The organism is Halococcus salifodinae DSM 8989 (assembly GCF_000336935.1).
In the GTDB taxonomy this organism is placed as follows: Archaea; Halobacteriota; Halobacteria; order Halobacteriales; family Halococcaceae; genus Halococcus; species Halococcus salifodinae.
Genome location: NZ_AOME01000015.1, coordinates 112614 through 167359, shown reverse-complemented (window position 1 = coordinate 167359; position 54746 = coordinate 112614). Strand labels below are relative to the sequence as shown.

Here is a 54746-nt window from a genome sequence, read left to right as displayed (position 1 = left end):
TGCTGTTCGCGGTCGCGGTCGCGCAGGCCCAGGCCGTGGTCATCGCCACCTTCGCCGCGCTCGGCTATCTCGTCCAGGGCGCGGTGTCGTTCGGACTCGTCGCGCTCATCGGCGTCCCGCTGCTCGCCGGCGTCGCCGTCGGGTGGCGCGTCGCACACCGGGTCGATCCCGCCCGGCTGAAGGTGGCGCTCGGCGGCGTACTCCTCGTCGTCGCGCCGTATCTCGCGCTGTGACCGAGCCGCTCGGTGAGCCCCTCGGAACGAGCTTCGACCTCAAACTCCGAGTTCGTCGGCGAGATCGTGGAACGTCTCGATCGTGCAGTCCGGGTCGCCGTCGAAGGAGTCCCATGGCGATCCCTTCCGATCGACCCAGACACCCTGCATCCCGGCGTGCATCGCGCCCTGAACGTCGAACCAGCCGGCCGAGACGTGGGCGATCTCGTCGATCGGCGTCCCGGTTCTCCCGGCGGCGTGGCGGTAGATTTCGGAATCGGGTTTGAACGTCCGGATCTCGTCGGCGCTGATGGTGTCTTCAAGGAGGTCGCCGATCTCGGCCCCCTCGACCATCGAGTCGAGCATTGCGGGGTTGCCGTTCGAAACCACGTAGCAGTCGTAGCCACCCTCTCTGAGGCGTTCGATCCCGTCGCGCACGTCATCGAACACATCGAGGTCGTGGTAGGTTTCGAGGATCGCCTCGCGTTCCTCCTCAGTGAGATCGACGCCGTGGGCGGCGAGGGAATGTTCGAGGGCGTCGCGGTTCATGGCGTAAAACGGCTGGTAGGCGTCGGTCTGGTTGGCGACGAACGTGTATTCGAGCGAGCGCGCGCGCCAGAGTCGCGAGACAGGTTCGGGATCGTCGACGTGGGCGGCGAGGGCGGCCTCCACCGCGTCGACGTCGACGATGGTGCTGTACGAGTCGAAGGTGATGGTCGAGACTCGGTCTGGATCGAAGGCCATACTCGGGGATGCGGCCGATCGGTCTTCAACCCTCCCCGAGCGTGCACCGAGTGTGGGGTTCCGGTGGTCGAGATGGCGATCGAGCCGGATTCGACTGGGGATCGTCCGCGGAACAGCAGGCTTATGAACGGTTCGGGGCTAATGGACCGTATTACTACATGACACGGAACGACCGACACCCGGAGGTGAACATCGGCCTGGTGGGCCACGTCGACCACGGCAAGACGACGCTGGTCGAGGCGCTGAGTGGCTCGTGGACCGACCAGCACTCCGAGGAGATGAAGCGCGGGATCTCGATTCGGCTCGGCTACGCCGACGCCACCTTCCGGCGGTGTCCGGACGTGGACGCCCCCGAGTGTTACACCGTCGACGAGACCTGTCCCGACGGCTCCGAAAGCGAACCTCTTCGTACTGTTTCGTTCGTCGACGCGCCAGGCCACGAGACGCTGATGGCGACCATGCTCTCGGGCGCGTCGCTGATGGACGGTGCGGTGCTCGTGGTGAGCGCGACCGAGACCGTGCCCCAAGCACAGACCGAGGAGCACCTGATGGCGCTCGACTCGATCGGGATCGAGAACGTCGTGATCGCCCAGAACAAGATCGATCTCGTCGATAGTGACCGCGCGCGCCAGAACTACGAGGAGATCGCATCGTTCGTCGAGGGAACGGTCGCGGAGGACGCGCCGGTCGTTCCGATCAGCGCGGGCCAGGAAGCCAACCTCGATCTCCTGATCGAGGCGATCGAAGAGGAAATTCCCACACCGGAACGCGATCCTGGGGCCGACCCCCGGCTGCACGTCGCCCGGAGCTTCGACATCAACAAGCCAGGCACGCGCGCCAACGAGCTGCTCGGGGGCGTGCTCGGCGGCAGCCTCGTTGCGGGCGAACTCGACGTGGACGACGAGATCGAGCTCCGGCCGGGCCGCGAGGTCGAACACGGCGGCGAGGCCGAGTGGCAGCCGATCACCACCGACGTCCGCTCGCTCCAGGCCGGCGGCGAGTCCGCCGACACCGTGACGCCTGGCGGGCTGCTCGGCGTCGGGACGGGGCTCGATCCGAGCCTCACCAAGAGCGACGGGCTCGCGGGCCAGATCGCCGGGCCGCCGGGGTCGCTCCCGCCGACTCGCGAGAGGTTCACGATGGACGTCGAACTCCTCGACCGGATCGTCGGCGAGGGCGACGCAATCGAGCCGATCTCGACGGGCGAACCGTTGATGCTCACGGTGGGGACGGCGACGACTGTGGGGTCGGTGACGAGCGCGCGCGACGACGAGTGTGAGGTCCAGCTGAAGCGGCCGGTGTGTGCGGCCAACGGGACTCAGATCGCGATCAACCGCCGGGTCGGCACGCGGTGGCGGCTGATCGGCATCGGCACGCTTAGGGGATGAACCCGAAGGTACTCATGGACGCGAACGGGCTGATGATGCCGGTCGAATCCAACGTGCGAGTGTTCGAGGAGCTCGATCGCGTGCTCGGCCCCCACGACCGGCTCGTGCCGCGCGCGGTCCTCGACGAACTCGACGGGCTCGCGGGCGGGCGCGGTGCGGCGGGGGTCGCGGCGAGCGTCGGGGCCGATCTCGCGCGCGATCGCTGCCGGACGATCGATCACGAGGCCGCGGATGCGGACGATGCGTGTGTGGAACTCGCGGAAGGACGAGCCTGCGATCTGGTGTTGACGAACGACCGCCCGCTGCGCGACCGAATACTCGACATCGGCGTGCCGGTCGTCGGGCTGCGGGGGACGGATACGCTTGCGATCACGGAGCCTTGACATCCTCCCACGCCTGAAGGCATGGGAATCCCGACCGCCGTTGGGATATTAAGATTCGCAGCGCGCCCGCTCTTGTGGAAGGAACTGACCATCCGTCGCATCGAACGAACATACTGCTGGCTGTGCCAAACAGCCGTTATCCCTATCTAGACGGTCAAATGCGTCCGGATTCGGGAGTAGCGTTTGTCTGATGTTCTCCGCACCGTTCGCGTCAGCGTTCGCTGTCCGACCACACTGCTGGCAGTGGTACAGCCCGCGTTCGACACGCTGGTTGCCGTTCTTGTAACTGCATACCGAGCAGGTTTTCGATGTGTCTCGTTCGGAGTCCACGACCACATCGATACCGGCGGCTTCGCCCTTGTATGCGAGCATCGTCGTGAGCAGGTCGAAGCCCCACCCGTGGAGGCGCTTGTTCCCGTGACGGCCCCAGTCCCGGCCGGAGCCGTCGTCTTCGGAACGGATACCGCCGAGGTCGCCGATCATGAGTCGACCGACGTTACGCTCAACGCATTCGGCGACGATGCGTTTTGAGAGGACGTGATGGAAGTGACGGCGTCGGTCCTTGAGCGTGCGCTTCGCGTTTCGAGCACGGTGTGAAAGACCGTTCTCGCCTTCGCATCCGTACTCGACGCGCTTGTAGTAGTGCTTGGACTCTTTGAGCCATCCGCCGGGGAACAGCAACGTTTCATCACCGAACGACACGGCAGCGATGTTGCTGATTCCGAGGTCCACGCCTGCCGTGCGGTCGCCCGGCGCGTCGGGATCAATCGTCGTTCGGCAGACGAACTGAAGCCGCCACTCGCCGCGCTTGTGGACGACCCGAACCTGCTGGATGTCCCACTCGGTTAGATCCACGTCCGGGCGCGTTTCGTACTCGCAAAGCACGAAGTCCGAGCGGTGTTCTTTGAGGTTGCGGCCTTTCGAGAGGCGAACGCGCTGGTACTGTGCGTCGTGTTTGAAGCCAGCCGCTTTGAACGACACCGTGGAGCGTGGGTGCGAATCGCCGCGTTTGCGGTAGCCGGGCGGTCGGGCATGACTATCGCCGTTCCGACGCTTTGTGAACCAGCCGTTGAACGCTTCAGCGAGTTCTTCGAGAACGCGCTGACTGGACTGAGAATGAAGATCCGTGTAGCGTTCGTGGCTCTTGAGTTCGCGTTTGAGTTCCCCGTCATCGGGAATCTCGCCCGTTTCGTCCCACACACCCTGTGCGTAGTAGCGACCGACGTTCCAGAGCTTCGACGCGGCGTGCCCGAGTTTGTCGAGGTCGTCACGAACCTGTTGGTGGTTCGGAACGGACGCCTCGAATGTTCGGACGGTTCGCATCGAAATATGTCTCCAAACCTGGTTAGAAGGTCTATTAGTATAAATATATCGTACTGTCGCTAACGAATAATACCCGATCAGCCTCTCACGGAGCCGCTATGGTTCCCGGAATGGGAGCAGCGGGGGAGTCCAGCCGGGCTTGAAACGATAGCCATTTCAGAGGTCGGGACCATACTCCGGTATCCTAATGCAGCAAAGTCCGATAGTTGATGTGAAATCTGCCCGAGAAGCAGGAAGAGTCTATTAGTAGAAACCGAACTCCATGTACAAACGAGTCGAACTCACGGACACGATCGAGGTACCGCCACCCCTGCTCGGCGACGTTTCGCCGGCGCTGGTGAAACAACTGCTTCAGGACAAGCTCGAAGGCCGGCTCGACGAGGACGTGGGCAGCGTCGTCAGCGTGATCGACGTCCAGGACATCGGCGACGGCCGCGTGCTGCCGGGCCGGCGCGGCCACGAGGGCTCGGTCTACTACGAGGCGACGTTCGACGCGGTCACGTTCGACCCCCAGATGCAGGAGGTCGTCGACGGCGAGGTCGTCGAGATCGTGAACTTCGGGGCGTTCGTCGGGATCGGCCCCATCGACGGCCTGCTCCACGTCTCCCAGATCAGCGACGAGTACCTCGCCTTCGACGAGGAGAACCAGCAGCTCGCTTCCCGAGAGTCGGACCAAACCTTGGGGGTGGGCGACGCGGTCCGCGCCCGGATCGTGACCAAGAGCATCGACGAGCGCAACCCGCGCGACTCGAAGATCGGGCTGACCGCGAAGCAGGTCGGACTGGGCAAACACGGCTGGCTCCGCGAGAAGCGCGCACCCGCGGCGGGTGAGTGAGTATGTCCGACAGACGCGTATGCCGCGAGTGCCACCGGGTGCTCGACTCGCCCGACCAGCAGACCTGTCCCGCGTGTGGCTCGTCGAGTCTCACCGAGGACTGGGCGGGCTACGTGGTGATCACCCACCCCGAGACCAGCCAGATCGCAGAAGAGATGCAGGTCACCGAACCGGGCCGCTACGCACTGAAGGTCCGGTAACGTGCCGGCGGACGGCGACGACGGAACCGACGACCCACTGGATTCGAGCGACAAGCGTGACGACCCGGAGCCCGCAGCGGACGACATCGTTCTCACGCTGCCCGACGAGCTACGCGCGGCGTTCAAGGACCCGATGGGCCCCGTCTACACCGATTCGGACCGGCTGCGCGGAGAGCTCGGCACGCCGGTCGTGGCGGTCGGCGACGTCGTCACCCGCCACCTCACCGACGCGGGCGCACGCCCCGATCTCGCGGTCGTCGACTGGGTGACCGAGCGCGAAACGCTCCCGGCGGCCGAGCGGCCCGAGATCGAGGGCTACGACATCCGGGTCGACGTGACGAACCCTGCAGCGGTGCTCACCGGCGACCTCCTGACTGCGCTCCGAGAAGGCGTCGAACGTGACGGAACCACCGTGATCGTGGTCGACGGCGAGGAGGATCTGGTCACGCTTCCGGCGCTCGTGGCGGCTCCGACGGGCGCGAGCGTGGTCTACGGCCAGCCTGGTGAAGGGATGGTCCACGTCCCGGTCGACGACGCGTCGAGCGAGCGGGCACGTGACCTGCTCGCACAGATGGACGGCGATCACGACCAGGTGTGGAACGCGCTCGGCGTCGAGTCGGGCGACTGAGCGGCGAGCGGTCGTTCGGTAGTGGATCGTGATCTGTCGTCGGTAGAACAATTATACCATCCGTTCGAGTGTGTTTAGCTATGGCCAACACTCGTGTGGGGCCGTTCGCCCGCGACGCCGTGATCGGGACCGCGGTCATCGTCGGTCTGTACGGGTTGGCCTTCGGTGTTCAGTTCCCGCCGGTTCAGATTCCGGGCTATCTCATCATCGTGGGGTTCGACATGCTCGAAGGGGTTCTCGGACCCGTACAGTCGAACTTCGATCTGGTGTTCGGGCTGTATCTCGTCGGGCTCGGGCTGGTGGGAGCAGCCGTCGTCACCGGTGTTCGGGAGACGACGGGCGACCGCGGGCGTCCCGCGTGGCAGTCGGGCGTGGCCGGTGCGCTCGCCGTGGTCGGCGTCCTGTCGCTCGTGTTCGCGCTGTTCGTCCTCTTCGGCTCCACCCAGTTGGACCCCGTTCTCATCACCGGCGCAGTGGGGCTGGTCTTCCTCGCGCTCGCGGCCTGGCTCGTCGGAGTGTTCGGCGAGATTACGGCCTCAGCCCCGAAGTGAGGACGGCACACTGGGTTTCGTGGTGACGGAAACGACCGACACATCTACACCCGCCACGGCCGGATCGGGGATCGATGGACGAACGAGAGCTCGGTTCGATGGGGTACGGCGTTTCCGAAGTGGGGCTCGGCACGTGGAACGTCGGCGGCGACTGGGGCGACGTCTCCGAGGACGAGGGCCGCGCCGCGATCGACGCGGCGATCGACGAGGGCGTGACGTTCGTCGACACCGCCGACGTCTACGGCGACGGCCGGAGCGAGCGCCTCATTCGTGAAGTGCTCGATGACCGACCCGAGGACCCGATCGTGGCGACGAAGGCGGGCCGCCGGCTCGATCCCCACGAGGCCGCGAGCTACACCGAGGACAACCTTCGAGAATTCGTGGATCGCAGCCGTGAGAACCTCGGGGTCGACACGCTCGATCTCCTCCAGCTCCACTGCCCGCCGACCGACGCGTACTATCGGCCGGCGACGTTCGAGGCGCTCGACACGCTCGCCGACGAGGACCGGATCGCGGGCTACGGCGTCAGCGTCGAACGAGTCGAGGAGGGGCTGAAGGCGATCGAGTACCCCGGCGTCGAGACGATCCAGGTCATCTGCAACCCGTTCCGCCAGCGCCCGGTCGAGCGGCTGTTCGACGCGGCCGACCGGGCGGACGTGGGGATCATCGTGCGCGTGCCGCTGGCCTCGGGACTCTTGACCGGAACCATCGACGCCGACGACGAGTTCCCCGCAAACGACCACCGGAACTTCAACCGTGACGGCGAGGCGTTCGACGTCGGCGAGACGTTCGCGGGCGTCCCGCTCGAACCGGGCGTCGCGGCCGTCGAGGAACTCCGGCGGATAGTACCAGAAGAGCGGACGCTGGCGCAGTTCGCGCTCCGGTGGATCCTCGATTTCGATGCAGTCTCGACGGTGATCCCCGGCTCGACCGCACCGGACCACATCGCGGAGAACGTCGCGGCCGCCGCGGCCGACCCGCTGAGCCACGAATGCCACGGCGCAGTCCGGGATGTCTACGAGGAACGAATCGCGCCACACGTCCACCAGCGGTGGTGAAGGGGCGATTGAGGGGACTTCTGAAAGCGCGAACGGCTGCGAGCGGCTTCGAAATCCTTTTTGCTGCTTCCGGGTGAGGTAGCCGTAATGGACATCGAAATCGCCGCCGAGGAGGAGAACCCCATGCTCCACCGGACGGACGTCCGCTTCGAGGTCAGCCACGACGAAGCCACGCCGTCGCGGCTCTCGGTCCGGGACAGTCTCGCCGCGATGCTCAACAAGGACGCCGGCGAGGTCGTGATCCACGAACTCGACACCAAGTTCGGGCTCCGGAAGACGCTCGGCTACGCGAAGGTGTACGAGTCGACCGAGGCTGCCCACGACGTCGAGCAGGAGTACATGCTCGAACGCAACAAGATCTCGGGCGAGGACGGCGACGACGAGGCCGACGTGGAAGCGGGTGAGGCCTGAATGACGCGCTACGAGATCTACAACGACGACGGCACGACCGAGCGCGAGCAGTGTCCCCGGTGTGGCGACGCGTTCCTCGGCTCGCACGGCGACCGGCTCCACTGCGGTCGGTGTGACTACACCGAGTGGGACTGACGCCGGCTGAGTGAACGAGGGACACGATGCGCGTGCTCGGCATCGAGGGCACCGCGTGGGCCGCGAGCGCGGCGTGCTACGACACCGCGACCGACGAGGTGTCGATCGAGACTGACGCCTACCTCCCGGAGAGCGGCGGTATTCACCCGCGCGAGGCCGCCGAGCACATGCGCGAGGCGATTCCCGACGTGGTCGAGACGGCGCTCGACGAACAGGGAAAACCGATCGACGCGGTCGCGTTCTCGCGGGGGCCCGGGCTCGGTCCGTGTCTCCGGATCGCCGGGACGGCCGCTCGCGCGCTCGCCGGCTCGCTCGACGTACCGCTCGTTGGCGTGAACCACATGCTCGCTCACGCCGAGATCGGGCGACACCGATCGGGGTTCGATTCTCCCGTGTGTCTGAACGCGAGCGGCGCGAACGCCCACGTCCTCGGCTACACCAACGGGCGCTACCGGATCCTCGGCGAGACCACCGATACGGGGGTTGGCAACGCGCTCGATAAATTCACCCGCCACGTCGGCTGGTCCCATCCCGGCGGACCGAAGATCGAGCGCGCGGCGGCCGAGGGCGAGTACGTCGATCTCCCCTACGTCGTCACCGGGATGGATTTCTCCTTCTCGGGGATCATGAGCGCAGCCAAGGCGGCCGTCGATGAGGGAACCCCCGTCGAAGACGTCTGTTTCTCGCTCCAAGAGACCGTGTTCGGGATGCTGACCGAGGTCGCCGAACGCGCGCTCTCGCTGACGCGCTCGTCCGAACTCGTCCTCGGTGGAGGGGTCGGCCAGAACGCGCGACTCCGAGAGATGCTGACGGCGATGTGCGAGGCGCGCGGTGCGGAGTTCTTCGCGCCCGAAGCACGCTTTCTCCAGGACAACGCCGGGATGATCGCGGTGCTCGGCGCGAAGATGGCTGCCGCGGGCGACACCATCGCGATCGCCGACTCGCGAGTGGATTCGGGATTCAGACCCGACGAGGTTCCCGTGACGTGGCGCGAGGATCGCGGCGGACGCGGGGCCATCGAGGAGCGCCGGAACGACGCGGCGCGCGAGATAGGGAGCGCGGACGCGTACCAGGGTGCCGAGGCCACAGTCGAGATCGCGGGCGACCGCGTGGTGAAACGTCGCCATCCGAAAGCCTACCGTCATCCGGAGCTCGACGAACGGCTGCGTCGCGACCGGATCGTTCAGGAAGCGCGTCTCACGAGCGCAGCGCGGCGCGAAGGCGTGCCGACGCCGGTCGTTCACGATGTCGACACTCACGAAGCGGCGTTGACGCTGGAACACGTTGGCGAGTGTGATCTGCGTGAGATCGTCGAAGCCAGCGAGGACGACTCCGATGCAACTGCCGCAACCGCCGCGACCGCACGCGGCGAGCGGGCAGTACGGACGGTGGCCGGCCATCTCGCAACGCTTCACGCCGCCGGGTTCGTCCACGGCGATCCCACGACGCGGAACGTCCGGGTGAGCGATCCGTTGGCGTCTGGCGGCGGGGACGAAGGGGACCGCAATACGGATGAGGGGCTGACCTACCTGATCGACTTCGGACTCGGCTATCACACCGACAGCGTGGAGGACTACGCGATGGACTGTCACGTGTTCGAGCGGAGCCTCGACGGGACGGCGGCCGCGCCCGATCCGCTCCGGGCGGCCTTCGAGGAGGGCTACGGGGAGGTGGGGAGCCCCGACGTGCTCGATCGGCTCCGCGAGATCGAGGGTCGGGGCAGATACCAGTAAATCACTTAACGGGGGCGCGCGTATGCCGGAGTATGGCCGACAGACCATCGTCGGGCGAGATCTTCGGAATCCCGTACAACTTCGAGCGACCCAGCCTCGGGCGGATGCTTTCGGCGTACTGGCAGCCCGGCGAGGAGATGCTGGTCGAGAAGCCGTTCGGGGTCGGTTACACCCTGAACCTCGCCAACTGGCGGTCGTGGATCGCGCTCGCCGTCGTCGCCGCGCTGCTCGCCCAGGAGAGCCGGAGCGAGGACGAAGCGGACGAAGCAGACGAGGCCGACGAGGAGCCGGTCGAGGTCGTGGTCGACTGAACCGACGGCTACTTCTCCCCGAGCGCCCCCCATCGCACGTGCTCCGCTACGTCACCACCAACGAGGGGAAGGTCGCCGAGGCCCGCGAGTATCTCGACGACGTGTCGGCGCTCGAATTCGACTACACCGAGATCCAGAGCGACAGCCTCGCCGACATCGCTGCGCGGGGCGCGCGCGAGGCCCACGCCCACGCCGGCGAACCGGTGATCGTCGACGACGCCGGCCTGTTCGTGGATGCGCTCGGTGGGTTTCCGGGCCCGTACTCCTCGTACGTCGAGGACACGGTCGGGATCGAGGCCGTCGGGCGACTCGCCGAACGCGAGCGTGACGAAGGAGAGGACGATCGGGCGGCCTTCCGGTGTGTGATCGCGTACTGCGATGGCGAAGAGTTCACCGCCAGCCCCGACCCCGTCGATCGGGGCGACCGCGTGACTGCGGCCGCGACGGGCCCCGACGAGGGCGCAGACGACGGCAGCAGTTCGAGCGGCCCGCCGGTCAAACTGTTCGAGGGCGTGGTCCGCGGGCGGATCGTCGAACCGCGTGGCGACGGCGGGTTCGGCTACGATCCGATCTTCGAGCACGACGGCACGACGATGGCGGAGATGAGTACCGTGGAGAAAAACGCGATCTCGCATCGTGGGCGTGCGCTGGCGAAGTTCGGGGAGTGGTATCATGAACGAAGTGAATGATACCTCGTCGGACGAGTGAAGCGAGTCCGACGGTGTTTGCTGAGCGGTAGCGAAGCAAACCAGACGGGTCGCAGCGCGAGCGAAGCGAGCGACCGTCTTGGCGGTGGTTCGCCGAACGTCAGTGAGGCGAATCAGACACGTCGCAACGTTCGCCATATGCCATGCCAGAGAGATAACCGGATATTCGCGGATACCACACGAGACTCGACGACAGCAGTCAACATATCTGTGACGAATCACGACACAACTGAGAGACCGCAGCCACACGCCTCCCCAACCGATTCCTTCGTTCGCTCACTCCGTTCGCATCACTCAGTCATTCCTCGCGCGAGTCGCGCACTCCGTGCGCTCCCGCGTGCCACCGCCGCCACAAATAGACGGATCTCCGACGGAGAGGTACTCGACAGCTATCGCTGCACGATCGCGTGATACGAGTACGCTCAACCGGAAACCACGGTATGTACGTCCGTCCCGCGACCAGCGAGGACCGCGTCGCGCTACCCGCCCTCCACACCGCCGCCGTCGAGGCGTTCGGTCCCGATAGCTACGACGCCGACGAGGTCCGGGCGTGGGCGAAGGCCGACGATCGCTCGCCCGACGATTACAATGTCGCTGCCCCGAACGAACACTTCACCGTCGCGGTTCGTGACGGCGAGGTCGCGGGGTTCGGCCACCTCGTCCTCGATTTGGGCGAGATTCACGCGGTCTACGTTCATCCCGACCACGCGGGCCACGGCGTCGGGAGCGCACTACTTGCCGAGTTAGAGGGGTACGCCCGCGGACGGGGCTGTTCGACGCTCGTCCTCCAGTCGTCGCTGAACGCGGTCGGGTTCTACGAGCAGGCGGGCTACGAGCGAGTTTGCGAAGGCGAGAGTCCAGGCGGGTTGGCGGTCGTGGAGATGCGCAAGGAGCTGTGAGGAACGAAGTCGACTCCGCTGCGTCCATCTCGACGGTCGTGTTAGCGAGAATTTTATTGAACATCCGTGTCGTATGTAGGTATGGATCGCGCAACTGGGGTTGCCGCGACAACGGCCATCGTGTACGTGCTCGTCATGCTCGTCGTCGGGTTCTGGATCTTCTGGGGCGATCTCCTCCTTCTCGGTGCGATCGTCTTCATTACCGCCGTCCTCGCGCCACCGTGTTTTTTCGTCACCCGCCACACCGTGCGCACACAACAACCCGATCCGAGCTGACGCTATGCCCGCGGATCGCGGTCCGGGCCTGGATACTCGCCGTCGCCGACCACCGGCCACAGCCGCTCGGGATCGAACAGGCGGGCGAAGGCGGCGGGCGCTTTGACGCTGGTGGCGACGTGCGAGCGGATCTCGACGCCGACCGTGGCCCCCTGGAGGCGATCGTCGAACGAGAGGACGTGAGCGGCGTCGCCTGCGGCCGCCGACGCAATCGCAGGATGATCGTCCTCGGGATGGGTGACGCGCAGCCGGAGGGCGGCGAGCTTGTCGCGGTGGGCGGCGGCGAGGTCGGCGTCGGCGAGTGTCGCAACGATCGCCTCACAGTCGTCGAGCAGCGGGTCGCTGGCGACGAGATCGACCCACGAGTGGCTCCGGACGAGATCGAGCGCGTCGCGTGCGGGGCCACCGACGAGGAGGTCTGCCGCGAGCACGTCGGCGTCGGCGACCACCCGTGCCGGATTCGGCTCATCCATCCCGGCGCTCCGCGAGCGCGTCTTGGAGGGTGTCGAGCGTCACGTCGTGGTCGTTCGCACGATCGAACAACCCTTCCCACGAGTCGGTCATATGATGGCTCGCGGCGCGATCGGCAAAACGGCTCGGGCCCGTGGCTCGGACCGGCGACTCACCCGGTCGCGGTAGGTGAAGAGTCGCCAGCGCTCGCGGCCCGTGGCCGGCGGACGAGCCGCGAGCGGGGGAACGAGTACCGGCGCTCGCTACCGGGATAGACGGCTTCGACCACCGGCTCTGCGGGGTCGTACGCACGATTCGTCGGGTGGGCCGCGACGGTCGAGTCGGTGGCCGTGATCTCCACTTCGTCGGCCCGGTGATCGGTGGTTTCGACCACGGTGAGCAGATCGCCGGTCTCGCGGTCGCGGACCCGATCGCCGGACTCGAACCCGCAGGTGGGACAGAGCGGGAGTCGGACCGCGTCGGGAACGAACGTCTCATGGCCACAGGCGAGACAGTCAGCGGCGCGGAATCCGGGTGGTGGGACCCGTCCCTCGGTCACCTCGATCGCGACCCGACGGCGGTGTTTGCACCGCTCGCCACGGATCGAATGGTCGGGACACGAGCACCGGCTCTCGGGGAGCGAGACGATGTAGGTCGCACCGCTCTCGCTCTCGACGACGTACCGACCGCCGCCGAGCGATCCGACCGCCATGCGTTCGCGCCACGCGCGGGCTGCCCGATCGGCCATCGCGTCGAGATCGGGGGCGAGTGACTGCTTTCGTGACACGGGTGTGTTTCGAGTGTGTGTCATGGTTCTGTCGACGGCTCGTTCGCCGTTATCCGTTGTTCCGCCTACAAAGGAAATAGGGGTTGAAGCATCCTAAATCCGTCGCCCGTCGACTTCGACGCGCTTTTCTCGCGTCCGCCGAAAGTGGAGGTATGGAACGGGAGACGTTCGTCGAGGCTGCCGTCTCTACCACTGCGGTCGCGCTGTTTCTCGTGGCCATCGTGGCCGTCGGTCTGGTGTATCCGAACCTCGAGGGCGCGGGCGGGTTCGCGCTGGTCGGGAGTCTCGTCTTCTTCGTGGTGGTGATGGTGACGACTGGGTACTGGCTCTCGAGGCAGTAGAGTCGGTTCGATCGGCGTGGTCGACAGCAGCCACGGATCGCCGCTCAGGCGTCGGCTTCGGTCTCGCGCCAGTCGGCGATCTCCTCGTCGTCGGCGTCGTCGAGCGCGCCCTCGTAGTACGCCATCGGATGCGAGATCGTCTCGCAGCGGTCGTCCATGTTGACACAGTCGCCGTAGGACTGCATCGTGGCACACGACGGCGGCGAATATTCTGTTGGACTCGTCTCGCCACGGATGTGGTCGGTCTGGTATCTGGTGATGTCCTCGCCGAAGCCCGGGTTCACCGAGTAAAAGTCCACGATCTCGTCGGTCGTCATCCCGATCGAGGTCAGGAAGGCCGTGATCGCGAACCGCGAGTGGTGTTCTAAATGTTCGCCCTTCCGGACCGAATCGAGCAGCGCGCGCATACACCTGTCTCTTATACACATCNTATGGTCTGCCGGCCATACTCCGGCATACGCGCGCCCCCGTTAAGTGATTTACTGGTATCTGCCCCGACCCTCGATCTCGCGGGTGAGTTCGAGTTCGGAGAGCGTTTCGCGGATGCCGGCCTCGGCGTCGTCGAGGAGGTCGCCGACCGACTCGGGCACCGCGAGCGGGAGTCCATCGGTGATCCGGCGTTCGATCGCCTTTTCGAGGAGATCACCGAGTTCGGCGTGGGTGATCGGGACTCGGCCCTCGGCAAGCGGGCGGTTGACCAGCCGCCACTCGTCGCCCCACATGTCGGCAGCGAGACCGAGATACGCACCGACGTCGACCCGGTATGCGTCCTCGCTTCCGGTGCTTGTGTCACGACTGCCAGCCCTGGGTCCACCGTCCGCACCGCCAGCCTCGGCGTCGACGGCATGGACGTGGCGGGCGAGGTCGAATTCGGCGAGGAGTTCGGTCGTGGTTACGCGATCGTCGCGGGTGCTCTTGAGTTCAGTGCCGTCGGCAGCCGTCTCGAAGCGGTCGTGGGCGGCGCTGGCTTCGGCGCGGGCGTACTTTCTCGTCAGGACGTGCTCGTCGACCAGCGAGACGAGTACGCGTGCGAGCGGGTACGAGAGGAGTTCGACGCGCGTGCTCCGACGGGGATCACCGATCGATCCGTCGGTGAGGGCGCGCTCGACGCGTTCGGTGGCGCGTTCGACCACCCGCTCCTCGTCGCGGGCGATGGCGAGCAGGTCGACATCGGCGCGTTCGACCGCCTCGCGGGCCGCGTCGAGAAACGGGTAGCGGGCGTGGCGGCGTTCCATCCGTCGTCCATTGCGTGGCGCGTTCAATAAGTGCGGTGGTCGATGGGGTGGGGCCGTTGATGCGGTAGCGTTGCGGATGCGGGGGGATGGTCGATGCGGTAGCGTTGCGGATGCGGTGGGATGGTCGATGCGGTGGGATGGTTCGGCGGGGGCCCGCTCGGACCGGAAGACATTCCTTTCCCATGGAAATAACGAGTATCGATGCGGATCGCGTCCCACGCGTGGCGGTACGCCGCGCCGGCGTTCGTCCTCGCGCCAGTCGCGGGCCTGCTCTCGCCCATTGCGGGCGTGGCGGCGCTCGCGCTCGCCGGCCTCGTGCTCGTCTTCCATCGTGATCCCGAGCGGCAGGTGCCGTCGTCGGGGATCGTCGCGCCCGCCGACGGTCGAGTGTCGGTCGTGCGCCGGGAGGGCGAGCAGTTGCGCGTCGGGATCTACATGGGCGTGAGCGATGTCCACGTGAACCGCGCGCCGCTTGCGGGCACGGTCGAGGCGGTGACACACTCTCCAGGCGCAAACCGACCGGCGTTTTCGAAGGACTCCGACCGCAACGAGAACGTCGTGATCGACTGCGGCGCGTTCTCGATCGTCCAGATCGCCGGCGCGTTCGCGCGGCGAATCCATCCCGCGGTCGAACCGGGCGACGAGATCGCGCGCGGCGAGCGGATCGGTCACATCAGCTTCGGGAGCCGGGTCGACGTCGTGTTTCCCGAGGGGATCGAACGCGCGGACCTCGACGTACGGAAGGGCGAGCGCGTCGTCGCCGGCGAAACGGTGCTCGCCGAATACGAGGAAGCGATCGCCGAGCGGGGAGTGCAACGGCGCGCGTCCCGGGAGTAGGCGGGAGCGGTGCGGGCCTGGCGTCCTGCGTTCGCGGAGCGAACGCAGGGTTCAGGAGAGCTTGCTCTCCTGGCGGATGAAGGGCGAGGGCGTGAGCGAAGCGAACGCCCGAGGGCTTCTGCGGTGCGGACCTCGGTGGATCGAGGGCGAGCGACCAGCGGGAGCGAGGGCTCGGGCGGTACTGTGCGGTGGCGGCAAGCGCCAGCAGACCTACCGTGAACGAGCGCCGCAGGCGCGAGTGAACGGGTGTTTTTAGTCCACCGGAAGACTNCTGTGCGGTGGCGGCAAGCGCCAGCAGACCTACCGTGAACGAGCGCCGCAGGCGCGAGTGAACGGGTGTTTTTAGTCCACCGGAAGACTCGCTTTGCTCACGGCTCGTTCCTCGCCGTTCGCATTGAGGCGCTCCCGTCGGTCGCGCCTCTCACCGCTCGTCTTCCGAGCTCTCCTTCGCTTCGCTCAGGAGAACAGGTTTTTGGACGGGGTTCGAGGCGAGCGAAGCGAGCCGAGGACCCCGTGTAAAAAAGTGGATTTCAGTCCGACTGGATCCGCGGCGCGAGCATGAACGTGACCGAGCCCTCGGCCTCGGCGATGTCGAAGTGGAACTTCACGGGGAACTCCTCGCCGAGATCGAGCGTGACCTCGGCGTTGCTCGGGATCGCCTTGTTCATGTCCTTCAGGTAGTCGAGGCTGTACAGCGAGTGCGCCGGGCCGGCGGTGAGATCGATGAGGTCGTCGCGGTCGAGCTCGAAGTGGACGTCGTCGGTGTCGCCCTCGGCGTCGACGTAGAACTGTTCGTCGTCCTCGTTCACGCCGAGCGCGATGTGATCGCTCACCATGTCCGCGGCCGTCACCGCGCGGTCGATGTCCCGCCCTTCGAGCACGATCGTCGCGGGAAGATCGAGATCGGGGATGTCGGGCTCCTGGCGAATGGAGTCGGGATCGATCAGCGCGAGCGTGTATTCGAGGCCGTCGATCGAGATGTGGAGCTTGCGGGTCTCCTCGTCGAGTTCGAGATGCACGAGGTCGTCGGAGCTGGCCATCCCGGCGATGTCCTGGAGTCGCGAGAGATTGACGCCGATCACGCCACCGTCGGCCTCGTAGGACTCGAAGGCCGCTTCAGAGAGCGTGAGGTCGACCATCCCGACGTTCGCGGGATCCACCGCTCGGATGGCGATCCCGTCGTCGTTGAGATGGATCTTACACTCCTCGACCAGGACGCTCACCGAATCGAGAGCCGTTCCGAGCGTCCCGGCGCTCACGATGGCGTTGAACATGGACGCGGTACGACCAGCCGGGTTATAAAAGGTGCGCGTTGCGGGCGGCCGGAACCGGCCCGATCCGCCGTCGGAGATCGAACGGGCAAGGATCGGTCCGATTGAGTGGACGAAATCGGACAGCCGCGAGGGCGTCTGCCGAGTCGGAGAAAGATTAAGACAGTTGCCAAGATATTCGGTGAATGGTTTCCGAATCCGGCGGTGACCGCGGGTGTCCGAAATGTGGCCACACCGAGACCGATGTCGGCGAGATCTCGACGACCGGCGGCGGCCTCTCAAAGATGTTCGACATCCAGACGAACAGTTTCAAGGTCGTTTCCTGTGTGAACTGTGGGTACTCGGAGCTCTACCGTGACACGACCTCGGGCTCCAGCGACATCGTCGACGTCTTCCTCGGATGATGGCTGCGTCGGGGGTGTTCGTCGTCTTCGCGCTGCTCGCGGTGGCAGCGCCCTTCGCGCTGTACTACTTCGTACGGGCCGAACACGACGAGCGCGAGGAGATGGATCGACGGGACGCCGAGCGAGCAGCACGACGCGACACGCGCGATCGGCAGTGAGAGCGGGAGAGAACGACGTTCAGCCGAACTTCCCCGTAATATAGTCCTCGACGCGCTGACTCTCGGGGTTTTCGAAGATCTGGTTGGTGTCGCCGTACTCGACGAGCTCGCCGCCAGTGAGAAAGACAGCGGTCTGGTCGGAGATGCGGGCGGCTTGCTGCATGTTGTGGGTGACGATCACCACGGTGTACTCCTCGGCGAGATCCTCGATGAGGTCCTCGATCTTCGAGGTCGCGATGGGGTCAAGCGCGCTCGCGGGCTCGTCCATCAGGATGACTTCGGGATCGACTGCGAGACACCGTGCGATACAGAGACGCTGCTGTTGGCCGCCCGACAGTCCGAGCGCGTTGTCGTCAAGTCGATCTTCGACTTCGTCCCAAATCGCCGCCTGCCGGAGCGACCGTTCGACGATCTCGTCTTCCTTCTCGTTCGTGTCCCGACCGAACAGCCGCGAGAGAAGTCCTGTTTTGATATCGCCGTGTTTTCGCGGGCCGTAGACGACGTTGTCCCGGATCGACTTCGGGAACGGGTTCGGCTGTTGGAACACCATCCCGACGCGCTTTCGCAGCTCGACGAGGTTCGCTCCGTCGCGGTAGATCTCCTCGCCGTCGACCGTGACCGAGCCGTCGATCGCCGCGGCACGGATGCGATCGTTCATCCGATTCAGACACCGGAGGAACGTCGATTTCCCGCAGCCCGACGGCCCGATCAGCGCGGTCACGCTCTGCTCGGGGATCTCGATCGAGATGTCCTCGATCGCGCGATCGTCGCCGTAGTGGACGTTGAGATCCGTGGTAGTGACCTTCGCCGCACCGGCGTAGTCGTACTCGACCCACTCGTCGTGGACCGTCTCTTCGGTCTCGCCGGCCGTCGTTTGCCGTCCCGATGGCCGCGTATCGGTTGCTGTGCTGTCCGTTCGGTCGGTTCGGTCAGCCTGGTCGGTTCGGTCGGTCCCGTTCGTCGCAGTGTCGGGTCGTGGTTGGTTCTCTGTTTCACTCATAGCGTAGTTTCCTCCGAAAGTACGCCCGCGTCGCGATCCCGATGGCATAGAAAGAGAGCACGACGAGCAGCAAGACCAGCGCCGTTCCCCACCCGAACGCCTCGACGTCGGTCGCGCCGACGCCCGCGGTGATCGTCGCGTAGAGCTGGTAGGGGAGTGCGCTGGCCGAGGTCAGCAGTGCGTCGTTGGTGATAAAGGGTGGCGTCGTGGTGAACGCGAACGAACCCAACACGTTCGGTGTCGAGTTCGGGAACGGCGACCCCGCCATCACGACGAGGATCGGCGCTGTCTCGCCCGCGATCCGGCCGACGCCGAGGATGACGCCCGTGACGATACCCGGCACCGACGCCGGCAGCACGACGCTGCGGATGGTCTGCCACTGGCTCACTCCGAGCGCGGCGCTCGCGTCGCGGTACTCGTCGGGAACACTGATGATCGCCTCACGGCTCGTGATGAGCACCAGCGGGAGTAGCATGAACCCGAGCACGAGCATTCCGGCGAACAGCGACGTGGTGTTGCCGAAGCGCGGAACGAGAAAGGCGTATCCAAACAGCCCGAAGACGATACTCGGCGTGCTCCAGAGCCCGTTGGTCGCGATCTCGACGATCCGGGTGAACCCACCTTCGTCGGCGTATTCGGTGAGAAAGAGCGCCGCACCGACGCCGAGCGGCACCGCAAAGAGCACTGCACCGACGACGAGCCACGCGGTCCCCAAGATTGCAGGCAGCACGCCCGGGATATCGACGTAGATGCCCTGCGAGACGTTCGTGATGAACGGCCACGCGAACCCATCGAGACCGATCTCGAAGCCGTCGGTGAGCTTCGGCAGCCCCTGCATGGCGACGAACGCGATCAGCAGGACGAGGATCGCGAGAATCGAGAACGTGTTGATTCCGATCAACAGGTACGCACCGGTCTGCCGGCCCCGGCTGCCAAAGCCCGCGCTCGCCTTCGCGGCCGGCCACGCCGCGAGCAGGCTACAGAGGATCGTCAGCAACGGGACGACCACCGGCGCATGAAAGGACGCCGCAAAGCCCGTCGGGGACCACACCCAGTCCGGACCGATGATACCCGTGAGAAAGAGGAGACCGACGCCGACGGCGAGGATTCCCGCCGGGATCGTCGCAGCGATGTCCTCGCGCGCGCCCACCACGCCGACCGCCGTCACCGCCCCCGCGGCCAGCGCGGCCGGCAGCCACGCGATCACACCTAGCCCGAGCGTCTGTGAGACGAGCAGGCCAGCAGCGACGAGTGCCGAGAGGCCGAACGCGGTCGCGGCGGCGATTCCTCCTGTGTCGCTCGGTGTCGTCGTGACAACATCGGTTCGCGAGGCGACGCCGAGCCCGAGAACGATCGCCCCGACGACGACCAGGCCGACCCCAAAGAGGTCGTAGAGAGTGAAACCGAGGAGTTCGGACGTGGGCGGCGTGATCCGGAACAGCGCCGTCCACGAAAACAGGAAGGCGAGGAACGAAAGCCCGACCGCGAGCGCACTCGCACGCTCGAACGCTGATGAGCGCCCCTCAACGAGCGTCGCATCAGTTCCGTACGCGTCACTCATTGGTTCCCACCGAGGTTGCGTTCCATTCGCTCCTCGATCAGCTGGGAGCCGATCGAGAGGAAGAGCACGGTGACGAACAGCACGACGCCTGCGCCGAACAGCGCGCTCAGGTGGAGTCCCTGGGCGACGCCGTACTGGTTGGCGATCACGCTGGTGAGCGTGATGGTGTTGTCGAAGGCGTCGAACAGCGGCCCAGGGAACTCGGTGACGTTGGCGAGGATCACCGTCGCGGCCATGGTCTCGCCGACTGCACGACCGACGCCCAACAGGACGGCGGCCGAAACGCCCGAGAACGCCGCCGGGATCGTGATCCCCATCGTGGTCTGCCACTCGGTCGAGCCGAGCGCGAGCGAACCGCTCTTCATCGACTCCGGAATGGACGTCAGTGCGTCCTCGGCGACCGAGACCACGGTGGGCAGCGCCATCAGCCCGATCACCATCCCCGCGACCACGAGGCTCCCGTTCGAGGCGAGATCGAACGTGTCCGACCGGCTGAAGTAGCCGTTGATGACGATGAATCCGAGCCAGCCGTAGACGATCGACGGGATCCCCGCGAGGATCTCGACGCCCGGCTTCACGATGTCCCGAAGCCACCCGGGCGCGATCTCCGCGAGGAACACGGCGCTCGCGATCCCGAGCGGACCGGCGATAGCCATTGCGAGGATCGTCGTCACGACCGTGCCCCAGATCATCGGGGTGAGCGAGTACACCGAGCTTGCGGTGTCCCACAGTCCAGCCTCGCCGGGATTGATTCGTGTGATGAGATCGAGTCCCATCAGCTCGAACACCGGCCACGCCTCCCGGAAGAGGAAGACGATGATGAGCCCCATCACGGCGACGGTGAACGCCGTCGCGAGGAAGGTCAGCGCCTTCGCCGTTTCGGCCTGGTGGGCGTACCAGCCGAAGCCCACCACGACGAGGAACCCCAGCAAAAACACCGCCGTCAAGCTCGACTGGACGAGAAACCCGACCGCGACACCCGCGAGGGTGAGCGCGCCGATCGCACCCGCAACGAGGGCACTCCGGTCGGTGTCGGTGGTCCTGTCGCCGAGGCTGCCCGGCAGCCACTGTTCAGGGATGGTCGGCATGCGAATATGGATGTTTCATTTGATGTCTCAGTTGTGTGAGGGTCGGCCGACCGGCCGACGACCTCAGCTGCTCGCGTTCCCCGAGGACGCGTTGCCGGAGGACGCATTGCCGCCGCTGTACTCGATCTGCTTTTCGGGATCGGCGAGTTTGCTGCGCTCCTCCTCGCGGCGGTTGGGTGGCAGTTTGAAGTAATCGTTCGCCGCGACGAACTGCTGCTGGCCGAACTCGGTGAGCAGCATGTTGATGAACGCGGACTCCTTCGGCGAGGTGTCCTTCCACGTGTAGCAGTGGAGGTCGCGCGAGAGCGGGTAGTCCTTCGAGCCGAGGTTCTTGCCGAGCTCGTAGGTGGTCCCGTCGAGTTCGAGCGCGATCGCGGGTGCGCCGTTGCCGGTGAACGCCAGCGCGATGTACGCGATCGCGTTGTCGGCGTTGAGCACCGTCGAGCGGACCTGCTGGTTCTGGCCGATCCGTTGGGAGCAGGCGATCTCGGCGTTCGGATCACCGAGGAAGTTCGCTCGAAAGGCGGTATCGGTGCCCGACCCCTCCGCACGACAGATGTTCTGGATCTCCTTGTCGTCGCCGGAGTACGAATCGATCTCGGACCAGTTGGTGATCTCACCCGTGTAGATGCCGCGGAGCTGCTCGCCGGTGAGTTTCGTCACGCCGGCATCCGCGATCGCCTGGCTGACGATGACCGGCTGGCCGTCGACGCCGACGACGTGATCGACGAAGTCGTCGTAGCTCTCGCGCTCGGGGAGTTCGTCCTGGACGGGCGCGCTGGAGTCACCGATGTCGACCTGGTCGTTCATCAGCTTCTCGATCCCCGTCCCCGAGTGGCTGAGACCGACGTTGACCTGGTAGGGATCGAGCCCGTAGATGCTCGCGAAGAACTCGGTCATCGGCATGTCGGGGCTGCCGAGCGCCTCGTAGCCGGGGGCGGTCCCCTCGTCGTTCGATCCCCAGTACTCGCCGTCATCGGCCGGCGGGTTGGAGTTCCAGACCGACGATCCGTCGCTCGTGATCGGATAGACCGTCGAGGAGCCGTCGGCGGTCAGCGCGCCGCTCGACTGCTGTGCGCTGCCCCCGCTGATCCCCTGGCCACCGCTCGTGGAACCGCTCCCGCCGCTCTCGTTGCCGCCGCCACTACCGTTGCCACCGCTGCCGTTGTCACCACCGCCGTCGTTGCCGGAACCACCGGTACAGCCAGCAACCCCGATCGCGGTTCCGGTGCCGATCCCCATCAGTACGCGGCGTCGCGTCGCTTTGCGCGTCATCGCGTGAAAACGAGGGGGGTTACTACATAGTTGCTTCTAATATATATAAATTGGTGGGCGGAGCAGGACAGGCTGCTATATATCGATACAGCGTGGTTCGGACAGTCGGTGGAAAGTCGTCGTTCTCCCGTGGTTGTCGATAGCACCGCCTGCCGACCGAAACGGGATGACGGCTGAACGAGTGACAGTTGAGCGAATGACGGCTGAGCGAGTGATGGGTGAACGAATGACGGCTGAGCGAGTGACGGCTGAACGAAGGGCGTTTACGCACACACGGTCTACGCCAACCAACGAATGTCGGGTCGGGACGAATACTACAACAAGGCCAAACAGCAGGGTTACCGCTCGCGGTCGGCGTACAAGCTCCAGCAGATAGACGACACCGCCGACCTCATCGCTCCGAGCGACACCGTGATCGATCTCGGGGCCGCGCCCGGCGGCTGGCTCCAGGTCGCCGCCGAACGTGCGGACGGCGGTCGCGTGGTGGGCGTCGACCGCCAGCGCATCGAGTCGATCGACGGTGTCGAGACGGTCCGCGGGGACCTCACCGAGGAGAGTACCCAAGCGGAGATCGCAGAGCGGGTGGGAAAAGCTGATCTCGTGCTCTCGGATATGGCTCCGAACATGACCGGCGAGTACGAGCTCGATCACGCCCGCTCGATCCATCTCGCGCGTCAGGCGCTCGACGTGGCGCGAACGATCCTCACACCGGGCGGCGATCTCGTCGTGAAAGCCTTCGACGGCCGCGATCTCGACGACCTCGAAGCCGATATTGAGGACGAGTTCGAGTACGTTCGGACTGTGCGCCCCGACGCCTCCCGGGACGAATCGTCCGAGCTCTTCCTCGTAGGGAAAGGTCGGATGACCGCGCCGGTAGCGGTGGATGACGAACTGACCGTCGAGATCACCGACACGGGCGACGAGGACGACGGGATCGCGAAAGTCGACGATTATACGCTGTTCGTTTCGGATGCAGAGGAAGGCGAGACGGTTGAGGTTCGGATCGAGGGCGTGAAACCGCGCTTCGGGTTCGCCGAACGGATCGATTGAGTCGGGTTGTGGCTCGGACTCACGAATCCGGTGGAATGATTCGTACTCACGAGTCCGCGACGAGACCGCGAATCCCGACACAACTGAGAGACCGCAGGCCACACGCCTCCCCAACCGACTCCTTCGCTGCGTTCGCTTCGCTCACTCCGCTCAGTCATCCCTCGCGCAATGTCCGCGCTCGGTGTTCGCTGTCGCTCACACACGAGCGCGAGCGCGCGCCAACCGTAAAATCAGTCGGCGCTAGCCGTCGGTCGGGCGTCGCTCCGCGAGCGCTCGTAGCCGACGATGGCGTAGACCACGGGCGTATCGAAGACCGCGATCAGGAGTTTGAGGAGGTACTGGCCGACACCGAGCGCGAGCAGGACGGAGGCTGTCTCTTATACACATCTCNTAGCCGAGGAAGTAGTTGAACATCACCGGGAGAACGAGGAAGAAGGCGAAGCCGCCCCCGATTATCGCGAACACGAGGCTCGTGGGGACGGCTGCGAGGTAGTACCGGCGCTCACGAAGATCACGGTGTCGAGCGCCTGGCTCGTCGCGGTCGAGCCGACGTTCCGGAGCCAGAGCGCGCGCCCCTCGGTGTAGTCGCGAAGTTGGTGGAAGACGAACACGTCCCAGTTCTGGCTCACGACGTACGCGAGCAGGCTCCCGAGCACGACGTTGGTGCTCGCGCCGAGCACCGTCGCGAACGCCGCGGGATCGACGCTCGACGTGGCGGCGGGCGCGGCGATCGTCCCCCAGACTAGTCCTAAGAGAACGAGATTCATCGCGAAACCGATGTTCACGAGGACGTGGGCCGCACGCCGGCCGTAGAGTTCGGCGTAGCAGTCCGATGCGAGGAACGTCAGCGCGTACGCGAGCGACGCACCGGGGAGGATCAGCGTGTCGCCCGTGACCGGGAGCGAGAACGGGATCGAAAACCCGAGGATTTTGGTGGCGGTGAGCTGGGCGGTCACGAGCGCGGTGACGAACAGCGCGATCAGCGCCACCTGCATGCCGGATGCACGTCCACTGTGGGACGTACTCATCGGTCGGTCCTCCTGCGTGTGGCTGCGTGTCGCCGGATCATACCCGGGAGTTCCCGGGCGAGCAGTTAGGCCGTTCGATCAGTCGGCGCTCTCGCCCGGCTCCTCGCCCCACGAGGCGCGCCGGCCGCCGAGGGTGTAGAGCCAGAGCAAGCCGAGCCCCAGCCCGTAACACAGCATGATCGGGATCCCGAGGATGAACATCATGAACACGCCGCGTGGCGAGACGTAGGCGGTGATCGCGAACACGCCGACCGTGACCTCGCGCCACCGATTGCGCATTCCCCGATAGGGGATCAGGCCACCGCGATGGAACAGCACCATCGTCACCGGAACGAGCGCGAGCAGCCCGATCCCGGCAGTGGTGAAGAAGACCAGCCAGCCGGCGGCCGAGATGCGGTAGGATACCACCATCCCCGCACCGATGGCGTCGCCAGCGAGCCACGAGATCACCGCGGGCGCGATCGTGGTGTAGCCGACGGCGATCCCCCCGATGAGACTGACGAACAGCGCGCCGGCCCAGACGATGAGCACGCGCCGGTCGCCGGCCGTGATCCCGCGCTCGCGCAACGCCGGCCACGCGTAGTAGAGCAGGAGCGGCAGGACCGCGAGCGCCGCGAACAGCGTACTCAGCTTGATCGCGAAGACGAGCCCCTCGGTCGGATGGAGTTCGACGATCCCCACCTGCTCGGGACGAACGGTTGCGGGCAGCCGGCCGAGGAAGTCCCCACGGATCTGGTCGATCCCGGGAGCCGACTGCCCGGGGAGGTTCCCGAGGAACCAGAGGAAGGTCCCGGCGAGCACCGACATGAAGATCGCGAGCAACAAGAACGCCCGCGATCGGAGGCTGTCGAGCACGAACGCGATGTCGTAGTAGTACCCGCCGACGTCCTCCTCGGTCGTCTCTTCGGTGGTGAACGCGTCCACGACGCCCGTCGTGCGGCTCAACACCGGGTTCGCGTCGTTCCCCGCATCGGGTGCCGAACCAGGTTCGCCCGGATGTTCGGCTTCGTCGAGGGCCGTGTCGGACTCATCCTCCGTCTCCGCGGCTGCTTCCGCCTCGTCGAACCGATCGAGGATCGCCCGGGCCTTCTCGGGTTCGCCGTCGCTCGTCGCCATACTGGCCTGAGCGACCGCCTCCTGTTCGCTCAGACCGCGAAACGCCTCGGTCGGGGCGGCCCGAACGCCAGCCGCGTCGAGGGGTTCGAAATCGATCGCGGTCGGATCACCGGCTCGGCCGGTCTCCGTCGCGGCGCTGCCGGCGGCGCGGTAGAGCGCGTACGCGAACGAGAGCACGAGAACGGCGACGAACGCCGCTCCCGCGACGACGGCGATCGCGAGATCGCGCGGCAGCCCGAGCAGCGGGCCGATGTACGTGAACACCGGCTCGCTCGGCGAGATGTAGGGGATCGCCGGCACCACGGTTTGGTTGACGAACCCGCCGAAACCGGCGACGATCAGGGCGGCGATCGCGCCCGCCACGATCGTCGGAACCGCGAGGATCGCGCGCCAGCGCTCCCTGAGCACCCGCCCCGCGTCGACCGCGCTGCCGCCGCGCTGGAGCGTCACCACGACCTTGGTGAGACCGAGACTGAGCGCGTAGAGCGCGATGATCGGTACCGCCCAGAGCACCTGCGTGAAGGGATCCGGTGGCGAGAACAGCGCACCGAAGCCGAACGCGCCGATGATGGCGTACTTCCACTTCTCACGCCACGTCTCGTAGGGGACGATACCGGTGAGCGAGAGGCCGGTCATCGCGAGCGGGAGCTGGGCGGCGAGCCCGAAGGAGAGCATGAGCAGGAAGACGAACTGCGCCCAGAGCGTGATCGAGTAGGTGGGCTGGAAGCCGGCCCGGACCGAAAGCTCCGCGAGGAACGAGAACATCAACGGGAAGAACACGAAGTAGCCGTAGGCGACGCCACCGAGAAAGAGCAGCGCAGCGATCAGCCCGATGGCAGCCACTTTCCAGCGCGAGCCGACCGTGACCCAGTAGCCGCGCTCGCGGAGCGCCTCGCGCGAGTAGTAGAGCAGAACGGGCAGCGCCACGATCCCGCCGACCGCGAGTGCGATCTTCGCCTGCAACAGCGGCACTTCGAACGGGGTGGTGCCGATGACCGAGGTCTCCTCGGCGACATCGGCCGGAAGTTGCGCGAAGAGATCCGTCTGCAGGCGATCCCAGACGTAGAGCCAGAGCGCGTAAAACGAGCCGAGAAACCCGATCAGGAAGGCGATCGCGACCTTCTGGAGATGAGTCTGGGCGGCCGACAGCATCGCCCCGAGCGTCTCCCGGCCGCGTGCGACCGATCGGCGGACATCGTCGTCGACGGCTCCCGACATTCGTTGCTTCGGTGGGCGTAGCCGACACCTCGTTATCAATCTTGTCTACCAGTGCTCGCGTTCTCCCGGCTGCCGAGAAGAAAGTTTACAACGCTCACCGGCAAACCCACCGTCAGATGGCCGAGTCGACGGAGACGGGCGGGACCACCGCAAACGAGCCCGCCGACACCGCACCGCTCAACGACAGCGAGATGCCGCTCGCCGATCACATCGAGGAGATGGTCAAACGCCTCGGAATCGTGATCGTGGCGATGGGCGTCGTGAGCGGCGTCGTCTTTCCGTTTGCCGACGACCTCATCAACTTCATCTGGTACGCCTTCCTCCCCGGTTCACCCACAGCCTGCCCGGTCACGGCTGACCAGGCGAGCGCAGCCTGTCCGTACGTTTACGACCCGCTAGCACTCGTTCTCGCCCGGCTGAAGGCGGCGTCGCTCGCGGGGTTCGTCGTCGCGCTGCCGCTGTTCGTCTATCAGACCTATCGGTTCATGCGCCCTGGACTCTACCACAAAGAGCGCCGGTACTACCTCGCAGCCGTCCCCACGAGCCTCGTGTTCGCGATAATCGGGGTCGGCTTCGCCTTCTTCCTCGTTCTCCCGGTGATGTTCAACTACTTCCTCGGCTACTCGAAGCCCGTCGCGGAGATCGCGTTCGGGCTCGGTGATACGTTCGGTCTGATGACGCTGCTGATGGGCTTTTTCGCGCTGGTCTTCCAGATCCCGCTGTTCGTGATGCTCGCGATCATGATGGGACTCACGACGCGGGCGTGGCTCACGAGCCGGCGGCTCTACTTCTGGGGTGGGTTCGCCGGGGTCGCGTTCCTGTTCAGCCCCGACCCGACCGGGATGGCCCCCATCATCGTCGCCGCGACGATGATCGGACTGTTCGAGGGCACACTCCTGTTGCTCAGATGGACCGGGCGCGGCTGATCGGGCGCTGAGGACGCAGCCGAGCGAAAACGGATCGAGACGGTCTCAGAGCCGGTCGAGGATCACGTCGGCGTCGTGGGCGAGCGAGAGTTCGCGCGAGCGTCCACGACCCTCGACGCTGGTGTAACTGGCGTCGACGAGCCCCAACTGATCGAGCTTGTTGATAAGTTCGGAGTAGCGGGTGTAGCCGAGGTCGGTTTCGTCGTGAAACGCCTCGTACACCGTGCCGGCGCGCTCGCCATCGTGATCGGCGATCACCCGCAGGAGGTCGCGTTCGGGATCGGTGAGTTCGCCCAGCCGCCGCGAGAGGTGGACGTGTTTGGCCTTCTCGTAGGCCGACTCGACGTCCTCGATCGTGACGGTGCGGCTCCCGCGCGACTCGGCGTGGAGTCCCGCACGCCGGAGGAGATCGATCCCCACCCGGAGGTCGCCGGTCTCGGCGGTCAGCTCGGCCACCAGATCGAGCGGGCGTGGGCCAAGCACGTCGTTACGGAAGCCGCGCTCGACGCGCTCACGAAGGATATCGACGATCTCGCTTTCGTCGTACGCCGAGAAGTACACCTCCTCGGGCCGGAACACCGACTGGACGCGTTCGTCCAGATCGGCGATCACGTCGAGATCGAGATCGGAGGAGACCAGAATGACGCCGACCTTCGCGCCCGCGTGGGTCTCGTGGGCGCGCAGGAGCGAGTAGAGGGTTTCGGAGGCCTCGCCCTCGTAGAAGAGGTAGTTCACGTCGTCGAGGCACACCACCAGGACCTCGCCCTCGTCGGTGAGATGGTCGGTGATCTGCTCGAACAGGCTCTTGAAGGAGATCCCGCTCGCGGGCGGTTCGTACTCGAAGATCGCCTCGAAGAGCCGCGAGAACACCGCATACCGGGTCGAATCGACCTGGCAGTTCACTCGCACCGCTCGGACCCCACGCCGTGCGTCGAGTTCGCCGAACAGCTTCTGAACGGCGGTGGTTTTGCCGGTGCCGGGCGGCCCGCGAACCATCGCGTTCAGCGGACGCGAGCCCCGGACGGCGGGCCGGAGCGCGTACTGGAGGCCGTCGAGCTGGTCGTCGCGGTGGTGGAACGTCTCCGGGAGGTAATCCACCTCGAAGACGCCCTCGTCCCGGAAGACCGACTCGTCCCACGAGAGCATGTCGCCGTCGTCGGCCATCACTTTCACCTCGCTCCCCGCCGGCTTCAAGGCTTCGGCGGCCCTGTGCTTGCAGGGTCTGTCGTCCCAACGGCTCGTGGATAATGCCGAAACGATCACTCGAATTTTTCCAGTAGGCGCTCGTAGAACGGCTCCGCACCGTCGGCGGTCGTACCACCGTCCTGGGTGGCGAGCTTCTCGACGATGAGTTCGGGCGTCGAGCGCGCGAGGACGTCTTTCTTCGGCGAGCGCTCCACGACGAGCTCGCCCCCTTCCAGTCCGACCGCCTCGATGCCGTCGACGGGGACCTCGAACCCGGCAGCCTCGCGAATTTCGCCGGCGAGGTGGGAGACGAATACGGCAGTGGTCTCGTCGCCCGCGAGCTCTTCGAGGATGCCCGCGATGATCCGGGCCGACGCACCCGGTTCGGTGATGCTTTCGAGTTCGTCGACCAGCACGAGCCGGCGACCCACCCCCGAGACGAGGCCGGCGAACTCCCGGAGAGTGGACTCGAACGCGCCCGCGTCGAGAGTGCCCTGGCTCTTCTCCTGGTAGTGCAGCGAGTCGTAGCGCTCGACTACCGCCCGCTCGGTGGGGACGGGCAGCCCCATGTGCGCGAGGATCGTGACGAGCGCGAGGAGATCGAGGGTCGAGGTTTTCCCGCCGCTGTTGACCCCCGAGAGCAGCGTCGGGCCCGCGACTTCGTAGTCAATCGGCTCGACCGCGTCGAAGTCGACGTCGAGGAGGGGCAAGCGGCCGGCTTCGATCGCGACTCCTCTTCCGCCAAACTCGGGCAGCGTACACTCGAACTCGCGGGCGAAGCGCGCGACGGCGAGTTCGACGTCGCGTTCGAGCGCCGCGCCGACGAGCGCCTCGCAGTCCTCGCGCAGATCGGCGAGGTCCGCCGCGAGGTCGCGCTTTATTCTACTCGCTCGCCGGTCGCGCGCGGCGGTGAGCTCCTCGCGGAGTCGGCTCACGACATCCTCGTCGTGTTCCACAGGAAAGGTGGGCTCCTCGGGGAACGCCCGCGCGGCGATCTCGCTTTCCCCAGGATCGAGATCGAGCGCGTCGACGAGATGTTCGCGTGCGGCCTCGATCGCTTCGGCGTGCTCGTCGGCGAGTTCCCGCGAGAGCAGCGAGTCGACGCCAGCGCCCTGCTCGACCAACGAGAGCAGGTCCGAACCCTCGATGGTGACATCGCGCTCCTCGATCGCGGCGCGGAGCCGATCGTTCGCCACGCTTTCACCTGTGGAGATCGCCGCGTCGAGGTCGTCGACTGCCTGACGCAGCCGCGCAAGCTCGTCGTCGGGAACCACGCTTCTCTCGTCGTCAAGCCGGCCGAGTGCGTCGTCAAGCGCCGCGAGATCGCAGGGCGTGTCGAGATCGGCGGCCCGTGCAACCGCGGCAGCCGCCTGAAGCCGATCGCGGTTCTCGGCGAAGAAGGCGAGCAGCCGTTCGGGCACCACCATTGCGGGGCGTTCGAGCGCGTCGGGTTCGACCCGGACGTCGCCCGCGATATCGATCCCGGCGAAGGATTCGTCGAGGACGATCACCGTCGAGTACCCCGTCGCGAGGTCAGCGAGGTCGCGGGCGTCCTCAACGATCTCGACCGAAATCTCGGGGTAGGCGGTCTCGGCCGCGGCGTGGCGCTCGGCATCGGCGGTGGCGAGACACCGCTCGCGGACTCTGAGTCCCGAGGGCGATTCGAGCGGTTCGACGCCAGAGAGTGCGTCGAGCACCTCGGGACCGGGTTCGCGCGCCATCGCCTCCGTGGTCCACTCACGCACTTCTTCGATCCGTGACTCGCTGCTGGCGGGGTAGAGCGTTTCGAGCCGCCGTGCGGCGTAGTCGGTGACCGCGCGTTCCTGAAGCAGGGAGAGCGCGTCACGGTAGATCTCGCGGGCGCGGTCGGTCGCGAGGAACTCCCCGGTGTCGTCGTGCTCGGCCTGGATCGCCGCCCGCGCGATGGTCGCGGCTCGCCCCGGCGAGACGCCGGGAGCCTCGGCGAGCGCCGCCACGTCGCCCGCCGCGAGCGCGCGCTCGGGCTCGTCGAGCGCCGCGAGGCGGTCGGCGGTTTTCGGACCGACGCCGGGGACCGATTCGAGGTCCATCGCTCGCGTCAAGCCCCGCCGGGGGCAAAAACCATCCGGGGAGCGATCGATTTGTCGGTGGGCAGTGCTACTTACCGACCACCGTGGATTTGAGGCGTTGGCGCGCGGGAGCACGTCGAAGACGCGCGACTCGTGCGAGGGATGACTGAGCGAGGGAGCGGAGCGACCGATGCGAAGGAATCGGTTGGGGAGGGTGTGGCCTGCGGTTCTCATTTGGGCCGGATATCGACGGTGCGTGGATTTCAGCACCAGTACACAGTCACGATCGGCGGTTCAGGAAGCAGTCTGTGGGTCTCGCTGCAAAGAGAAGATGTGGACTGGTCCTCCCGCAAACGCAACGCGCTTTTGGCCCGCGGCCCCGAATCTGAGCCATGAACGTCGAGGCGAAGGCAGCCGCCGTCCGTGCCGATCTCGCCGAACGCGACGGGGTCTTGATCGCGTTCTCGGGTGGCGTGGATTCGAGCGTCGTCGCGGCGCTCGCCCACGACGCGCTCGGCGAGGATGCCGTGGCCTGCACCGCGAAAAGCGAGACGCTGCCGGCCGCCGAACTCGACGACGCGAACCGAGTCGCCGACGAGATCGGCGTTCGCCACGAGATCGCGGAGTTCTCGGAGCTCAGTAGTGATGAGTTCGTGGCGAACGACGGCGATCGGTGCTATCACTGCCGCACGATGCGGCTCTCGGCGATGTTCGACGCCGCACGGGAGCTGGGGATCACGACGGTCTGTGACGGGACGAACGCCTCCGATCCCGGCGAGGGCCACCGACCGGGTCTCCGGGCGGTCGAGGAGCTGAACGCCTACTCTCCACTATTGGAACACGACATCACGAAGGAGGAGGTTCGGGGGATCGCCCGCGAGTACGGGCTCTCGGTCGCGGACAAACCCGCAATGGCGTGTCTCTCCTCGCGGATTCCCACTGGGTTGGCTGTCACCGAGGAGCGCCTCTCGCGGGTCGAGAAGGCCGAAACCCTGCTCCGAACGTGGGGGTTCGAGCAGTTCCGGGTGCGCGATCACGACGGCCTCGCGCGCATCGAGGTCGCGCCCGAGGAGTTGGAGCGCGCACTCGATTCGGACTTCGTTCGAGCGGCCCGCGAGCATCTCGCCGACATCGGCTTCGAGCACGTCACCCTCGATCTCCACGGCTACCGCACCGGAAGCGTCAGCCCAGGGGATGATGGGGGAGCCGAGACGGCGGCCGAAGCAGAAGGCGACGCGTCGGACACCGTTTCCGGCGACCTCGATCTCGGTGCAGAGTACCCGACCGCCGAGGACTGAGATCGACGGCAGCCCGGGACGATCTCACTCCCGGTAGCTCGTGTCGTTCTCGCGGACGATCTCGAACCCCCCGTTCTGGCCGCCCCGGAGTTCGTTCACCGCGCAGTTTCCCTGTGACTCGCCGGCGATCGATTCCACGTAGTCGATTCCCTTCAGGTGACCGAGCAGCGCGTAGAGCGGGCCGCCGTGGGTGACGATCAACACCGTTTCGTCCCCCGCATCGGCGACGAGACGATCGAACGCGCGGAGCACGCGCTCGCGGCAGTCGAGCAGACTCTCGCCACGCTCGGGGACGGCTTCGAGCGCCGCGATGCCGGACTCAGTGACGGCGAACTCGGGGTAGGTCTCGAACAGCGCCTCGTAGGAGAGCCCCTGATACACCCCGAAATCGCGCTCGCGCCACGCCCGGTCGAAGGTCGGTTCGACATCGACGCCGGCCCCTCGGATCAACGCCGCCGTCTCGCGGGTCCGCCGGAGGTCGGAGGCGACGAGCCGATCGACGTCGTACGTTGCGGCGAGATGATCGCCGAGGCGCGTGGCCTGCTCGCGCCCCTGTTCGGAGAGCGGAACGGGTGCCCAGCCCTGGATTCGTCGGGCCGCGTTCCACGGGGTCTCGCCGTGGCGGACGAGGAGAACGGTCATGACTGTGTTTGGGTGGCTGCTCGAATGAGCGTTGGTATCCCGACCCCCCCGAGCGGAGAGTGGAAACTGGCCGTTCGGTGTTATATGGGTCGTGTTGACACTCGAAAGCGTGAGAGACCGTATCGTGGAGTATATATCCGGTGACGTGGAATCGAAAGCGTATGCCTGAATGCCAGAACTGTGGTGCGTTCGTGACGGCGGCGTACGCCAGGGTTTTCACACCGAGTGAGATCGAGGAGCCCCGGGTGTGCCCGCAGTGTGAGGACAAGATCCGCGACGGCGCGGAAGTCAGGCAAGCGCGGTCGACGCGGCGCGGCTAGTTCTCGGCGTCAACGACGATTTCTCGAACGGTCTCGAAGACCTCCCCAGCACGCGCTTCGTCGCGCGCCTCGGCGGTGATCCGCACGAGCGGCTGGGTTCCGCTCGCGCGCACCAGAAACCACGCGTCCCCGCAGTCGGCGCGGACGCCGTCGAGCGTCCGGACGTCGTCGTACTCCGCGAGCACTCGTTCCTCGACACGTTCCATCACCGCTGCTTTCTCGGTTGTCTCGACGTTCGCGCGTCGGATCGGGTAAGTCTCGATCTCGCCGGCGCGCTCGTCGAGCGAGCGCTCGGCGGCGAGCGCCGCGAGGCGACAGGCCGCGAGCGGACCATCGGGACAGAGGGTCTCGTCGGGCCAGATCCACGCGCCGCTCGGCTCGCCGCCGAACACCACGTCCGACTCGGTCGCACGCTCGGCCACGAACACGTCGCCGACTTTCGTGTGGGTGACCGTCGCCCCGAGCGGGGCGAGTGCGTCGTCGACCGCCAGACTGGTGTCGACGGGAACGGCGACGCGGGGTTCGTCGACATCGCTCCGCGCGACCGCCTCGCGTGCAAACAGTGCGAGCAACTCGTCGCCCGAGAGGAACTCGCCCGCACCGGTGACGGCCCGCAGCCGGTCGGCGTCGCCGTCGTGGGCGATCCCGAGATCGGCGTCGGTCGTCTCCACAAGGGTTCGAAGCGAGCCACAGTTTTCTGCCGTGGGCTCGGAGGGCCGGCCCGGGAACCCGCCATCAGGTTGGGCGTTGAGCGTCTCGACCTTACAGTTCAGGGCCTGGAGCGCGTCGACGGTGACGCCGCCGGCCCCGTTGCCGAGATCGACGATGACCGAGAGTGGGTCGTCGATCGAAACTGCTTCTACGAGCGATTCGACGTGGCGCTCGGCGGCGTCGGTCCGGGTGCGATCGCCGAGCGAGTCCCATGCTTGGAGATCGGTCTCGTCCTCGCGGACGCGCCGAGTGATCGTCTCACGGGCGGCCTCGTCGAACGCCTGGCCGCTCGGCTGCCAGAGCTTGATCCCGTTGTCCGGTGCGGGGTTGTGCGACGCCGTGACCGAGATTCCGGCGTCGGCGTCGTGCCAGCCGACCGCGCGTGCCACCGTCGGGGTGGCTGCGAGCCCCAGATCGAACACATCAGTGCCGGACTCACGGAGGCCGGCGGTCAGCGCGTCGGTGAGGAGCCGACCGCTCTCGCGCGGGTCGCGACCGACCACGGCGCTGTCGGCGTCGATCCCGACCGCCCGGCCGACCGCGAGCGCGAGATCGGCCGTCACCGTCTCACCGACCGGCCCGCGGATGCCGCTGGTGCCGAACATGAGCGTGGTCTGGGAGCGTGCGGGTCAAGACAGTACTGGTGTTCGGCGAGAGTGCGTGCGCGTCGTCACTCCGCGAGCGCGGTCAGTTCCTCGACATCCGGGATTTGCTCGCTCGCCGTGGTGATCTGCCGCATCCGCTGTTCGTGTTTGGTCGTCGCGTACTCGACCAGCTCGGTCGGCGTGACGCCGGGGCCGTCGGGCTCGTGGCTCGGGATCGACGCCTGCACCAGCGGGAGGAGGTCGCCGACGGTTTCCTCGACGACGGCGGGGTCGACGCGCTCGGTCCGGATGAGTGCCTTGAGCTTCGCCATCCCGAACCCGACGTGGCGGCCTTCGTCGCTCCGGATGGACGTGAGCCCGGCGACCAGCCCCGGCAAGTGTGGGAGGTCGGGATACGTGTCCGCATCGAACTGGCGCGTGAGCCCGTAGTACCCCGTCTGAGCGAGGATTCCTTCGACAGTCATGTGGTAGTGTGAGTACGCTTTCGCTCGGTTCTCGGGAGTGTCGTCGTCGAGCAGACGGGCCATCGCGCGTTCGTTGCGCTCGAACAGTTCGTCGTACTCGGCGGGGAACCACCGTTCGTCGGTCGGCGAGGACCGCTCCTGTCCGCGGTCGTCCTCGGCAGGGTGGATCACCTCGCGCCAGTACCGATCGAAGAAGTCGGCGTGTTTGGCCTCCTCGTAGAGCTGGGTCGTGACGAATAACTGGTCCTCGAACTCGTCGAGTGCGACCGCGAGCGGGGCGAGATCGGTCGTCACGGAGTCCTCGCCAGCGCCGAACAGCGCGAGCGTGCGCTTGAGTCCCTCGAAGCCGCCGTCGTCGACCCGGCGATGGCCTCGCGATCCGTCGCGAGATCGATCTCGTGGGGATCCCAGTGTTTCTCGACGGCGTGGCGGTAGTAGTTGAACGCCCGTGCGTCGGTGTCGATGCCCATCGGTGCCTCCATGTCCGACATGACGATACCCAGTACGCACTCCAGCTATACAGCTTCGTGCCTCGCTGGCGTGATGAGGGTGCTGTCGCTCGGCGGGCGAAAAACGTGAAAAGGGGAAACCGAATTACAGGTCGCGCGGCTGGACCGTCTTGCGGTCGTTCTCGTCGGCTCGTCGCGCGGCGTCGTCGAGGAGCTCCGTGACCTCCTCGTCGAGCGCGTCGTAGAAGTCCGACGCAACGTTCATGTCATTGAGCTCTTCTTTCACGGCGGCTTTGACGATCAGGTCTGCCATACGCAGCTTTGTTCCGAAGGGACCTTTATAAACGTTCCCATAATCGTTCGATTCTGGGGTTCTCGACCCGTTTCGCGGTCAAACGAGGAGTCGATGGGGAGTAGTAGTTCGGGCACCGACCGGTGGTATGCGCGAGACGCTCGAAGCGCTCGCAGCGGGCGAGATCTCGGTGACGGCAGCGGAATCGCGGCTTGCAGGCTACGCGACCGGCGAGGCGGGACGGTTCGACGCCGCCCGCGAGCAGCGCCGCGGCGTCCCCGAGGCGGTGCTCGGTGATGGGAAGACATCTGCCGAAGTCGCCGAACTCGTCTCCCTCGCCGTCGAGACGACCGGCCGCGGGCTCGCAACGCGAGTCGATCCGACGACCGCCGACACGGTCGTCAACCACCTCGCCGACGAACACCCCGACGCGACCACGACGTTCGACGAGCGGACGGGCGTCCTCCGGGCGCACGCGGCCGAGTACGAAGCAGCCGACCTCGATGCGATCGTCGGCGTCGTGACGGCGGGGACTGCTGACACCAGACCAGCGGGCGAAGCCGCCGCCGTGGCGCGGGAGATGGGGGCGACGATCGAGCGGGTCGACGACGTCGGCGTGGCCGGGCTCCACCGGGCGCTCGATCGGCTCGACGATATCAGACGCGCCGACGCCCTCGTGGTCGCTGCCGGCCGCGAGGGTGCGTTGCCGACGGTGTTGGCGGGGCTAGTCGACGCGCCGGTGATCGGGCTGCCGGTGGCCTCTGGCTACGGCCACGGCGGCGACGGCGAAGCCGCACTCGCCGGCCTCCTCCAGTCGTGTACAGTCCTGACTGTGGTGAACGTCGATGCAGGGTTCGTCGCGGGCGCACAGGCGGGCCTGATCGCACGGGCGATCGACGCGGCGCGCGATCGAGAGCCCCAGTAGGACGGCGAGTGGTCCGGAGCGACGGCCGATCGGAATCACCGAAAATGCACGCCCAGCGGCCGCTCGGGGAGGATATTTACCGTTCGAGAGCGTATAGTGGATCGTTGACAGCCGCCGCTGTCGACGAGTCCCCCATGCCAGAGTGTGACTACTGCGGCGCGCACGTCTCGGATCGGTTCGAGCGCGTCTTCGCCGACGAACACGGCCGGATCTTCGCGTGCCCCGGCTGTGCGGCGAACGCGGGCATCGCCGAGGCGGCCAAGGAACGAGCGAAAAACGCCTGAGGATAGCCCCCCAAGCGGATCGCGTGTCCCATCACGTCTACGTGATCGAGTGTAGCGACGGGAGTCTCTACACCGGCTATACCACCGACGTCGACCGACGGGTACGCGAACACAACGCGGGCGAGGGCGCGAAGTACACCCGCGGACGGACGCCGGTCGAACTCCGCTACGTCGAGACGTTCGCGGACAAGGGAGCGGCGCTCTCCCGGGAGCACGCGATCAAGCGCCTCTCGCGGGCGGCGAAGGAATCGCTGCTCGGCGAGTGAGCGGCGCTCGCTCGGAAGCCAGTTGTGGATTGGGTCGAAGAGCCGACGCATCGGGGTCGAACGCTCGGCGATCCCGCATGATGATCTCGACCGCCACCGACGTTCCGGTTCGATCCTCGATCGTGTTCGCGAGCGCTCGTGGGAGATCCGGGTACGACCGGTCGGCGGGTTTGCTCACGGTGACGACGACCGAGCGCTGGCCGCCGAGCACGTCCGCACCGACCACCTCGACCGAGAGGTCTTCGAGTTCGACCGCTCCGTACCGCTCCTCGGTGAGCGTGTCGTCGGCGGCGTCGTTGACCGCGCGATCGAACTGGACCTGTGCGACGAGGCCGAGCCCCGAGACGGCGAGCACGGCGATCAGAACCGCGAGCGCGATCGCCACCGGGGCGAACCGTCGGCGACCCCCGTCGTCGCCCCAGGTCCCCGGCCGGTAGCCGAGGTAGCCGAGCGCGAGAAAACCCGAGAGGTTGACCGTGACGGTGTTGACCACGAGCAGCGCAAGTGCGCCGAGCGCGACCGCAGGCAGCCCCCACGCGACCCCGATCCCGACCGCCGCGGCGGCCGGGATGAGCGCGGCCGCGATCATCACGCCGACGAGCGCCTCCGAGAGCCCGGTCGAGAGCCCGAACGCGCCAGCAGTCCCCGCACAGATCGCCACCGCGAACGCCAGGAGACCGGGCGAGGTGCGCTGGGCGACCTGGGCGACGTTCGCGACGTCGAGACCCGTCGGAACGACCCCCGTGGTTTCGAGCGCGAACCCGAGGACGATCGCGGCGACGATCGCCGCCGCCAGCCCGCCGGTCTGCGAGCGGAGTCCGAGCCCGATCAGTTTCCGGTCGTTGAGCGCCATCCCGACGCTGGTCATCATCGCCGAGCCGACCTGTGGCGCGATCACCATCGCGCCGACCACGATCGCCGCGGAGTTGAGGAGGAGGCCGGCGGCCGCGACGACCGCGCTGAACACCGTCATCGCGTAGTAGGTCACGGGGTTGCGGTGCATGTCGAGCGCCTTCGCCCGGATCTCCTCGTGAGCGACGCTGTCGTCCTCTTCGACGCCCGCAACGAAGCGATCCTCGAGTTCGGTGTAAGTGGCCGTCTTCGCGGTCTCCGCGTCGGCGATCACGGTGTAACGCCCGTCGTCGAACCCCGCGTCACGGAGTTCGCGGAGGACGTACTCGACAGCCTGCGTGGGCAAGGGAAACTCCACCAGCGTCGACGAGTCGCGCTCGCTCGCCTCCCGGGTGACGACGCGATCGATGTTCTCCTCGCGGAGCACGTCGAGGACCGTCTCGCGCTCGTCGTCGGGGACGATGAGCTTGATGAGCCGCATCGATAGGGAGAGTGTGATCCGCCGCCGAATAGTCGTTGGCAATGGCGACTGCGACCATCCCGAGCGCTCACCGCCAGCAGCCGCGTCTGACGAGGGACTTTTGTTCGCGGGGCTGACAGCCAGCATATGGATGCGATCTCGTTCGGCACCGACGGCTGGCGCGCGACTCTCGATACCTTCACCGCGCCGCGGGTACGGATGGTCGGCCAGGCGGTCGCCACCCATCTCGACGAGGCGGGCCACGACGCGCCGGTGGCAGTGAGCTACGATGCCCGCGAAAGTTCGCGAGGATTCGCCGAGGAGCTCGCGCGGGCCCTCGCAGCCAACGGTTTCGACGTCCTCCTTCCCGAGCGCGATCGTCCAACCCCGCTGCTCGCGTGGGCGATCGTCGATCGCGATCTCGCGGGCGGACTGATGGTCACCGCCTCCCACAACCCCCCCGAGTACAACGGCGTGAAGTTCATTCCCGACGACGGCGCGCCCGCGCTTCCCGACGTGACCGAGCGAATCGAGGCCAACCTCGCCGAGCCCGACCCGCTCCCCGAGGACGAGTGGGGCACAGTACAGGAAGTCGATTTCGTCGACTCACACGCAGACCACGCGCTCGACCTCGTGGCCGACCGGACGGGCGGCGACCGCGACAGCCTCCTCGACGGCGTGACGGTGGCCTACGACGCGATGTACGGCAGCGGGCGGGGCGTGACCGACGCGCTGCTCGAACGTGCGGGCGCGGACATCGATCGACTCCACTGCGAGCAGCGCGACGACTTCGGCGGGACGCCACCGGAGCCGAGCGCCGAGCACCTCGACGAGCTCGCCGAGCGCGTCCGGACGGGCGACGCCGCCCTCGGGATCGCGAACGACGGCGACGCCGACCGGCTCGCCGTGGTGACGCCAGAGCGAGGCTACCTCGACGAGAACCTGTTTTTCGCCGCGATCTACGACTACCTCCTCGAATCGGACACTGGCCCGGCCGTCCGCACGGTCTCGACCACGTTCCTGATCGACCGGATCGCCGAGGCCGGTGGCGAAGACGTGATCGAGACGCCGGTCGGGTTCAAGTGGGTCGCGGAGGCGATGGGCGAGGCCGAGGCCCTGATGGGCGGCGAGGAGTCGGGTGGGTTCTCGATCCGCGGCCACGTCCGCGAGAAGGACGGCGTGTTGCTCGCGCTGCTCGCGGCGGCCGCCGCACAGGAAACACCGCTCGACGATCGAGTAGACCGACTGTTCGACGAGCACGGCGCGATCCACCAGGCGAAGATCAGCGTCGACTGCCCCGACGACGAGAAGGCGCGCGTCCTCGACGATCTGGAGGGCGAGCTGCCAGAGCGGGTCGCGGGCGAGTCGGTCGCCGAGGTCGTCACGAAAGACGGGTTCAAGATCCTCCTGGAGAGCGGCGCGTGGCTCCTTGCCCGGCCGAGCGGAACTGAACCCGTCCTTCGGGTGTACGCTGAAGCCGATAGTGAAGAACGGGTCGACGAACTGCTCGATGCCGGCCACGACCTCGTCGCACCGCTCGTATCTGCGGTCCGTTGATCTTCACGCAGGACACAGCCAGATGCGGGTTTTAGGGCACTATCTCGTGTAAAAGGAGCAGTCACCGATGTCCGTCGAGCACGACGAACGTCCCGTTGCTCGGAGACGATCGGTTCGATTTCTTCTGGACGACAGGGTGGCTGTGAGCGCTCTTTCATTCGCTGAGACCACTTCGAGGTCGCTCATCGTGGCAAGCGGCTGTCCGTCTCGGGCGTCAAGCGGCAGCGGATTCTTCTCGTCAGCGTCACTTCGCGCGTTCGGCCTGCATGTAGTTACAGTACGAGTCATTCGTAGTACTGGTTCCGAACTTCGATTTCGTTTTTCACGTACTCCAGAGAGCTGAGGAGTTCGGTAAGGTACGACGACTGAAACCGATTTCGCGGTCCTGTCAGTCCCACCGAGGCGATGACATCGTCCTCAGTGTTGAAGACCGGTACTGCAACCCCTCGCACACCTCGCAGATGTTCTTCGTCATCGACTGCGTATCCCTGCTGACGGATCCGTTCGAGTTCATCGCCGAGCGCGTCCCGGGTCGTAAACGTCCGCTCAGTACCACGAGGGAGGTCATGGCGGTCGACGATCTCGGAACGTCTTGCGGCTGGGAGATGAGCAAGGAGTGCTTTGCCAAGCGATGTCCAGTGCAGATAGCTGTGTTCGCCGATAGGGATCTTATCGCCAGCAGCCATCTCACCGGCACTACGGAAGAGCATGACCCTTTGACCCCGCTCTTCAGTTGCGGCTCCCGCGATTTCACCCGTCATCGAAGCGAGTTCGTCGACTTTCTCGTCCAATAGCTGTGCAGCCTCACAGCGCTGTCTGATAGCACCAGCATCCGCTAAGAACCGAAGCGAACGCCGATATGTCGTGTCGTTCTTCACTAGATATCCCTGCTGAAGGAGTGTGTTCAGGTGTGCGAAAACGGTACTCGTAGACATATCAAGCTCCTCGGTAATCTCCGAGACGCCCGCAGGCTCTATATCGCTGAGAACGCCTAAAATGTCGAACGAGGTTTCGACTGCGCCGATCGTCTTTTGTTTGGGATCATCTGACATGGATTCGTCTGCGTTCTATTCTGCAAAAAGAGTTCTCTTTCCTGTCGATTCTTCTTTCGATCATATCGAAAGATTCCTGCCCGCCACCAGCCACCGGCTATATAATTTCCAGTTGTCAGTTCTGTGCGAAACGAGGGAGTCGTTCTCGAAGTACGCTCTCTACGGGTTTATTGGAGGGATGGAGATGGCCCCCAAAGACGATTTACCGACAGTGAACAGCCTTGTGTTGACCAACTGTATCCACAACTGAGCCATCATTTCTCCATGTCGAATGGGGAAACGGCCTCGATGGAATGAATTTTCCATCATATCCGGCACCGTCTTTCGATTGTCGAATATCTCGTTCGGATCTGCTTTTTCCCATTATCAAAACGAAAATCCCCATGATTAGACGAAATAAACCCAATATGGAAGAATAACTTTATAATTGTCCAGTATAATTGTGAGGGCATGGCATATCCCCCTGGTCCACTGATAGCGTTCGCAGTTGGCTTAGCAACGACGGTGTTACTTCTCGTCCGGCTCAAAGTACCCGCGTTCCTTGGGCTCATCATCTCGACGTTCATCGTTGGGTTGGTAGCGCCCGAGGTTCCGCTCGGAGATGTAGCATCGGAAACCGCAACTGCGTTCGGAGATACGCTCGCGAGCGTCGGGATCCCCATTCTGATGGCTGCGGTCATTGGAAAGACGATGCTGGAAAGCGGTGCTGCAGAACGCATTATCCGTGCGTTCACGTCCCTCACGGGTGAAGAGAACGGTGAGTACGCCTTGTTCGGCAGCGGATTCGTGTTGGCAGTCCCCGTCTTCTTCGGTAACGTGTTCTACTTGCTTGCCCCGCTTGCCCGCTCGATGCGTGCTCGAGTCGGACATAGCTACTCACTGTTCATCGTCGTCATCTGTGCCGCAGCCGCGACGACACACGTCTTCGTGCCACCGACACCGGGCCCACTCGCAGTCGCGGGTGAGATCAACGCGAACCTTGGGACGACGATCCTCATCGGGTTGATGATTGGCATCCCGACAGCAATCCTCTCGGGGCTCGTCTATGGCAAATTCATCTCGAAACGCCTCGATATTCCCCTCCGTGACACGATGGGGACAACGACCGAAGAGTTGAAAGACATCTCGGAGCAGTCGACTTCCAAACTGCCTGGTGTGCTAGAGGCCTCCCTCCCCATCGTGCTTGCTATCGTGCTAGTCGGTGCTCAGACCGTCACAAGCACGTTTCTCTCGTCCAATGCGTGGTTCGTTTCTGCTTTTTCCTTCATTGGAGACCCGAACTTCGCGCTGACTGTCGCAGCGATGGCCTCGGCCGTCACGTTCTATCGAATGAAGTCCCTCGACAGAGAAACGTGGGCCGACCAGCTGACAGAGGCGCTGAAAGAAGGGGGTAACATCGCTGCGATCGTTGCTGCTGGCGGAGCATTTGGTGGGATGCTCGCCGCGGCTGGTGTTGGCAGTTATATCTCCGGCGTACTGCAGGAAGTCGGACTGGGACTCCTCGTCACTGCGTGGATCATCGCCGCTGCGGTCCGCATCGCACAGGGCTCCGCAACTGTCGCTATGCTGACTACTGCTGGGATCGTCGCTCCGCTGGTGGGACAGCTAACGGTCAATCCAGCGTACCTCGTCATGGCTATCGGTGCCGGTGGAAACATCTTCTCGTGGTACAACGATGGAGGATTTTGGATCATCACCGAGATCGGCGGACTCAAGCAGTCAGAGGCGTTAAAGACGTGGACTGTCGTTACAACGCTGATCGCTGTATTCGGGCTGATCTTCACTCTCGGCCTCTCGACGGTGATGCCTCTCGCATGATGGACAGCTACTCGGGTTCAGGGAGAGTCCACCCCCACTGCTGTCAGCGTTCGTCACCTCTGTCCCGAACACCAAACCAAACGTCAACCGACCCAGACAAACCCAAACGATCATGAAAATCACAGACATCGAAGCGTTCGCAGTCAATGTTCCGCTCGTTCCGTTCGAAGACGGTGGCATCGGTCCGTATGTAACCAATCACAACTCGCTAACGGACATGGACCGAATCCTCGTCAGAGTCGATACTGACGAGGGTATCTCCGGCTGGGGAGAAGTTCGCGTGTTCCTCACGCCAGAAGCAACCGTCTCTATCATCGAAGAGGGGATTCGTCCGCTCGTCGTCGGTCAGTCACCGTTCGAGCTGGAAAAGCTTCGACGACAGGTGTTCATCGAATACGCCAACGCGGACATGTTCTTCGCACCAGTCGAAGTCGCATGCTGGGATATCGTCGGCAAATCGCTCGAAAAGCCGATCTACGAACTACTCGGGGGCTGGACGGCACCCAGTCAGACCGATATGAAACATCGTGGTCACCAGGACGATTACGCAGACGCCCACGAGATCGAGGTTGCGTACTGTCTGGGGATCCTCTCGCCCGAACAGTCCCGACAGCGGGCCGCCGAGGTACTCGATCAAGGATTCTCCGTGTTGAAGACGAAAGCCGGTCGTGATTGGAAGGAAGACGTTGCCCGGATCAAGGCGATGCACGACGAAGTCGATGGTGAGCTAGAGTTCCGTCTCGATCCGAATCAGGGCTGGACCATCGACCAAGCGATCCGTGTCGGTTCGAAACTGGCCGACGCTGGCATCTATCTCCAGTACATGGAACAGCCGATTCGAGTCGATGCCCACACGTCCTTGGCTAGCTTGAAGAACCAGACGGGGCAGCCACTGGGACCGAACGAGGACACGTACATCCCGCACAATCTGCGCCGACTTATCGACGCAGGAGCCATCGATGTCGCTGTGTTGGACCTGACGCCCGCTGGTGGACTCGCGGGACTGCGCCAGCAGGCAGCCATCGCAGAAGATGCAGGTATCCCGATAGCACACCATTGCGCGTTCGACCTTGGTGTGAGAACGGCAGCCATCCTGCATGCCGTCCACGGGATTCCAGGCTTTTCGCTCCCCCCAGATTCGGTTTACTACGGCTGGGAGGACGACATCACGGTTGATCCCTTCGACAGTACCAACGGAACGCTTCGAGTGCCACAGAGTCCGGGCCTCGGTGTCGAAGTCGACCGGAGCACCATCGAGGAGTATCGTATCGCATGATCCATTCGACCCCCATGCTGGACCGAGAGGTTTCGTTCGGCGCGCAGACTGCGAGTGCTATCTCGGCTATCGGAGCTACGGACGGGTCAGTGCTCGTCGTTCCGGTCGGAAGCACCGAACAACATGGGAAGCATCTCCCAGTCATGACCGACACGCTGCTCGCAAACAGCGTGGCGATAGAAGGGACGAAACGTGTCGTCGACGAAATCCCGGTCTTGGTCGCGCCACCGGTCTGGACCGGTTACTCGCCCCACCATCTGTCGCTCGGTGGAACCCTCACTGCGGACTTCGAGACCCTTCTCGACGTGCTTCGTGATGTGGCCGACGCAGGACTTGCAAACGGCTTCGACGCACTGGTTCTGGTGAACGGTCACGGTGGTAATACGCCGCTTATCGATGCTGCAGTCTCAGAAATCGGGCACGAGCACCCCGAAGCCGAAGTTCTCGGTCTCACGTACTTCGAGCTCGTGACAGAGCTTGTCGACGAGGTGCGTGAAAGCGACAGCGGTGGAATGGCTCACGGCGGTGAGTTCGAAACGTCGGTGATGTTGCATCGCTATCCGGAGCTGGTCGATACCGACGAGATGCCCGCAGCGTACTTGGAGGAGTGCTACGATCTCGGCGACGATGATCTCGTTGCTGGTGGCCCCCTCTCTGTGTATCGGCCGTTTGAGCAGTATTCCGACAGCGGTGCGATTGGCGATCCGAGCGTGGCAGAAGAGGACACTGGAAAACGACTCTTCGACGCTACTACCGAAGCGCTTGCAGAGTTTCTCGTGGAGGTACACGAAAAGAACAGTGACTGAGTCGACAGGACGGCAGAGACACGGTGGTTCGGTAGTCGAATGATTCCTGCGTTCGAAGTGAATCGTTCATGCACGACGATAGCAAAAACGACCTCGGCAGCCCGGATTCTATCGTTGTCCATACATGACGGATGTATCTGGCTGATCGTTGTTCGTAGAGGATCGAAGGGATATAGCCGAGAGGGCGATTCTGAACGGGCATGGACCAGACGATCGTCGACCTCCTGAAACGAAACGCCGATCACGCCGAAGAGTTCAGGGACCGATTCGACGACATGCAGGATTCCCAGCGGCCGGCAGTCGTCACGGTCTGCTGTTCCGACTCTCGGGTGCTTCAGGACCACATGTGGGAAAACGACGAGCCGGGACACGTCTTCACCTGTGCCAACATCGGGAATCGAGTGTCCCAGCGGACCGACGCCGGGGCGGTCGTCTCGGGCGATGTCCTGTACCCGATCGTCCACACCGACACCGAGACCGCCATCGTGGTCGGCCACACCGGCTGTGGAGCTGTCACGGCGGCGTACGACGCCATCACCGGCGACGGGGCCAGCGAGCCAGCGGGGATCGAGCACTGCATCGGACTGCTGACACCCCATCTCGAAGCGGGCGTCGAGGCGCTCCCTACGGACGTGAGTCGCACCGAGGCCATCAACCGACTCGTCGAGTACAACGTCGACCGCCAGGTCGCGGCGCTGGTCGAGATCGAGGAGGTTCCCGACAGCGTCGACGTCGTCGGCGTCGTCTACGACTTCCAGGACGTCTACTCCGAGCGTCGGGGTGAGGTTCACGTCGTCAACGTCGACGGTGAGACCGAGGTCGATGTGCTGCGTGACACTCACTCCGAGATCGCCGCGCGGATCGAGCGGCGGTGGACGTACTGAGAGGGACTGTCGTGAATCGGCACATGAGTCCGGCGGTCGGATCGGCGAAAGCGTTTTGCGGGTGAACGAAAGATCGTGAGTGATAGGTTCGGGCCATGATCGATCTCACCCTCGATATCGAGCAGTACGACTGTCCGTACATCGCCACGACCGACGATCACGACCTGGCGTTCTCGACGCTCAACTGGGAGTTCGACCGGACGGCGGCGAAGCTCGAAACCAGGATGGTGGTCGACGGCGGCGACCGCGCGACCCTCGACCGAGGACTGGGGACGCTCCGCGAGCACGATCAGATCCACGAGTACGACCTGGTGGCCAAGCGCGACGGCGTCGCACGGATCCGCTCGACGATTCCGACGACGAACGCGATGGGGGTGATCCGCGACCACGACGGTTACGTCACGGGCCCGTTCCACATCGAGTCGGGGAGCGAGCGCTGGCAGGTGGGGTTCGACGGCGAGGGGGCCGCCGGAGCCGCGCTGTCGGCACTGGAGGCCGACAACGAGTTCACCGTCGAGACGCGCGAGGAGGTCGGCCTTCCCGAGATGGGCGGCTACGTCCAGTCGGTCGGTGCAGCGATGGCGCTCGTCGATGGCTATCGCGATCTCTCCGAAACCGAGCGTGAGACCCTCGAAGCCGCCGTCGACAGTGGCTACTTCGACCGGCCACGGAGTGCCGATCTCGGGGCGCTCGCCGACGAGTTCGACGTCTCGAAGCCCGCAGTCTCGAACACGCTCCGGCGCGGTCAGGAACGCGTGCTCTCGCGGGTGGTCGACGCGCTTGACGACCTCGATAACGAGCGACCGGAATCGCCGAACTGACTCACCAAGTGTTCGAGACGACCGCTTCGCGGCGGGCCTGTGGATCAGGCTCGGGCTTGCCCCAGTATCTCCTCGCGAGCCCCCGAGCACACTTGCGATTTCCCCGACCGAAGTGGAGCGTGTTCTCGTTGACCGGATCGCTGAGCAGTCCGAAAAACCTCGACTGTTCGGCGTTGCTGGTGTCGGCAGGATCCGGTGGAAGGGTCTCCGTGGTCCTGTTCGATCGGTCTGTGGCTGGTAGGTGCGTGTCGATACGTGCATCCGGATCGGATGAGTCGGTCTCCGACGCTGAATTTCTACCCATGACATCTGAATCACCGTCATCACAAGCTACCCGACAGACGGACGCTGGGCGATGTCTCGCCCGTTAGGTGCGTCCAACTGTGGTGTGGTGATACTGTGTCATCAGAGGCCGGCTAGCTGGATTCGTTATGCACACCGATCTGCGAAATTTAGACTGTCGGTGTATATTTCGAGCATAGTCGCGCAGGAGTAATCTACCTGCCTGATTTCAGGTGCATTGAGAAGCTACCTAGCCGACATCAGGTTCACGGCGTCGTAGAGCGCACGACGGCGCTCGCCGTGCGGACGCAACGGCGTCGGGAGGACCACACGCTGCGCCCGATCTTCCAGCTCACGCCGTCGAGGACCCGATTCGATATCGCGACATGGAGTTGATCGGACGGTGGGCCCACGAGGTCGCGGGAAGGGGGATCGGCTGGATTCCCGAGGAACGCGGGTGTTCACCGATCTCACCGTCGCGGAGAAGGCCGGATCGCCGCGCTGGCCGACGAGATGGAGAGTGCTCAGACCACCACCTTCGAGACGTTCCCGGATCTCGAACGGTTCGCGGACCGGAAGGCGGACGTTCTCAATCGAGCTGGCCTCGGAACCGTCCGGGTTCGTCGGCCGGTTCGATCGCGAACCCGAGCGATGTGTAGAACGGACGAACGGGCGCGTCGAACCACGCAATGAGTGGGGCATCGTTCGCCGTGTGGTGCTCTGCGGCCGTCTCGACGAGGCGCGTCCCGATCCCCTGATCGCGCCGCGCGCGACGGACCGCGATCGTCGTGATCTCCTGATCGTCGAGAACGCACGCACCGAGCACCCGATCGTCGACGACCGCGACCAGCACTGCCTCGCGATCGATCGCCCCGCGGACCGCGTCCGCCTCGACCGCGAGCGCCGCCCCATCCAGCACGCCCATCACTGCCGGGAGTTCGTCGGAGTGGGCCGGACGAACCCTCGTCACGCCGCGAGCAGATCGTCGAGTTCGCCGAGCATCGCGTCGATCGAGGGACGATCGGACGGCGTATCGCCTTCGTGAATCGAGTGGGTGTCGAGCGCGTCGTTGCGGGTGTCGAGGATCACGGTCTGGGGCATCCGACCGACGAGGTCGTGGAGCTCACCGAGCGCGCCGAATCGGGTCGGCTGGTCGGACTGCTCGCCGACATCGGCGTCGGGGTCCGCGAGCAGCGGGAAGGGAAGCTCGAATGAATCCTGCCACTCGCGGGCACGGGCCTTCGGCTCGGGAAGGATCGAGACGACGGCGACGTTGCGCTCGGTGAACTCGTCGTAGCGCTCGGCAACGTCCTGGAGTTGGTCCTTGCAGTTGCCACAGTGATAATCGCGCTGGAAGAGGAGCACGCTTGCCTCGTAATCGGCGGCGAACGCGTCGAGGGAGAGCGGGTCTGGCCCCGCACCGACGTTCGGGAGCTCGAAATCGAGTCGCGCGATGGACATGGGAGGGGTTGGAGGGCAAGCAGCAAAGCCGTTTGGTCACCCGCCCTTGATGAGCCGGAGCACTCGAACGCGGTCGGCGTCGATTGCACGGTCCTCGGGAACGGGCCGACCGTCGACCAGTACTGTTGCCTCGTGGGGCCCCAGCCCGACGGCGTCGAGCAGGTCGGCGTACGTTCCTTCGACGTCGAGTTCGTGCGTTTCGTCGCCAGCGACGTCGACCGTGATCATACCCGAGCCAGCCCGCGAGCGGTCTTGAGCGTGTCGCCGTCGCGGTCGATCGGTACCGCTTCGCTGTCCGTTCCCGCGTCGATGTCTCGGGTGGCTTAAGAGCGGGCCGGCCATCCGGTCGGTATGAGCGAGAGCGCGACCGGGGCGGCCGGCCGGGACGAGATCTGGATCGAGAAGTACCGCCCCGAGACGCTCGCGAACGTCGTCGGCCACGAGAACATCGTTGGTCGGCTCGAAAGCTACGTCGCCCAGAACGATCTGCCCCATCTCCTGTTTTCGGGGCCGGCCGGCGTCGGCAAGACCACGAGCGCGATGGCGATCGCACGGGAGGTGTACGGCGACGACTGGCGCGAGAACTTCCTCGAACTCAACGCGAGCGACGAGCGCGGGATCGACGTCGTGCGGGATCGGATCAAGGACTTCGCCCGCACCAGTTTCGGGGGGTACGACTACCGGATCATCTTCCTCGACGAGGCCGACGCACTCACGAGCGACGCCCAGTCGGCGCTCCGGCGGACGATGGAGCAGTTCGCGAACAACACCCGCTTCATCCTCTCGTGTAACTACTCCAGTCAGATCATCGATCCGATCCAGTCGCGGTGTGCGGTGTTCCGGTTCGGCCCGCTCGCCGAGGAGGCGGTGGGCGAGTACGTCAGACAGGTCGCGGAGCGAGAGGGGATCGAGGTGACCGACGACGGCGTCGACGCGCTGGTGTACGCCGCCGACGGTGACATGCGGAAGGCGTTGAACGGACTCCAGGCTGCGGCCACGACGGAGGGCGCGGTCGACGACGAGGCGGTGTACGGGATCACCGCAACCGCACGGCCCGAAGAGATCGAAGCGATGGTCGAGCGCGCGCTCGACGGCGATTTCACCGCCGCGCGGGCGAAGCTCGACGACCTCCTGACCGACGCCGGATTGGGTGGCGGCGACGTCATCGACCAGCTCCACCGCTCGGCGTGGTCGTTCGACCTCGACGACGCGGCCACGGTTCGACTGCTGGAGCGCGTCGGCGAGACCGACTACCGGATCACCCAGGGCGCGAACGAGCGCCTCCAGTTGGAAGCGCTGCTCGCGTCGCTCGCACTCGAAGCGGAGTAAGCCACTGACCCGAGTTCAGTTTGGTTCGAGGGGGCGTGGCTTACCACAGTAGTGGTATATTTCTCGGTTACACTATTTTCAGGGCCGGACGGCCCCGAGATACTGATCGAATGGGTGTAGTTTCCGGGCTGAACGTCACCAGAAACAGAGAATGGTATTTCGACGGTCACCTGTGGCTGCGTCGAGAACCACCGCCAGTTGGGGGGCAAGGATTCTTCTACGATATTGGGCCGAGAGGAGAAGTTCGCTGTTCTCTTGATCTCGATTCCACTGTCGGGCTAATCCCACGAAACCCAAGTGATGAAGACGATGCCGCCGAGCTGAAGAACCTGTGCCGACGACATCACGAATAGGGGGAGCGGATGCACGAGTTCTGAGTTCGCCACCCAACCCGATACCGCTGGGTGGAACGTATAGAAATACGTCGTGATGGTGGTCTGGAGCAGGAGGATGCCGGCGAAGACGAGGAGCCCGACCGCGTGCTTCGAGCGGAAGATGAGGTAGTTCCGCCCCCAAACGTAGATGAGACCCACCAAGAGCACTACGCTGAGTGCGGCCGAAAGGCGCAGAAGCGTCACTAATACGTCCATCTACTCACCCGAGTCCAGTTTTCTGTCGGTTTATGGGTTGTCCTAATTTCTACCATACTCACTCCACCTGCTCGATGATTTCCTCGACCATTTCCCAGTTGGTTCGTGCCCGGTCCGTCGGGAGATAGATCGCACCATGCTCGTCGCCGCTGTTTCTGAGAACGTCGTTTTCCACGAGCACGTCCAAGTGGTGTCTGACCGTCGTGTAATCGAGATTCAGGTCGTCTGCCAACTGGTTCGGGTTGCGTGGCTGGTCGTCGAGTGCCCGGAGGAGACGTGCCCTGTTCTCACCGCCGCGGGTGCCAACGAATACGTACCACAGGACGGCCTCCATTGCCAAGCTAGAATCTACCCAAGTATGGTAAGCGTACCGATCGGAACAGTCGTTCAGTAACGTGCTATGAAACACGGAGTTGTGTCCGCCGAAGCAGTACTGAGAACCGAGAACAGTCGATCACGGTGCCCCGATTCAATCATTCATCATACTACTATTCCCCAGTAATTTTTAATGTACAGCCTTGGATCTGGATTTCAACAATGTTCAGACATCGAACGTGCAATCACTTACTCGGGACCAGTCTGTTTCCGACCATTATCGTGCTAAATGAGCGAGTGTCATTATCCGGCGAATGTCATATCGGATCGTCCTCATTTGGGTCGGATTTGGGTATAGTTTCGGAGCGATATGGGGAGATGTTCGGAATAGCCATTAGATCCCCCCGTTCGATTGGATGAGCGGTGGAACCACCAATGACTTCCGAAGAAACCATCGCGGAACGCATCGAGGCCGGCGAGAGCTTCGCCGACCTCAGCGAGTTCAAGTTCGACAATGCTACTCACGAACAGGACGATATCGATCGCGAGAACGAGACGACACAGGGTCTGCTTACTCGTGTTGGCAGCGCCTTGGATCGGCGATCGTTCATGAGCAACACGGCGAAAGCGGGTGTCACGGCGGTTGCTCTCGGGTCGCTCGGGACCGGTATCGCCGCCGCGGATCACGAACCGCCCGTCTATGGTCTCACGCTCGTCCCCTCCAAGCAGGACAAAAACAAAGACGCGGACATGGAACACGCGGTCGCGTTGGTCGCCGTCGAGGACGGCACCGCGAACGCGCTCGTCCCGGTCGATCTCGACTCGGGCGCGATTCACACCGATAAGAGTAGCCGAATCGATGGTGTGAGCGGCGACACCCTGCTCGTCGGGGTCGATTACCGCCCGTCCGACGGCAAACTCTACGCGCTGGGTGAGGACGGCACGCTCTATACGGTGGGGATGCCGAACAAATCCGGAGGTTCGGTCTCGGCCAATACTGTGGGGTCGGCGGACTACCCCGATACGGATCTCATCGACGGCATCGGGTTCGACTTCAATCCGGTCGCGGACGCGATCCGGATCGTGACGACCGACAGCGACAGTTTCGTCACGAGTGCCGACGACGGCTCGATCGTCCGCCAGGACCCCGATACGTTCTACATGGACGGCGACGACAACGCCGGCACCGCCCCACAGCTCAGTGCCTCGGGGTACACCAACAGTGTCGCGGATCCGAGCGATACGACGCTGTACGACATCGACAGCAACCTCGACGTGCTCGTCCGACAGGATGCGAGCCCGGACTCCGACACCACCAGTGGACTGACCACCATCGGCGACCTCGGTATCGACGCCAACGCCGTCAACGGCTTCGATATTTCGGGTACTGACGGAGCCGCCTACGCGCTGATCGCCGTCGACGGTGAGACGAAACTCTACCGCATCGACCTCGAAGTCGGCTCGGCGATGCCCGTCGCCAAGGAGGACGACAAAGGCGACACGAATGGCATGGGTGACATGGGCGACGTCACCGACGTCGACATCCTGAACTTCGCGCTGGCGCTCGAACACCTTGAGGCGGCCTACTACAACGAGTTCCTCGACGAGTACTCCGAGAGCGACATCGAGAACGCCGACGCCATCGGCAAGCAGTTCGCGAACCCGAAACTCCGGTACGCGACGTTCCAGGAGATCAGTTCGGTTCGCGATCACGAGGAGGCCCACGTCGAAGCGCTCACCCAGACGATCAACGACCTCGGCGGCACCCCAGTTGAGGCCGCCGAGTACGAGTTCCCGTACTCGAACCTCGAAGAGTTCGTCAAGTTCTCCGCCCGCGTCGAGGCGGTCGGGACGTCGGCGTACGCCGGTGCGGGACCGCTCATCGAAAACGACGACGTGGTCGCGGCGGCGCTGTCGATCCACTCGGTCGAGGCGCGCCACACCAGCTACTTCAGGGCGCTCATTCCCGGCAGTTCGATGCCGAACGCCTTCGACATGGCGCGGAACATGGACCAGGTGCTCGGCATCGTCCAGCCGCTGATCGTCTCAGAGTAGTCACTTGCTCTCTGCGGATTTTATAGTGGTGCTCACACCTTCCGACGAACGCTGCAGGGCGATTTTCCGCCTGACGCGGCCGTCGTTCGTCGCTCGGCGGTCCAGTGGCGAGACGAAGGAGGGTGCCAGCTAATGCTCGTCGCCCCCACAAAACGAATCCAACGGGGTCAGTTCAGCGTCCAGATCGCGTAGTTCAGCGCCGTCGCGAAACTGACCCACGCGAGATACGGTACCAGCAGGGCGGCGGCACGCCAATCGACTCGCGAGAACGCGACCACAGTGGCGACGATCACGATCCACAGCGGCACGATCACGACGAGACCGAGGATCGGGGATTCGAGCCCGAAGAACGCGGGCGACCACGCGAGGTTGCACACGAACTGGACGGTGAACAGCCCGAGCGCGAGCCGGACGATGCGGCGATCGAGGCCCGACCGCCAGATCAGCCACGCGGCGACGCCCTGGAGTGCGTAGAGCAGCGTCCAGACCGGACCGAACACCCAGCTCGGCGGGGTGAATCCCGGTTTGTCGAGGGTCGCGTACCACGTCTCGATCTGCGGAGCCGTGATGAGCCCGCCCGCCGCACCGAGCACGACGCAGGCCCCGACGACGCCGGCGATCGTGAGGAGCGGTCGACGCTCGGGAAGCGCGAGCCGCCCGTCGCGGGTGGTCGACATGGGTCGTCTACGCGGGCCGAACAGTTAGTGCTACCGTCGGGCAGGGGCCACGTCCCCACTCGCGAAACCACTCGGCGAGGCGACGAATCGACGCTCCGCGAACGGTACGCAACTGTTTTAGGCGAACGCGGGTATGACGGGATACCATGAGTACGCTCGAAGCCGAGTACCGCCTGGAGTACTTCGAGGAGGAGGGGTTCACCAGAAAGGAGTGTCCTGACTGTGGGGATTTCTTCTGGACGCGCGACGAGGATCGCGAGACCTGCGGCGAACCACCCTGTGCGGAGTACGCGTTCATCGGGAACCCGAGCCTCGACGAGGAGTATAGTTTGAAAGAAATGCGCGAGGCGTTTCTCTCCTTCTTCGAGGACCACGACCACGAACGGATCGAGCCCTACCCTGTGGCCGCGAACCGGTGGCGTGACGACGTTCTCCTGACGCAGGCCTCGATCTACGACTTCCAGCCGCTGGTGACGAGCGGCGAAACCCCGCCGCCGGCGAACCCGCTGACGATCAGCCAGCCCTGCATCCGGATGCAGGACATCGACAACGTCGGCAAAACAGGGAGACACACGATGGCGTTCGAGATGATGGCTCACCACGCGTTCAACGCGCGCGAGGACCTCGACGATCCCGACCAGTACGCCTACGAGGGCGAGGTTTACTGGAAGGATCAGACAGTCAGATACTGCGACGAGTTCTTCGAGTCGATGGGCGTGGACATCGAGGAGATCACCTATATCGAGGATCCGTGGGTCGGCGGCGGCAACGCCGGACCCGCGATCGAGGTCATCTATCGGGGAGTGGAGCTCGCCACGCTCGTGTTCATGTCGATGGAGCAAGACCCCGACGGCGAGTACGAACTGAAGGACGGCAACACCTACTCGCCGATGGACACCTACATCGTCGACACCGGCTACGGCCTCGAACGCTGGACGTGGGTCTCCCAGGGCACCCCCACCGTGTACGAGGCGATCTACCCCGACATGATCGGGTTCCTGAAGGAAAACGCCGGGATCGATCACACCGACGATCAGGAGGAGATCGTCACCCGGGCGGCGACGCTCGCGGGGCACATGGACATCGACGAGGCCGAGGACGCCGAACGCGCCCGCGGGACGATCGCCGAGCAGATCGGAGTCGACGTCGACGAGCTCCGCGAGCTGCTCGAACCGCTCGAAGCCATCTACGCCATCGCGGATCACTGCCGGACCTTAGCCTATATGCTCGGCGACGAGATCGTACCTTCCAACGTCGGCACAGGCTATCTCGCACGGATGGTGCTCCGACGAACCAAGCGACTGACCGATACTGTCGGGGTCGACGCACCGCTCGACGAGCTGGTCGACATGCAGGCCGAGCGGCTGGGCTACGAGAACCGCGACACGATCCGGGACATCGTCCGGACCGAGGTCGAGAAGTACCGCGAGACGCTCGAACGCGGCGGGCGACGGGTTCGCCAGCTCGCCGAGGAGTACGCCGA

Annotated in this window: 58 protein-coding genes and 3 pseudogenes (2 of these 61 cut by a window edge); 35 read left to right on the top strand and 26 right to left on the bottom strand. The window is 65.0% G+C overall.

Going from position 1 to position 54746, the window contains the following annotated elements:
* A protein-coding gene (locus C450_RS03835; protein ID WP_005040221.1) for a sulfite exporter TauE/SafE family protein crosses the window boundary here: on the top strand, nucleotides 1-233 show its 3' end. The gene continues 544 nt to the left of window position 1, outside the view; 233 of the gene's 777 nt are visible here — the last part of the coding sequence; its start codon lies off the left edge, out of view; its stop codon occupies nucleotides 231-233.
* A 39-nt stretch (nucleotides 234-272) separates the two neighbouring features.
* Here C450_RS03835 and C450_RS03830 read toward each other — a convergent pair whose 3' ends face one another.
* Nucleotides 273-956: a haloacid dehalogenase type II gene (locus tag C450_RS03830; RefSeq protein WP_005040218.1), complete on the bottom strand. Its 684-nt coding sequence runs from the start codon at nucleotides 954-956 to the stop codon at nucleotides 273-275.
* A gap of 158 nt (nucleotides 957-1114) precedes the next feature.
* On the opposite strand from C450_RS03830, the gene C450_RS03825 reads away from it, so the two are divergent.
* Nucleotides 1115-2344 (top strand): translation initiation factor IF-2 subunit gamma, encoded by a 1230-nt coding sequence (locus tag C450_RS03825; RefSeq protein WP_005040215.1) that lies wholly within the window; start codon nucleotides 1115-1117, stop codon nucleotides 2342-2344.
* 14 nt (nucleotides 2345-2358) lie between these two features.
* Nucleotides 2359-2727 (top strand): twitching motility protein PilT, encoded by a 369-nt coding sequence (locus tag C450_RS03820; protein ID WP_193790499.1) that lies wholly within the window; start codon nucleotides 2359-2361, stop codon nucleotides 2725-2727.
* A gap of 48 nt (nucleotides 2728-2775) precedes the next feature.
* Here C450_RS03820 and C450_RS03815 read toward each other — a convergent pair whose 3' ends face one another.
* On the bottom strand, nucleotides 2776-4050 hold the full coding sequence (locus C450_RS03815; RefSeq protein ID WP_005040210.1) for an RNA-guided endonuclease InsQ/TnpB family protein: 1275 nt from the start codon (nucleotides 4048-4050) through the stop codon (nucleotides 2776-2778).
* Between the two features lie 262 nt (nucleotides 4051-4312).
* Here C450_RS03815 and C450_RS03810 point away from each other — a divergent pair, with 262 nt between their 5' ends.
* The 12 genes from C450_RS03810 to C450_RS03755 all read left to right on the top strand — a co-directional run bounded on the left by C450_RS03810 (nucleotide 4313) and on the right by C450_RS03755 (nucleotide 11794).
* On the top strand, nucleotides 4313-4885 hold the full coding sequence (locus tag C450_RS03810; RefSeq protein WP_005040208.1) for a DNA-directed RNA polymerase: 573 nt from the start codon (nucleotides 4313-4315) through the stop codon (nucleotides 4883-4885).
* Nucleotides 4886-4887: 2 nt separating this feature from the next.
* Nucleotides 4888-5085: a transcription elongation factor subunit Spt4 gene (gene spt4, locus C450_RS03805; protein ID WP_049909811.1), complete on the top strand. Its 198-nt coding sequence runs from the start codon at nucleotides 4888-4890 to the stop codon at nucleotides 5083-5085.
* A gap of 1 nt (nucleotide 5086) precedes the next feature.
* A complete protein-coding gene (locus C450_RS03800) occupies nucleotides 5087-5713 on the top strand; it encodes a GTP-dependent dephospho-CoA kinase family protein (protein ID WP_005040200.1) in 627 nt (208 codons plus the stop codon).
* 80 nt (nucleotides 5714-5793) lie between these two features.
* Nucleotides 5794-6264: a hypothetical protein gene (locus C450_RS03795; protein WP_005040198.1), complete on the top strand. Its 471-nt coding sequence runs from the start codon at nucleotides 5794-5796 to the stop codon at nucleotides 6262-6264.
* Nucleotides 6265-6338: 74 nt separating this feature from the next.
* The gene (locus C450_RS03790; RefSeq protein WP_005040196.1) at nucleotides 6339-7322 is read left to right on the top strand and encodes an aldo/keto reductase; all 984 of its coding nucleotides are present in this window, start codon (nucleotides 6339-6341) and stop codon (nucleotides 7320-7322) included.
* Between the two features lie 87 nt (nucleotides 7323-7409).
* On the top strand, nucleotides 7410-7733 hold the full coding sequence (locus C450_RS03785; protein WP_005040194.1) for a 30S ribosomal protein S24e: 324 nt from the start codon (nucleotides 7410-7412) through the stop codon (nucleotides 7731-7733).
* On the top strand, nucleotides 7734-7868 hold the full coding sequence (locus C450_RS03780; RefSeq protein ID WP_005040192.1) for a 30S ribosomal protein S27ae: 135 nt from the start codon (nucleotides 7734-7736) through the stop codon (nucleotides 7866-7868). It abuts the gene before it with no gap.
* Nucleotides 7869-7894: 26 nt separating this feature from the next.
* Nucleotides 7895-9601, top strand: coding sequence for a bifunctional N(6)-L-threonylcarbamoyladenine synthase/serine/threonine protein kinase (locus C450_RS03775; RefSeq protein ID WP_005040190.1), 1707 nt, complete (start codon nucleotides 7895-7897; stop codon nucleotides 9599-9601).
* 32 nt (nucleotides 9602-9633) lie between these two features.
* Entirely contained in the window at nucleotides 9634-9912 is a 279-nt protein-coding gene (locus C450_RS03770) for a DUF5808 domain-containing protein (RefSeq protein WP_005040188.1), read from the top strand.
* A 38-nt stretch (nucleotides 9913-9950) separates the two neighbouring features.
* Nucleotides 9951-10601, top strand: a complete 651-nt coding sequence (locus C450_RS03765; RefSeq protein ID WP_005040186.1) for a non-canonical purine NTP pyrophosphatase — start codon at nucleotides 9951-9953, stop codon at nucleotides 10599-10601.
* A 458-nt stretch (nucleotides 10602-11059) separates the two neighbouring features.
* Complete coding sequence (locus tag C450_RS03760; RefSeq protein ID WP_005040185.1) at nucleotides 11060-11518, top strand: GNAT family N-acetyltransferase; 459 nt, start codon at nucleotides 11060-11062, stop codon at nucleotides 11516-11518.
* Nucleotides 11519-11599: 81 nt separating this feature from the next.
* On the top strand, nucleotides 11600-11794 hold the full coding sequence (locus C450_RS03755; protein WP_005040183.1) for a hypothetical protein: 195 nt from the start codon (nucleotides 11600-11602) through the stop codon (nucleotides 11792-11794).
* Nucleotides 11795-11796: 2 nt separating this feature from the next.
* Here the strand turns inward: C450_RS03755 and C450_RS03750 are convergent, their stop codons facing one another.
* Both C450_RS03750 and C450_RS03745 read right to left on the bottom strand, forming a co-directional pair.
* On the bottom strand, nucleotides 11797-12267 hold the full coding sequence (locus tag C450_RS03750; RefSeq protein WP_005040181.1) for a DUF7384 family protein: 471 nt from the start codon (nucleotides 12265-12267) through the stop codon (nucleotides 11797-11799).
* Nucleotides 12268-12416: 149 nt separating this feature from the next.
* A complete protein-coding gene (locus C450_RS03745; RefSeq protein ID WP_005040178.1) occupies nucleotides 12417-13055 on the bottom strand; it encodes an SWIM zinc finger family protein in 639 nt (212 codons plus the stop codon).
* 128 nt (nucleotides 13056-13183) lie between these two features.
* Here C450_RS03745 and C450_RS03740 point away from each other — a divergent pair, with 128 nt between their 5' ends.
* Complete coding sequence (locus C450_RS03740) at nucleotides 13184-13372, top strand: DUF7472 family protein (protein ID WP_005040176.1); 189 nt, start codon at nucleotides 13184-13186, stop codon at nucleotides 13370-13372.
* A gap of 44 nt (nucleotides 13373-13416) precedes the next feature.
* Here the strand turns inward: C450_RS03740 and C450_RS03735 are convergent.
* Nucleotides 13417-14607 (bottom strand): annotated as a pseudogene (locus C450_RS03735) (DNA primase regulatory subunit PriL).
* A gap of 201 nt (nucleotides 14608-14808) precedes the next feature.
* Between C450_RS03735 and C450_RS03730 the strand changes: the two are divergent.
* On the top strand, nucleotides 14809-15444 hold the full coding sequence (locus C450_RS03730; protein WP_005040174.1) for a protein sorting system archaetidylserine decarboxylase: 636 nt from the start codon (nucleotides 14809-14811) through the stop codon (nucleotides 15442-15444).
* Nucleotides 15445-15974: 530 nt separating this feature from the next.
* On the opposite strand, the gene C450_RS03725 is transcribed toward C450_RS03730, so the two are convergent.
* Nucleotides 15975-16718, bottom strand: a complete 744-nt coding sequence (locus C450_RS03725) for a DNA polymerase sliding clamp (RefSeq protein WP_005040171.1) — start codon at nucleotides 16716-16718, stop codon at nucleotides 15975-15977.
* A 182-nt stretch (nucleotides 16719-16900) separates the two neighbouring features.
* On the opposite strand from C450_RS03725, the gene C450_RS03720 reads away from it, so the two are divergent.
* Nucleotides 16901-17119 carry a zinc ribbon domain-containing protein gene (locus C450_RS03720; protein ID WP_005040168.1) on the top strand — a complete coding sequence of 73 codons (219 nt, stop codon included), beginning with the start codon at nucleotides 16901-16903 and terminating at the stop codon, nucleotides 17117-17119.
* Nucleotides 17116-17277, top strand: a complete 162-nt coding sequence (locus tag C450_RS22300; RefSeq protein ID WP_169317803.1) for a hypothetical protein — start codon at nucleotides 17116-17118, stop codon at nucleotides 17275-17277. Before C450_RS03720 ends, C450_RS22300 begins: the two co-directional genes overlap by 4 nt.
* A gap of 19 nt (nucleotides 17278-17296) precedes the next feature.
* On the opposite strand, the gene pstB is transcribed toward C450_RS22300, so the two are convergent.
* The 4 genes from pstB to C450_RS03700 all read right to left on the bottom strand — a co-directional run bounded on the left by pstB (nucleotide 17297) and on the right by C450_RS03700 (nucleotide 22168).
* Complete coding sequence (gene pstB, locus C450_RS03715; RefSeq protein WP_005040163.1) at nucleotides 17297-18277, bottom strand: phosphate ABC transporter ATP-binding protein PstB; 981 nt, start codon at nucleotides 18275-18277, stop codon at nucleotides 17297-17299.
* Complete coding sequence (gene pstA, locus C450_RS03710) at nucleotides 18270-19838, bottom strand: phosphate ABC transporter permease PstA (protein ID WP_005040160.1); 1569 nt, start codon at nucleotides 19836-19838, stop codon at nucleotides 18270-18272. Before pstA ends, pstB begins: the two co-directional genes overlap by 8 nt.
* Entirely contained in the window at nucleotides 19835-20926 is a 1092-nt protein-coding gene (gene pstC / locus C450_RS03705) for a phosphate ABC transporter permease subunit PstC (RefSeq protein WP_005040158.1), read from the bottom strand. Before pstC ends, pstA begins: the two co-directional genes overlap by 4 nt.
* Nucleotides 20927-20989: 63 nt before the next feature.
* Complete coding sequence (locus tag C450_RS03700) at nucleotides 20990-22168, bottom strand: PstS family phosphate ABC transporter substrate-binding protein (protein WP_005040156.1); 1179 nt, start codon at nucleotides 22166-22168, stop codon at nucleotides 20990-20992.
* Nucleotides 22169-22495: 327 nt separating this feature from the next.
* Between C450_RS03700 and C450_RS03695 the strand changes: the two genes are divergently transcribed.
* Nucleotides 22496-23251 carry a 23S rRNA (uridine(2552)-2'-O)-methyltransferase gene (locus tag C450_RS03695; protein WP_005040153.1) on the top strand — a complete coding sequence of 252 codons (756 nt, stop codon included), beginning with the start codon at nucleotides 22496-22498 and terminating at the stop codon, nucleotides 23249-23251.
* A 230-nt stretch (nucleotides 23252-23481) separates the two neighbouring features.
* Here the strand turns inward: C450_RS03695 and C450_RS03690 are convergent.
* A pseudogene (locus C450_RS03690) lies at nucleotides 23482-24279 on the bottom strand (queuosine precursor transporter).
* Nucleotides 24280-24357: 78 nt separating this feature from the next.
* Nucleotides 24358-26613 (bottom strand): twin-arginine translocase subunit TatC, encoded by a 2256-nt coding sequence (locus tag C450_RS03685; RefSeq protein ID WP_005040147.1) that lies wholly within the window; start codon nucleotides 26611-26613, stop codon nucleotides 24358-24360.
* Nucleotides 26614-26729: 116 nt separating this feature from the next.
* On the opposite strand from C450_RS03685, the gene tatC reads away from it, so the two are divergent.
* The gene (gene tatC, locus C450_RS03680; protein WP_005040145.1) at nucleotides 26730-27539 is read left to right on the top strand and encodes a twin-arginine translocase subunit TatC; all 810 of its coding nucleotides are present in this window, start codon (nucleotides 26730-26732) and stop codon (nucleotides 27537-27539) included.
* Between the two features lie 45 nt (nucleotides 27540-27584).
* On the opposite strand, the gene C450_RS03675 is transcribed toward tatC, so the two are convergent.
* Entirely contained in the window at nucleotides 27585-28703 is a 1119-nt protein-coding gene (locus C450_RS03675) for an ORC1-type DNA replication protein (protein ID WP_005040143.1), read from the bottom strand.
* A gap of 95 nt (nucleotides 28704-28798) precedes the next feature.
* Complete coding sequence (locus tag C450_RS03670) at nucleotides 28799-30793, bottom strand: helix-hairpin-helix domain-containing protein (RefSeq protein ID WP_005040141.1); 1995 nt, start codon at nucleotides 30791-30793, stop codon at nucleotides 28799-28801.
* 371 nt (nucleotides 30794-31164) lie between these two features.
* Between C450_RS03670 and larE the strand changes: the two genes are divergently transcribed.
* Nucleotides 31165-32070 (top strand): ATP-dependent sacrificial sulfur transferase LarE, encoded by a 906-nt coding sequence (gene larE, locus C450_RS03665; RefSeq protein ID WP_005040139.1) that lies wholly within the window; start codon nucleotides 31165-31167, stop codon nucleotides 32068-32070.
* Nucleotides 32071-32094: 24 nt separating this feature from the next.
* Here the strand turns inward: larE and C450_RS03660 are convergent, their stop codons facing one another.
* Nucleotides 32095-32712, bottom strand: a complete 618-nt coding sequence (locus C450_RS03660; RefSeq protein WP_005040137.1) for a histidine phosphatase family protein — start codon at nucleotides 32710-32712, stop codon at nucleotides 32095-32097.
* 161 nt (nucleotides 32713-32873) lie between these two features.
* On the opposite strand from C450_RS03660, the gene C450_RS22295 reads away from it, so the two are divergent.
* Nucleotides 32874-33032 (top strand): DUF7563 family protein, encoded by a 159-nt coding sequence (locus C450_RS22295; protein ID WP_005040135.1) that lies wholly within the window; start codon nucleotides 32874-32876, stop codon nucleotides 33030-33032.
* Here C450_RS22295 and glmM read toward each other — a convergent pair.
* The 3 genes and pseudogenes from glmM to C450_RS03645 all read right to left on the bottom strand — a co-directional run bounded on the left by glmM (nucleotide 33029) and on the right by C450_RS03645 (nucleotide 35574).
* Nucleotides 33029-34348: a phosphoglucosamine mutase gene (gene glmM / locus C450_RS03655; protein WP_005040133.1), complete on the bottom strand. Its 1320-nt coding sequence runs from the start codon at nucleotides 34346-34348 to the stop codon at nucleotides 33029-33031. The two genes, C450_RS22295 and glmM, sit on opposite strands and share 4 nt — an antisense overlap.
* A gap of 65 nt (nucleotides 34349-34413) precedes the next feature.
* Nucleotides 34414-35303 (bottom strand): annotated as a pseudogene (locus C450_RS03650) (ribonucleoside-diphosphate reductase).
* A gap of 103 nt (nucleotides 35304-35406) precedes the next feature.
* Nucleotides 35407-35574: a hypothetical protein gene (locus C450_RS03645; RefSeq protein ID WP_005040131.1), complete on the bottom strand. Its 168-nt coding sequence runs from the start codon at nucleotides 35572-35574 to the stop codon at nucleotides 35407-35409.
* Between the two features lie 127 nt (nucleotides 35575-35701).
* On the opposite strand from C450_RS03645, the gene larB reads away from it, so the two are divergent.
* The 3 genes from larB (at nucleotide 35702) to C450_RS03630 (ending at nucleotide 37028) form a co-directional block, all read left to right on the top strand.
* A complete protein-coding gene (gene larB / locus C450_RS03640; protein ID WP_005040129.1) occupies nucleotides 35702-36478 on the top strand; it encodes a nickel pincer cofactor biosynthesis protein LarB in 777 nt (258 codons plus the stop codon).
* A 134-nt stretch (nucleotides 36479-36612) separates the two neighbouring features.
* Nucleotides 36613-36762, top strand: a complete 150-nt coding sequence (locus tag C450_RS22290; protein ID WP_005040127.1) for a DUF7563 family protein — start codon at nucleotides 36613-36615, stop codon at nucleotides 36760-36762.
* Between the two features lie 23 nt (nucleotides 36763-36785).
* On the top strand, nucleotides 36786-37028 hold the full coding sequence (locus C450_RS03630; protein ID WP_005040125.1) for a GIY-YIG nuclease family protein: 243 nt from the start codon (nucleotides 36786-36788) through the stop codon (nucleotides 37026-37028).
* Here C450_RS03630 and C450_RS03625 read toward each other — a convergent pair.
* Entirely contained in the window at nucleotides 36982-38361 is a 1380-nt protein-coding gene (locus C450_RS03625; RefSeq protein WP_005040123.1) for a TIGR00341 family protein, read from the bottom strand. The genes C450_RS03630 and C450_RS03625 overlap by 47 nt on opposite strands.
* Before the next feature lie 126 nt (nucleotides 38362-38487).
* Here C450_RS03625 and C450_RS03620 point away from each other — a divergent pair, with 126 nt between their 5' ends.
* On the top strand, nucleotides 38488-39897 hold the full coding sequence (locus C450_RS03620; protein WP_005040121.1) for a phosphoglucomutase/phosphomannomutase alpha/beta/alpha domain I: 1410 nt from the start codon (nucleotides 38488-38490) through the stop codon (nucleotides 39895-39897).
* A gap of 284 nt (nucleotides 39898-40181) precedes the next feature.
* Here the strand turns inward: C450_RS03620 and C450_RS03615 are convergent, their stop codons facing one another.
* Nucleotides 40182-40949: an IclR family transcriptional regulator gene (locus C450_RS03615; RefSeq protein WP_005040120.1), complete on the bottom strand. Its 768-nt coding sequence runs from the start codon at nucleotides 40947-40949 to the stop codon at nucleotides 40182-40184.
* Nucleotides 40950-41399: 450 nt separating this feature from the next.
* Between C450_RS03615 and C450_RS03605 the strand changes: the two genes are divergently transcribed.
* From C450_RS03605 to C450_RS03585, 5 genes are all read left to right on the top strand, one after another.
* On the top strand, nucleotides 41400-42767 hold the full coding sequence (locus C450_RS03605) for a GntP family permease (protein WP_049909808.1): 1368 nt from the start codon (nucleotides 41400-41402) through the stop codon (nucleotides 42765-42767).
* A 112-nt stretch (nucleotides 42768-42879) separates the two neighbouring features.
* Entirely contained in the window at nucleotides 42880-44043 is a 1164-nt protein-coding gene (locus tag C450_RS03600) for a mandelate racemase/muconate lactonizing enzyme family protein (protein ID WP_005040114.1), read from the top strand.
* The gene (locus C450_RS03595) at nucleotides 44040-44849 is read left to right on the top strand and encodes a creatininase family protein (RefSeq protein ID WP_005040111.1); all 810 of its coding nucleotides are present in this window, start codon (nucleotides 44040-44042) and stop codon (nucleotides 44847-44849) included. The genes C450_RS03600 and C450_RS03595 overlap by 4 nt, the downstream gene beginning before the upstream one ends.
* Before the next feature lie 200 nt (nucleotides 44850-45049).
* Complete coding sequence (locus C450_RS03590) at nucleotides 45050-45733, top strand: carbonic anhydrase (RefSeq protein WP_005040109.1); 684 nt, start codon at nucleotides 45050-45052, stop codon at nucleotides 45731-45733.
* A gap of 95 nt (nucleotides 45734-45828) precedes the next feature.
* Complete coding sequence (locus C450_RS03585) at nucleotides 45829-46554, top strand: helix-turn-helix domain-containing protein (protein WP_005040107.1); 726 nt, start codon at nucleotides 45829-45831, stop codon at nucleotides 46552-46554.
* A gap of 871 nt (nucleotides 46555-47425) precedes the next feature.
* Here C450_RS03585 and C450_RS03575 read toward each other — a convergent pair.
* The 3 genes from C450_RS03575 to samp2 are packed head-to-tail and all read right to left on the bottom strand — an operon-like array spanning nucleotide 47426 to nucleotide 48525.
* Nucleotides 47426-47761: a GNAT family N-acetyltransferase gene (locus tag C450_RS03575; protein ID WP_005040102.1), complete on the bottom strand. Its 336-nt coding sequence runs from the start codon at nucleotides 47759-47761 to the stop codon at nucleotides 47426-47428.
* 41 nt (nucleotides 47762-47802) lie between these two features.
* Nucleotides 47803-48297: a redoxin domain-containing protein gene (locus tag C450_RS03570; protein WP_005040099.1), complete on the bottom strand. Its 495-nt coding sequence runs from the start codon at nucleotides 48295-48297 to the stop codon at nucleotides 47803-47805.
* Between the two features lie 36 nt (nucleotides 48298-48333).
* On the bottom strand, nucleotides 48334-48525 hold the full coding sequence (gene samp2 / locus C450_RS03565; protein WP_005040098.1) for a ubiquitin-like small modifier protein SAMP2: 192 nt from the start codon (nucleotides 48523-48525) through the stop codon (nucleotides 48334-48336).
* A gap of 123 nt (nucleotides 48526-48648) precedes the next feature.
* Between samp2 and C450_RS03560 the strand changes: the two genes are divergently transcribed.
* Entirely contained in the window at nucleotides 48649-49626 is a 978-nt protein-coding gene (locus C450_RS03560) for a replication factor C small subunit (protein WP_005040096.1), read from the top strand.
* Nucleotides 49627-49904: 278 nt separating this feature from the next.
* On the opposite strand, the gene C450_RS03555 is transcribed toward C450_RS03560, so the two are convergent.
* Together C450_RS03555 and C450_RS03550 are read right to left on the bottom strand one after the other, a co-directional pair.
* Nucleotides 49905-50216: a hypothetical protein gene (locus tag C450_RS03555; RefSeq protein WP_005040094.1), complete on the bottom strand. Its 312-nt coding sequence runs from the start codon at nucleotides 50214-50216 to the stop codon at nucleotides 49905-49907.
* 58 nt (nucleotides 50217-50274) lie between these two features.
* The gene (locus C450_RS03550) at nucleotides 50275-50550 is read right to left on the bottom strand and encodes a winged helix-turn-helix domain-containing protein (protein WP_005040092.1); all 276 of its coding nucleotides are present in this window, start codon (nucleotides 50548-50550) and stop codon (nucleotides 50275-50277) included.
* Nucleotides 50551-50966: 416 nt separating this feature from the next.
* Between C450_RS03550 and C450_RS03545 the strand changes: the two genes are divergently transcribed.
* Nucleotides 50967-52586 carry a DUF4394 domain-containing protein gene (locus tag C450_RS03545; protein ID WP_005040090.1) on the top strand — a complete coding sequence of 540 codons (1620 nt, stop codon included), beginning with the start codon at nucleotides 50967-50969 and terminating at the stop codon, nucleotides 52584-52586.
* 167 nt (nucleotides 52587-52753) lie between these two features.
* Here the strand turns inward: C450_RS03545 and C450_RS03540 are convergent, their stop codons facing one another.
* Nucleotides 52754-53263 (bottom strand): TspO/MBR family protein, encoded by a 510-nt coding sequence (locus C450_RS03540; RefSeq protein ID WP_005040088.1) that lies wholly within the window; start codon nucleotides 53261-53263, stop codon nucleotides 52754-52756.
* Nucleotides 53264-53409: 146 nt separating this feature from the next.
* On the opposite strand from C450_RS03540, the gene alaS reads away from it, so the two are divergent.
* Nucleotides 53410-54746, top strand: the beginning of a protein-coding gene (gene alaS, locus C450_RS03535) for an alanine--tRNA ligase (RefSeq protein ID WP_005040086.1). It continues 1441 nt past the right edge of the window; the window shows 1337 of its 2778 coding nt (coding positions 1-1337); its start codon is at nucleotides 53410-53412; its stop codon lies off the right edge, out of view.

Excerpts from the sequence above, each read along its gene's own strand:
- C450_RS03585 (WP_005040107.1), top strand. The coding sequence starts at position 45,829 with ATGATCGATCTCACCCTCGATATCGAGCAGTACGACTGTCCGTACATC.
- C450_RS03825 (WP_005040215.1), top strand. The coding sequence starts at position 1,115 with ATGACACGGAACGACCGACACCCGGAGGTGAACATCGGCCTGGTGGGC.
- C450_RS22295 (WP_005040135.1), top strand. The coding sequence starts at position 32,874 with ATGCCTGAATGCCAGAACTGTGGTGCGTTCGTGACGGCGGCGTACGCC.
- C450_RS03745 (WP_005040178.1), bottom strand. The coding sequence starts at position 13,055 with ATGACACACACTCGAAACACACCCGTGTCACGAAAGCAGTCACTCGCC.
- C450_RS03550 (WP_005040092.1), bottom strand. The coding sequence starts at position 50,550 with ATGGAGGCCGTCCTGTGGTACGTATTCGTTGGCACCCGCGGCGGTGAG.
- C450_RS03670 (WP_005040141.1), bottom strand. The coding sequence starts at position 30,793 with ATGGACCTCGAATCGGTCCCCGGCGTCGGTCCGAAAACCGCCGACCGC.
- pstA (WP_005040160.1), bottom strand. The coding sequence starts at position 19,838 with ATGAGTGACGCGTACGGAACTGATGCGACGCTCGTTGAGGGGCGCTCA.
- C450_RS22300 (WP_169317803.1), top strand. The coding sequence starts at position 17,116 with ATGATGGCTGCGTCGGGGGTGTTCGTCGTCTTCGCGCTGCTCGCGGTG.
- C450_RS03760 (WP_005040185.1), top strand. The coding sequence starts at position 11,060 with ATGTACGTCCGTCCCGCGACCAGCGAGGACCGCGTCGCGCTACCCGCC.
- C450_RS03560 (WP_005040096.1), top strand. The coding sequence starts at position 48,649 with ATGAGCGAGAGCGCGACCGGGGCGGCCGGCCGGGACGAGATCTGGATC.
- C450_RS03810 (WP_005040208.1), top strand. The coding sequence starts at position 4,313 with ATGTACAAACGAGTCGAACTCACGGACACGATCGAGGTACCGCCACCC.
- C450_RS03755 (WP_005040183.1), top strand. The coding sequence starts at position 11,600 with ATGGATCGCGCAACTGGGGTTGCCGCGACAACGGCCATCGTGTACGTG.
- C450_RS03780 (WP_005040192.1), top strand. The coding sequence starts at position 7,734 with ATGACGCGCTACGAGATCTACAACGACGACGGCACGACCGAGCGCGAG.
- C450_RS03600 (WP_005040114.1), top strand. The coding sequence starts at position 42,880 with ATGAAAATCACAGACATCGAAGCGTTCGCAGTCAATGTTCCGCTCGTT.
- C450_RS03660 (WP_005040137.1), bottom strand. The coding sequence starts at position 32,712 with ATGACCGTTCTCCTCGTCCGCCACGGCGAGACCCCGTGGAACGCGGCC.
- larB (WP_005040129.1), top strand. The coding sequence starts at position 35,702 with ATGCGCGAGACGCTCGAAGCGCTCGCAGCGGGCGAGATCTCGGTGACG.
- C450_RS03820 (WP_193790499.1), top strand. The coding sequence starts at position 2,359 with ATGGACGCGAACGGGCTGATGATGCCGGTCGAATCCAACGTGCGAGTG.
- tatC (WP_005040145.1), top strand. The coding sequence starts at position 26,730 with ATGGCCGAGTCGACGGAGACGGGCGGGACCACCGCAAACGAGCCCGCC.
- C450_RS03750 (WP_005040181.1), bottom strand. The coding sequence starts at position 12,267 with ATGGATGAGCCGAATCCGGCACGGGTGGTCGCCGACGCCGACGTGCTC.
- C450_RS03575 (WP_005040102.1), bottom strand. The coding sequence starts at position 47,761 with ATGGGCGTGCTGGATGGGGCGGCGCTCGCGGTCGAGGCGGACGCGGTC.
- C450_RS03775 (WP_005040190.1), top strand. The coding sequence starts at position 7,895 with ATGCGCGTGCTCGGCATCGAGGGCACCGCGTGGGCCGCGAGCGCGGCG.
- spt4 (WP_049909811.1), top strand. The coding sequence starts at position 4,888 with ATGTCCGACAGACGCGTATGCCGCGAGTGCCACCGGGTGCTCGACTCG.
- C450_RS03700 (WP_005040156.1), bottom strand. The coding sequence starts at position 22,168 with ATGGGGATCGGCACCGGAACCGCGATCGGGGTTGCTGGCTGTACCGGT.
- C450_RS03685 (WP_005040147.1), bottom strand. The coding sequence starts at position 26,613 with ATGTCGGGAGCCGTCGACGACGATGTCCGCCGATCGGTCGCACGCGGC.
- C450_RS03725 (WP_005040171.1), bottom strand. The coding sequence starts at position 16,718 with ATGTTCAACGCCATCGTGAGCGCCGGGACGCTCGGAACGGCTCTCGAT.
- C450_RS03720 (WP_005040168.1), top strand. The coding sequence starts at position 16,901 with ATGGTTTCCGAATCCGGCGGTGACCGCGGGTGTCCGAAATGTGGCCAC.
- C450_RS03730 (WP_005040174.1), top strand. The coding sequence starts at position 14,809 with ATGCGGATCGCGTCCCACGCGTGGCGGTACGCCGCGCCGGCGTTCGTC.
- C450_RS03830 (WP_005040218.1), bottom strand. The coding sequence starts at position 956 with ATGGCCTTCGATCCAGACCGAGTCTCGACCATCACCTTCGACTCGTAC.
- C450_RS03545 (WP_005040090.1), top strand. The coding sequence starts at position 50,967 with ATGACTTCCGAAGAAACCATCGCGGAACGCATCGAGGCCGGCGAGAGC.
- pstC (WP_005040158.1), bottom strand. The coding sequence starts at position 20,926 with ATGCCGACCATCCCTGAACAGTGGCTGCCGGGCAGCCTCGGCGACAGG.
- pstB (WP_005040163.1), bottom strand. The coding sequence starts at position 18,277 with ATGAGTGAAACAGAGAACCAACCACGACCCGACACTGCGACGAACGGG.
- C450_RS03620 (WP_005040121.1), top strand. The coding sequence starts at position 38,488 with ATGGATGCGATCTCGTTCGGCACCGACGGCTGGCGCGCGACTCTCGAT.
- C450_RS03770 (WP_005040188.1), top strand. The coding sequence starts at position 9,634 with ATGGCCGACAGACCATCGTCGGGCGAGATCTTCGGAATCCCGTACAAC.
- glmM (WP_005040133.1), bottom strand. The coding sequence starts at position 34,348 with ATGTTCGGCACCAGCGGCATCCGCGGGCCGGTCGGTGAGACGGTGACG.
- C450_RS03590 (WP_005040109.1), top strand. The coding sequence starts at position 45,050 with ATGGACCAGACGATCGTCGACCTCCTGAAACGAAACGCCGATCACGCC.
- C450_RS03695 (WP_005040153.1), top strand. The coding sequence starts at position 22,496 with ATGTCGGGTCGGGACGAATACTACAACAAGGCCAAACAGCAGGGTTAC.
- C450_RS03785 (WP_005040194.1), top strand. The coding sequence starts at position 7,410 with ATGGACATCGAAATCGCCGCCGAGGAGGAGAACCCCATGCTCCACCGG.
- C450_RS22290 (WP_005040127.1), top strand. The coding sequence starts at position 36,613 with ATGCCAGAGTGTGACTACTGCGGCGCGCACGTCTCGGATCGGTTCGAG.
- C450_RS03605 (WP_049909808.1), top strand. The coding sequence starts at position 41,400 with ATGGCATATCCCCCTGGTCCACTGATAGCGTTCGCAGTTGGCTTAGCA.
- C450_RS03595 (WP_005040111.1), top strand. The coding sequence starts at position 44,040 with ATGATCCATTCGACCCCCATGCTGGACCGAGAGGTTTCGTTCGGCGCG.
- C450_RS03645 (WP_005040131.1), bottom strand. The coding sequence starts at position 35,574 with ATGGCAGACCTGATCGTCAAAGCCGCCGTGAAAGAAGAGCTCAATGAC.
- C450_RS03540 (WP_005040088.1), bottom strand. The coding sequence starts at position 53,263 with ATGTCGACCACCCGCGACGGGCGGCTCGCGCTTCCCGAGCGTCGACCG.
- C450_RS03675 (WP_005040143.1), bottom strand. The coding sequence starts at position 28,703 with ATGGCCGACGACGGCGACATGCTCTCGTGGGACGAGTCGGTCTTCCGG.
- C450_RS03615 (WP_005040120.1), bottom strand. The coding sequence starts at position 40,949 with ATGTCAGATGATCCCAAACAAAAGACGATCGGCGCAGTCGAAACCTCG.
- C450_RS03555 (WP_005040094.1), bottom strand. The coding sequence starts at position 50,216 with ATGGACGTATTAGTGACGCTTCTGCGCCTTTCGGCCGCACTCAGCGTA.
- samp2 (WP_005040098.1), bottom strand. The coding sequence starts at position 48,525 with ATGATCACGGTCGACGTCGCTGGCGACGAAACGCACGAACTCGACGTC.
- C450_RS03740 (WP_005040176.1), top strand. The coding sequence starts at position 13,184 with ATGGAACGGGAGACGTTCGTCGAGGCTGCCGTCTCTACCACTGCGGTC.
- C450_RS03570 (WP_005040099.1), bottom strand. The coding sequence starts at position 48,297 with ATGTCCATCGCGCGACTCGATTTCGAGCTCCCGAACGTCGGTGCGGGG.
- C450_RS03625 (WP_005040123.1), bottom strand. The coding sequence starts at position 38,361 with ATGCGGCTCATCAAGCTCATCGTCCCCGACGACGAGCGCGAGACGGTC.
- C450_RS03815 (WP_005040210.1), bottom strand. The coding sequence starts at position 4,050 with ATGCGAACCGTCCGAACATTCGAGGCGTCCGTTCCGAACCACCAACAG.
- C450_RS03795 (WP_005040198.1), top strand. The coding sequence starts at position 5,794 with ATGGCCAACACTCGTGTGGGGCCGTTCGCCCGCGACGCCGTGATCGGG.
- C450_RS03790 (WP_005040196.1), top strand. The coding sequence starts at position 6,339 with ATGGACGAACGAGAGCTCGGTTCGATGGGGTACGGCGTTTCCGAAGTG.
- larE (WP_005040139.1), top strand. The coding sequence starts at position 31,165 with ATGAACGTCGAGGCGAAGGCAGCCGCCGTCCGTGCCGATCTCGCCGAA.